Below are 57,671 nucleotides of genomic sequence, written 5' to 3' on the forward strand. Positions count from 1 at the left end.
TGCCTGCTCATCCGCCGCCGTACCTGGTCCGGGCGCCAGCCGGTCACGGCTGCGCGGCTGATTCACCCTGGTTCGCGCCACCGCCTGGAAGGACGTTTTGGCAAATGAGCCGAGTGCAAGTGTTGCAAGCGCGGGGCTACCCGCGCATGGCCTGGAAAAACGGCGGCGGCTTCACCGAGGAAATCGCCCGTGACCAAGGCCAGGGCCTGGACGGTTTCGGCTGGCGCCTGTCGATTGCCGATATCCAGGCGTCGGGTGCTTTTTCGAGCTTCGCCGGCTACCAGCGGATCATCACCGTGCTGCAGGGCGATGGCATGCATCTGTTGATAGACGGCCAACCCAGCCGGCCGTTGCTGCCCTTCGACGGGTTTGCATTCGACGGGGCAAGCGAGGTCGATTGCCAACTGATCGGCGGGCCGATTCGTGATTTCAACCTCATCTATGCACCGCAGCGCTACCGAGCGCGCTTGCAATGGCTGGAAGATTTCAACCGTGTGCACACCTCGGCTTCGACCGTGCTGCTGTTTGCCGGCAGCCAGGTGGTAGACGTTAAGGCGGGCCAACAGGCCCTGCAATTGGGGCTGCATGACTGCCTGCAGCTGGAAGGCAACGAGGCGTTGCTGGCATTGGACGTACAGGGGCGGTGCTGCCTGATCGAACTCGATCCCCGTTGAGCTGACCTTGGGCGGCATCGCTTGCAGCGACAAGGTACCAGAATTTCACTTGTCCATGCTTGTACATACAAGTAAAGATGTGTTTGTATTGCTCATCGACACATCTGCTGCAGCCGACCGCAAAGGACATTCCCGTGACCGACAACAACAAATACCGTGACGTTGAAATCCGTGCCCCGCGTGGCAATACGCTCACTGCCAAAAGCTGGCTGACCGAAGCGCCACTGCGCATGTTGATGAACAACCTCGACCCGCAGGTCGCCGAAAACCCCAAGGAGCTGGTGGTGTACGGTGGCATCGGCCGGGCCGCGCGCAACTGGGACTGCTATGACAAGATCGTCGAAACCCTGACCCGTCTGGAAGACGACGAGACCTTGCTGGTCCAGTCCGGCAAACCGGTCGGCGTGTTCAAGACCCACAGCAATGCCCCGCGCGTGCTGATTGCCAACTCGAACCTGGTTCCTCACTGGGCCAGCTGGGAGCACTTCAACGAACTCGACGCCAAGGGCCTGGCCATGTACGGCCAGATGACCGCTGGCAGCTGGATCTACATCGGTAGCCAGGGCATCGTGCAAGGCACTTACGAAACCTTCGTCGAGGCGGGTCGCCAGCACTATGGCGGCAGCCTGAAGGGCAAGTGGGTGCTGACCGCAGGCTTGGGCGGCATGGGTGGGGCCCAGCCATTGGCCGCGACCCTGGCCGGCGCTTGCTCGCTGAACATCGAGTGCCAGCAAAGCCGTATCGATTTCCGCCTGCAAACCCGCTATGTCGATGAGCAGGCCACGGACCTGGACGACGCGCTGGCGCGCATCGCCCGCTACACCGCCGAAGGCAAAGCCATTTCCATTGCCTTGCATGGCAACGCAGCCGAAGTGCTGCCTGAGTTGGTCAGGCGCGGGGTGCGGCCAGACATGGTCACCGACCAGACCAGCGCGCATGACCCGCTCAACGGCTACCTGCCTGCCGGCTGGACCTGGGAGCAGTACCGCGACCGCGCCCAGACCGACCCGGTAGCCGTGGTCAAGGCGGCCAAGCAATCGATGGCCGTGCATGTGCAGGCCATGCTCGATTTTCAGCAGCAGGGCGTCCCCACTTTCGACTACGGCAACAACATCCGCCAGATGGCCAAGGAAGAGGGTGTGGCCAACGCGTTCGATTTCCCAGGTTTCGTGCCGGCTTACATTCGCCCGCTGTTCTGCCGCGGCATCGGCCCCTTCCGCTGGGCAGCGTTGTCGGGCGATGCCGAAGACATCTACAAGACCGATGCCAAGGTCAAGGAACTGATCCCCGATGACGCCCACCTGCACCGCTGGCTGGACATGGCCCGCGAGCGCATCAGCTTCCAGGGCTTGCCGGCCCGCATCTGCTGGGTAGGGCTGGGGCTGCGGGCCAAGCTGGGCCTGGCGTTCAACGAAATGGTGCGCAGTGGTGAGCTGTCGGCACCGATCGTGATCGGACGCGACCACCTCGATTCGGGTTCGGTAGCCAGCCCCAACCGCGAAACCGAGGCCATGCGCGATGGCTCCGACGCGGTCTCCGATTGGCCATTGCTCAATGCGCTGCTCAATACCGCCAGCGGTGCCACCTGGGTGTCGCTGCACCATGGCGGCGGTGTCGGCATGGGCTTCTCCCAGCATTCGGGGATGGTCATCGTCTGTGATGGCAGCGACGAGGCAGCGGCCCGTATTGCTCGCGTGCTGGCCAACGATCCAGGCACCGGTGTCATGCGTCACGCCGATGCCGGTTACGCTATCGCCATTGAGTGCGCGCAAGCGCAGGGGCTGGACCTGCCGATGATCACCGGCTGATCACTGTTCTCTGCAATGCCCCCCACAAGGTGATACTCAACAACAAGAAGAGGCGGGCTGGCGCTGCCTGTCATGCCTCGCGAAATGGAGTAGCAACGTGACCGAACTTACCCTCAAGCCCGGCTGCCTGACCCTGGCGCAACTGCGCACTGTGCATGCAGGCCCAGTACGGCTTCAGCTCGACGCCAGCGCCGGCCCGGCCATTGATGCCAGCGTGGCCTGTGTCGAACAGATCATCGCGCAGGACCGTACCGCCTATGGCATCAACACAGGTTTCGGGCTGCTGGCATCGACCCGCATCGCCAGCCACGACCTGGAAAACCTGCAGCGTTCGCTGGTGCTGTCCCATGCTGCCGGGATCGGCGCGCCGCTCGATGACGCTTTGGTCCGATTGATCATGGTGCTGAAGATCAACAGCCTGAGCCGCGGCTTTTCCGGTATTCGCCGCAAGGTCATCGACGCGCTGATCGCGCTGGTCAACGCAGAGGTCTATCCCCACATTCCGCTCAAAGGCTCGGTCGGCGCCTCTGGTGACCTCGCGCCACTGGCCCACATGTCCCTGGTACTGCTGGGGGAGGGCAAGGCGCGCTATAAAGGCCAGTGGCTTGCGGCTACCGAGGCCCTGGCCATCGCCGGCCTTGAGCCGTTGACCCTGGCCGCCAAAGAGGGGCTCGCCCTGCTCAATGGCACCCAGGCGTCCACGGCCTATGCCCTGCGCGGGCTGTTCCATGGCGAAGACTTGTTCGCCGCCGCGGTCACCTGCGGCGCGCTCAGCGTCGAAGCCGCCCTTGGCTCGCGCTCGCCCTTCGATGCCCGTATCCATGAAGTGCGCGGCCAGCGCGGGCAGATCGACACCGCTGCCTGCTTCCGGGACCTGCTGGGGGACACCAGCGAGGTATCGCTCTCGCACCAGAACTGCGACAAGGTCCAGGATCCTTACTCGCTGCGCTGCCAACCACAAGTGATGGGCGCCTGCCTCACCCAACTGCGTCAGGCTGCCGAGGTACTTGGCGTCGAGGCCAATGCCGTGTCGGACAACCCGTTGGTGTTCGCCGCCGAAGGCGACGTGGTTTCAGGGGGTAATTTCCATGCCGAGCCGGTGGCGATGGCCGCCGACAATATCGCCTTGGCCATCGCCGAAATGGGCTCGTTGAGCGAGCGCCGCATCTCGCTGATGATGGACAAGCACATGTCCCAGCTGCCGCCTTTCCTGGTGGAGAACGGTGGGGTCAACTCGGGCTTCATGATCGCCCAGGTCACCGCCGCTGCCCTGGCCAGCGAGAACAAGGCCCTGTCGCATCCCCACAGCGTCGACAGCCTGCCGACCTCCGCCAACCAGGAGGACCATGTGTCAATGGCTCCGGCTGCCGGCAAACGCCTTTGGGAAATGGCCGAAAATACCCGGGGCGTGCTGGCGATCGAATGGTTGGGCGCCTGCCAGGGCCTGGATCTGCGCAAGGGGCTCAAGACCTCCGCCAAGCTTGAACAAGCACGCCAGGCGTTGCGCCGTGAAGTGCCGCACTACGACCGCGACCGGTTCTTTGCACCGGACATCGAAAAGGCCGTGCTCCTGCTGGCCGAAGGCAGCCTGACCGCGCTGTTGCCAGCGGGCGTGCTCCCGAGTCTGTAATGCCCTTGGGGGCCTTTGGTGGCGGCCCCCGGATCTCACGACCACAAAAACAATTCAAGGACGTGACATGCAACCTGCACAAGGTCTAAAGCGCGGGCTGACTGCCCGCCACATTCGTTTCATGGCCCTCGGCTCGGCTATCGGTACCGGCCTGTTCTACGGCTCGGCCTCGGCCATCCAGATGGCCGGCCCGGCGGTATTGCTGGCTTACCTGATTGGCGGCGCTGCGGTATTCATGGTCATGCGGGCATTGGGCGAGATGGCCGTACACAACCCCGTGGCCGGCTCGTTCGGTCACTATGCCAGCACCTACCTGGGCCCCATGGCCGGCTTCATCCTCGGCTGGACCTACGCGTTCGAGATGGTCATCGTCGCCATTGCCGACGTGACGGCGTTCGGTATCTACATGGGCTTCTGGTTCCCGGAGGTCGCCCGCTGGACATGGGTGCTGGGCATCGTCTTGTTCATCGGCGCGCTCAACCTGTGCAACGTCAAGGTGTTCGGCGAGCTGGAATTCTGGCTGTCCTTGCTCAAGGTGGGGGCGATCGTGGCCATGATCCTGGCGGGCCTGGGCATCATGGCGTTCGGCTTCAGCCAAGTGGGCAGCGGGCAGGCCGTGGGCCTGGGCAACCTGTTCGACCATGGTGGTTTCATGCCTAACGGTGTCGCCGGGCTGATCGCCTCGTTCGCAGTGGTGATGTTCGCCTTCGGCGGCATCGAGATCATCGGGGTGACCGCAGGCGAGGCCAAGGATCCGCAACGGGTGATTCCCAAGGCGATCAACGCCGTGCCCCTGCGCATCCTGCTGTTCTATGTACTCACCCTGTTCGTGTTGATGTGCCTGTACCCCTGGCCGCAGATTGGCAGCCAGGGCAGCCCCTTCGTGCAGATCTTCAGTAACCTGGGGATCGGCTCTGCGGCTGCGGTGCTGAACGTGGTGGTGATCTCCGCGGCCGTTTCGGCCATCAACAGCGATATCTTCGGTGCGGGCCGCATGATGTATGGTCTGGCCCAGCAAGGGCATGCCCCCAAGGGCTTCAGCCGGCTGTCCAGGCATGGCGTGCCGTGGATGACGGTACTGGTCATGGGGGCAGCGCTGCTGGTTGGCGTACTGCTCAATTACCTGATCCCCGAAAACGTGTTTCTGCTGATCGCCTCGATCGCCACCTTCGCCACCGTCTGGGTCTGGCTGATGATCCTCATCACTCAAGTGGCGATGCGGCGCAGCATGAGCCGTGAGCAGATGGCCGAGCTCAAGTTCCCGGTACCGTTCTGGCCCTGGGGGCCGGCGTTGGCCATTGCCTTCATGGTCTTTGTCTTCGGTGTGCTTGGCTATTTCCCCGACACTCAGGCGGCGTTGCTGGTCGGCATGGTCTGGCTGGTCTTTCTGGTGGCGTCCTACCTGCTGTGGTGCAAGCCGCGGACAGGACAGGGCGCGCCAGTGGCCGAAGCCGCCGAGCTGCATCGCTAGCAAAGGAGAACCTGCATGAAAACCCTCTGGCAGCACTGCCATGTGGCAACCATGGCCGAAGGCCGTTATTCGATCATCGAAGACGCCGCCATCGTGACCGGTGGTGGGCGGATCCTGTGGATCGGCCCACGTGCCGACTGGGCAGTCGAAGGCACCGAGCAGACGGCGGACCTGGGTGGCGCCTGGGTAACCCCCGGGCTGATCGATTGCCACACGCACGCGGTATTCGGCGGCAACCGCAGCGGCGAGTTCGAACAGCGGCTGCAAGGTGTGAGCTATGCCGAGATCGCCGCGCAGGGCGGGGGTATTGCCAGTACCGTGAGGGCCACCCGCGCCGCCAGTGAAGACATGCTGTTCGCCAGCGCCCAGCAGCGCGTCCAGGCGTTGATGCGCGATGGCGTGACCACCCTGGAGATCAAGTCCGGTTACGGCCTGGACCTGGCCAACGAGCGCAAGATGCTGCGTGTAGCCCGACGTCTGGGTGAGGAGCTGGGTATCACGGTTCGGGCCACGTGTCTGGCAGCCCACGCCTTACCGCCGGAATACGCCGAACGCAGCGACGACTACATTGCCCACATCTGCAATGACATGCTCCCGGCATTGGCAGCAGAAGGGCTGGTGGATGCGGTGGATGCCTTCTGCGAACACCTGGCCTTCTCACCCGCACAGGTTGAACGCTTGTTCATCAAGGCGCAGCAATTGGGTTTGCCGGTCAAGCTGCACGCCGAACAATTGTCTTCCTTGCACGGCTCCAGCCTGGCTGCCCGCTATCAGGCACTGTCGGCCGATCACCTGGAATTCATGACAGAAGAAGATGCCATGGCCATGGCCGCGGCTGGCACCGTGGCCGTCTTGCTGCCCGGCGCGTTCTACTTTCTGCGCGAAACCCAGCTTCCGCCAATGGACGCCCTGCGCCGGCACGGCGTGAAAATCGCCCTGGCCAGCGACCTGAACCCGGGCACTTCGCCGGGCCTGTCACTGCGGCTGATGTTGAACATGGGCTGCACCCTGATGCGCATGACGCCGGAAGAGGCCCTTGCCGGTGTCACCACCCATGCGGCGTACGCGCTGGGCATGGGAAGCAGCCATGGCACCCTTGAAGCGGGCAAGGCTGCGGACTTCGTTGCCTGGCAAATTGAACGCCCTGCCGACCTGGCCTATTGGCTTGGCGGCGACCTGCCCAAGCGCGTGGTGCGCGGCGGCCATGAACGTGATATCTGAGCGAGGCGAGATGGACAAGGTACTGAGCTTTCACCAGGGTCAATTGCCGCTGTTGATCAGCATTCCCCATGCGGGCCTGAAGCTGACCCCGGCAGTGGCCGATGGCCTGGTCGACCAGGCGCGCAGCTTGCCCGACACGGACTGGCACATTTCCCGTCTGTACGATTTCGCCCAAGCGATGGGCGCCAGCGTACTGACGGCCGAGTATTCGCGTTTCGTCATCGACCTCAACCGCCCGGAGGACGACACGCCGCTCTATGCAGGGGCCACCACCGGGCTCTATCCGGACACCCTCTTTGAGGGTGAACCTTTGTTCAAGGAGGGGCTGGCGCCAAGCCCGGCAGAGCGCAAGCACTACCTTGAGCGCATCTGGCACCCTTATCACAGGGCAATCAGGCATGAGCTGACACGCTTGCGTGAGACGTTTGGCTATGCCTTGCTCTGGGACGCCCACTCCATCCGCTCGCACATTCCTCGGCTGTTCGACGGCAAGCTGCCGGACTTCAACCTCGGGACCTTCAACGATGCGAGTTGCGACCCGAGCCTGGCCCAGCGGCTGACGCACGTCTGCCAACAGGCACAAGGTTACGATCATGTGCTCAATGGGCGCTTCAAGGGCGGGCACATCACCCGTCACTACGGCGACCCAGCCGCTCACGTTCACGCCGTCCAACTGGAGCTTACGCAAAGCACCTACATGCAAGAGTGTGAACCTTTTACCTACCGTGAAGACTTGGCACGCCCAACCCAGGCGGTGCTCAAGCAGCTGCTGGAGGCGCTGCTGGCATGGGGCCAGGCGCATTATCGCAACTGAAGCCAGTCGGCCAGGCAGCGCGCGGTGTGCGCGCCGCCTGGTCAATGGTCAGCCTTTGGCGACTTCCTTGAGCGTGAGCTCGCGCAGCAGTGCCTGCTCCTCGAGCTCCCGGTCCACTTGCAAGCCTTGTTGCAAGATCACCTCTTCCTGCAGCGGATGGCTGGTATTGGCCAGTTCCATTACCCGCTGGCGGTACCGGTTTTCAATTTCCTCGAACCGCTCGGCGTATTCACCGCGAAGGCGCTGGGTCCAGTCCTGGTTGGACAGCAGGTAATCGATGAAGGCTTCGCTGTGTTCGCGCTTGCGCACGTGTTCGAGGACGCTCGAAAGCTCATCGGCTGCCAGGTTGGCAGCACTTCGGAAACGCATACGGTCGGCGATGGGCAGCTCGAGTTCCTTGGCCAGCTCGCGGCGGTAGGCCAGGCGTACCGAAACCAGATCCCCCGGTATCGCGCGGTGCTGGGCAAGGCGTTCGAGTTCCTCTACACGGAACAGCTGCAACAGCCTTTGGCGCATCTGCTGCAGGCTATCCCCCGCATCGATCACGACGCGTTGATGCATCAGGTACAACTCGATGTTGTTAAACGCCTGAAGCGCGCCGTCATGGCAAGTTTGTGCGCCACTCTCGTCAGGCAGCGCCTCTACAGCGATGCTTTCCAGCAATGGCCGCTCGGCCGGGTTGCTCGCCGCCGCGACCAGCATCAGTCGCACCCGTTCGCAGAAGCTGCCCCGGGTGGCAGGCTCCACATAAGGGGCCGCGTTTTGCAAACGGCCTGCCAGGCGCAGCAAGTCGCTGCCTGCAAGCGCCTCCCAGCATGCCTGCAAAGATTCATTTTGCAGTGCATTTCCCAGCATCCACGATTCCATCCGGGGGGTATCGTCACTGGCCACCGGGAAATGCGGGTGGTCCAGGGAGCCATCACTGGAACCGTCGGTGAGCAGCAGGTCGCTGGGAATGTCCAGGGCGAAGGAGAAGCTGTGGTGGCTGTCCGAAAACGTACGGACCCGCTGGATGGTTGCCGCTGGCAGCGGGTTGTCGAGCAAGGACACGGAAGAAATCGGAATGGCGTTATCCAGATTCGACAGGATGTGGTCCGGCAGTTCGGTGATGTTGTTCGAGCTGAGGTCCAGCAATTCGAGCGGCAGCAACTGATCGCACCAGCTTGGCCAGCCCTGCAGGTCCATGTTGCTCAGCACAAGAGTCTGCAGATTCGCCGCGAGGTGAGCAGGGACGTGGTTGATGGCGGCCACCCGGTTGCCCGACAGGTCCAGCGAAGTGAGGTGGGGCAGGCGACCGAAGATCTCGAACATGGGTTGGTCGATTTCCAGGTTCATGTTGCGCAGTTCCAGGTACTCCAGCGCTGGCAAGCGCAGCAAGGCGGTAGGCAGTGTCGATTGCGGCGCTTGATGACCGTCTATGGTCAAGCGCGTGATACCTGGAAAGCGACTGAGCAACTCATCGAGCTGTGCAGTCGTGCCCCGCAGGCGAGTCAAGGCCAGGGCGCGAACACGCTCGCCAAAGAATGGCGGCAGGCGTCTGGGGAAGTGCTCAATCGACACGTCTTCCAGTTGCAGCCTGAGGTATCGATGGCCCTGTTCCTGATGCGTCCAGAAATCGTTGATCGCCGTTTCAATGCGCTGACGCTCGGCCAGGGCAGTTTGTGTCAAAGGGTTGCTGGAACTCGATGCCTGCGCCCAGCCTTCGAGCGCTTCTCGTACCTGCGAGCGCTCGTTGCGCAGGCGCGTTATTCCCTCGATAAGCGACGGCGGTTGGTCCACGCGAATGCCGGAAGTGTCCAGTTGCTCGTTCATAAGCAAACGCCGCACGTGAATTTCGTTTATAGGGTTGCCTTCAAGATTGATGACCGGCGGCAGGCGAAGTGATTCGGCTTCGTGCAGCAGGAACGTTGGCAGCGTGAGCAGGTTATTGTCGCGCAGCGACAGCTCACCGATACGGCTCAAGGCGTCGCTGCCGATGCCCATTGGCCATTGCGACAGCTGCATGCGGTCTAGCCCGAGGTAATCCAGTGTGAGCGCGTGGAAGCTCGGGCGGTTACCTTGTGCCAGGCGATTTCCGGAAAGGTCCAGATGACGCAGCTGGAGGGCGCCGATCAGCATGTCCAGATCACTGGAGGACAAGGCAAGGTTCTGGTTGGTCAGTACCAAGCGCTGCAACTGAGGCAGGTTCTCCAGAATGGTGGGTATGCTGAATATGAATGCCGAGGGTGTTGCCCGGGGTGTGTAGGGACGGTCGATTTCCAATGCCTCGAGTTGCGGCATCTGACGGAGCAGGCGTTGCAGCAAACGCTCGTTCTGCGCCCAACTGGCCATCGCGCCTGAGGGCAGGTCATACAAGATCAGGCTGCGCACTCGCTGGTAAAAGAACTCGGGTAAGTTCAGCGGAATGTCAGCCAGAGAGATCTGCGCCAGGCGTAACACGGCCGAGCTCCGGTCGCCTTCGTCCAACGCCGTGTCATACCAGAACTGCACGATAGCCTCGCGCAATGCGTCGTAGTTGCGTGCGGCCTCGTCAGTCGGCGGCGAAATGGCCTCGCTCCAGTCATCGAGCCTGCTCTGCAGTTCGGTGCGCTGCTCGGCCAAGCGTTGCAGGTGCTCGAAAATCTGCAGGCGGGTGCGGCCGCCACTGGCCAGCGTATTGATCACCTGATCGGCAGAACGGCCGGTACGCTGCGCCAGCTCCAGTGCTTCGACCGCTGCAATGAGTTGCGAGTGAGAGACCGCATGGATTTGCGGGCCACTGCCGCTCAGCGGATACCCCAGGCGACCATCGGCAAGGCGCATGGGTGAGCGATAGCCGGGGCGCACCGGCCGCATGCCCAGAACCTTGCGCAAGGCTGGGCGAGGCAGCAGCGGGCTTTGCTGCATCAGGTACTGCAGGGCCGGCGCGTCAGCCGCGCCGAGTAGTGCCATGACCTCTGGCAGCGCCGCGTGCAGCGCGGTAAAGAGGTCCGGATGTGCCGTTACCAGCCGAGATGGCTCGGCTTGATCCTGGACGATGTACCCTGCACGGGCATGGATGATGGTCACGCGGGGGCTGCCTTGCTCGGGGCCGACTGCCTCGGTTTGAGTGGGCCAGGACCCACCCCTTACGATTTGTAGTCTGGTTTCGGCAGGCCATCCGCTGAGTGTTGGCAGGGTATGCAGCACCAGTCGATCGCTGTCCCAGCCCTGAGCCCCTACCAGGAACAACCCCTCGTAAGCCCGCGCCAGACGGACCTGTTGCAGATAAACACGAATTTCCTCACTCAGCCGCAGCGGCACCCTACCGCTTGCCAGCACGCCTCGTTCGTTGGCATTGGCGCTGCTTACCAGCTCGTCGGCAATGGCGGCTGGAAGACCGGGGTATGCACGCATGATCGGTTCGGCATCGGGCAGTTGGGCCAATGTCATGCGGCTGTAGGCTCTGGAAAATTCGGTTGATCGGTCTGCCGTGGTGGGCAACTGGCTTATCGACTGGTCAAGCTTGAACCGCTGCAGCGTGTCTTGTAGCAACGCAGGCAATCGCTCGTTCTCCACCAGCGCCCTGCGCACGGCATCTTCGTCCGTGTCACTGATCTGTAGCATTCGTCGCAGCGTCGGCTCATCGAAGTCGGCACTCAGGTGCCCCATTCTTTGCAACAGTGTCGAACCTGTCCAGGTAGCTGGGTGGTCCGTGACCAGTATCCACGCGCCAGCGCCGTTGTGGCGCAGCGGGGGCTGATAGCGATGCTCGCCCCGTGGGTGTTGCAGCCGGTACTGGCCAGTGTCAGCGTCTGACACGACCTGATACTGGCGGCTCTGCAGTACCAGCCGTTGCCGCCCCTCATGCAGCAGCAGGCCATGCTCATCCGGTGCCAATGCTTGCGGCAGTGGGTCATGAACTTGATAGGGCCTCAGGTCCGGTTTCCACAGACTTACCTGTCCATCAGGCATGTCCACGTCTTCCAGCTCTTCGATGAATGACGGGGTCTCTACGGGAATACGCGCCTCACCCGGTTCGTCGTCGGGTTCTTCGACGATGGGTTCGTCGCCCCCGGAGACTTCCGGAGCGCCTTTGAGCACATGGCCAGCAGCTGCCAGCGCAGCCATGACCGCTACGTTCTCGACGACATCGACCAGATAGTCGTACGCCGTGTCGCGCTCGTCTGCCTCCCAGGCATCGATGCCTTCATACACTTCATGGGCCAGCTGGACGATGCCCACCAGGAGCATGGCCTCACCGAGGCCAGGCACGAAGAAGCCGGCGATGTTCAGTGCCAGTAATCCGCGCCCGGCAACGAGTTCGCGGTGAGCCTGGGCTGTACGCCGGTCGACGATCTCGGTCGGAACGGCGTGAAAGAGCACGTCTTGCTCATGACGTTCCACTTTGCGAAAAGCCATGAGCCCCTCAAACGCGTGACTGAAAGGCGTTTGAACGGGGTAGAGCCTGGCATGTGGATCGAGTACGGGTTCATGCAGGCCGCGGGTACTCCAGCCCAGCGGCATCAGACGCGCTTGCAGACGCTGTCGAACCATCGCCTTGTCGCGCTCGGGCACATGCTTGTCCAGGTAGCCCATGTCGGCCTGGAGCCGATCTCGCAGCGCGTCATGCATGGCCTGCGTATCGGCGAACTCCTTGAGAGGTGTTTGCTCGTCGTCGGGCATGTACAGCGCAACGCGGCTATCGGCACCCGATTGCCTCTCGATCACCACTACCCCCGTCAGTACGCAGCCCCAGAGTTGCAGCTCGCTGAGCCTGATCCCTGACGCGTGAGGGTCCAGCTTTTGATCAAGCGGCACTGCCAGCGCGGCGGTGTAGAACGTCTCGCTGATATCGCCCTTCAAGCGAGCGTAATGCAGGGACTGCCGCCAGGCCGACCCCTCCGCCCGCCCCAGTGTTTGATACACCTCCAAGGCCACCTCGTCGGCACTGCGGTCGGCCGTTGCGGCCGGGTAATAGATCGCGTGGATCAGGTCGTGATATTTCCTACCAATGTCCAGCGTTCGACACAGGTCGGCGAAGGCCTCTGCCGGTATATCCAGCGCATTGGTGATGGGCACGGTGCCCATGAAGCGTCGGTGGTCGAGAATCACCGATTTTTTCAGGAGCGCGTCGGGCGCATCCATGCCCCCTTCAACGGCGGCCGATGCCTCGAAATTATGCAGGGCTGCCTGAAGCAGTGAGCGGGTCGCCCGCTCCACGGCCTGCCGCCCGTCCAGGGCGTTGTGCTCCTCGATCAGGCGCGCGTCCACCAGGTAGCTCTGGTCGACATCGACCTGAAGACCAAAGCGTTCAGCGATGGCTTCAGTCAACGCCTTTCTGGCATAGCTCTCCAGATCTGCAACCTGCTCGAACAGCGCCGCAACCTGCGCTTGATGCTGACGGTGCTGAGCGTGTTCCATGCTCCAGGCACGTGCGACGGCCGGTTGCTCTGTAATCGCTGACGCCAGCCAGGCAGGTGCCTGCCGCCAGTTGCGCAAGGCTTGATGCGTCTGGGCCGGGCTCTTTTTCAGCCACTGGGGGAGGCGCTTGGCGATGGTGGAGTAATGGACACCTTGTAAGGGTAGGGTATCGCTGATCGGGGTGGGCATTTCGTAGTCCTCTGCACGATGGGGTGAAGGACTCTGTAGGGCCGGGGACGGAGAAAGGAGGTAGATATGTCTGCCTGGCAACTGTACCGGGCCAGGCATGGAGTTGATGTACAAGCATGCTCTGCGCTCAATTCAGGTTTATGATGGCTCACGGCCGAACAACCTTCACACGGAGTGCGCAATGCAGACCCTCTACCCGCAGATCAAACCCTACGCCCGGCACGATCTGGCCGTGGAAGCGCCACACGTGCTGTACGTCGATGAAAGCGGCTCACCCGAAGGTCTGCCGGTGCTCTTCATTCATGGCGGCCCAGGTGCAGGCTGCGATGCCCAGAGCCGGTGCTATTTCGATCCCACCCTGTACCGCATCATCACCTTCGACCAGCGCGGCTGTGGCCGCTCCACCCCCCATGCCAGCCTGGAAAACAACACCACCTGGCACTTGGTGGAGGACATGGAGCGCATCCGTGAACACCTGGGTATCGACAAGTGGGTACTGTTCGGCGGTTCATGGGGCTCCACGCTCGCGCTGGCCTACGCCCAGACCCACCCTGAACGCGTGCATGGCCTGATACTGCGCGGGATCTTCCTGTGCAGGCCCCAGGAGATACAGTGGTTCTACCAGGAAGGTGCCAGCCGCCTGTTCCCGGACTACTGGCAGGACTACATTGCGCCCATTCCACCGGAGGAGCGCGGCGATTTGGTCAGCGCGTTCCACAAGCGCCTGACCGGTTCTGACCAGATTGCCCAGATGCACGCGGCCAAGGCATGGTCCACCTGGGAGGGCCGTACGGCCACGCTGCGGCCCAACCCCCTGGTGGTGGATCGCTTCTCCGAGCCGCAACGGGCCTTGTCCATCGCCCGCATCGAATGCCACTACTTCATGAACAACGCCTTCCTCGAGCCGAACCAGCTGGTGCGCGACCTGCCCAGGATCGCCCACCTGCCGGCGGTGATCGTGCACGGGCGTTACGATGTGATCTGCCCACTGGACAACGCTTGGGAGCTGCACCAGGCGTGGCCGAACAGTGAATTGAAGGTGATTCGCGATGCCGGCCATGCCGCCTCCGAGCCGGGCATTACCGATGCCCTGGTACGCGCAGCCGACCAGATGGCCAGGCGCCTGCTCAACTTGCCCCTGGAAGAAGCATGAAGGGCCTGTTGCAACGGGTGCGCAACGCGCGGGTGGAAGTGCAGGGCCAGGTCATTGGCGCTGTCGAGCAAGGCCTGCTGGTACTGGTGGCCGTGGAGCCGGACGACACCCGCGAGCATGCCGACAAGCTGCTGCACAAGTTGTTGAACTACCGCGTGTTCAGCGATGAGCAGGGCAAGATGAACCTGTCGTTGAAAGAGGTGGGTGGCGGTCTGCTGCTGGTCTCGCAATTCACGCTGGCGGCCGACACCCGCAACGGCATGCGACCCAGCTTTTCCACGGCGGCCCCCCCGGCCCTGGGGGCCGAGCTGTTCGACTACCTGGTGACGCAAGCCAGAGGCCGCCATGCCGACGTTGCTACCGGTCAATTCGGTGCCGATATGCAGGTGCACCTGGTCAATGATGGCCCTGTAACACTACTGTTACAAATTTAAGGTTAAAAAAGCCGCTTTCCTGAATGAATAAGCGGTTCTATACCATAAATAGTTGTTGCAGCCTGATGCGTTGTCACGCGACCTGCTGGATAATCGCGCGCTGCATGAGGCCTGCGTTCGCAGGCCCGTTTCACTCTGACTCGAGCATTGTCCGTAGCCGTTTGGGGAATCATTACGCCCTTACGGGGTCCGAACAGTGCTCGCCAACCCGGCATTTGTCGCTGGCCGTTGGTTTCATGATCTGTTTTCGGCGAGGGTTGCTCGTGATTGTTAGTCCCCAAAAAGCATCAAGAATCCCCGGCGTCAGGCTACGCAAGGCGCTGATGGCCAGCATGGCAATCGTTGGCCTGATGAGCGCGGGCCAGCTGTGGGCATTCAATCTTGACGATGTTGCCGCCAAGGCAAAGGATCTGGCCGGCCAGAAGTACGAAGCGCCCAAAAGCAACCTGCCGGCCGTGTTCCGCGACATGAAGTTCGCGGACTACCAGAAAATCCATTTCCTGCAGGAAAAGGCCGAGTGGGCCAACGACAAGACGCCGTTCAAGCTGTCGTTCTACCACCAGGGCATGCATTTCGATACGCCGGTGAAAATCAACGAAGTCACCGCCACCAAGGTCCAGGAAATCAAGTACGACCCGAGCCGCTTCGAGTTCGGCGACGTGCCGCATGATGCCGATGCCACCAAGAACCTGGGCTATGCGGGCTTCCGCGTGCTGTACCCGATCAACAAGGCCGACAAGCAGGACGAAATCATGACCCTGCTTGGCGCCAGCTATTTCCGCGTCGTTGGCAAGGGCCATGTCTATGGCCTGTCGGCCCGTGGCTTGGCCATCGACACGGCGCTGCCCTCGGGCGAAGAATTCCCACGGTTCACCGAGTTCTGGGTCGAGAAGCCGCAGCCGGCCGACAAGCACCTGGTGATCTACGCGCTGCTGGACTCGCCGCGCTCAACCGGTGCCTACAAGCTCACCCTGCGTCCTGGCAACGACACGGTCGTTGACGTGCAGTCGCGCGTGTACCTGCGCGATCACGTCAGCCGCCTGGGCGTAGCGCCGTTGACCAGCATGTACCTGTTCGGCCCGAACCAGCCGTCCAAGGTCCTCAACTACCGCCCAGCGCTGCACGATTCCGAAGGCTTGTCCATCCATGCCGGCAACGGCGAGTGGCTGTGGCGCCCGCTGAACAACCCTAAGCATCTGTCGGTCAGCAACTTCAGCGTCGAGAACCCGCGCGGGTTTGGTCTGATGCAGCGCCAGCGCGCCTTCAGCGACTATGAAGACCTGGACGATAACTACCAGAAGCGCCCAAGTGCCTGGATCGAACCCAAAGGCGACTGGGGCAAGGGTACCGTCGACCTGGTGGAGATCCCGACGGCCGACGAAACCAACGACAACATCGTTGCCTTCTGGAGCCCGGAAAAGCTGCCCGAGCCTGGCGAAGCGGCCGAGTTCGCCTACCGCCTGCACTGGACCATTGACGAGCCCAAGTTCCAGGCGCCTGAGTTGGGCTGGGTCAAGCAGACCCTGCGCTCCACCGGTGACGTCAAGCAGTCCAACCTGATCCGCCAGCCTGATGGCAGCGTGGCGTTCCTGGTCGACTTCGCAGGCCCGGCCCTGGCCGCCTTGCCTGAAGACACCCCGGTGCGCAGCCAGATCAGCGTGGGCGACAACAGTGAGGTGGTCGAGAACAACCTGCGCTACAACCCTGAAACCAAGGGCTGGCGCCTGACTCTGCGCCTGAAGGTCAAGGAAGCCAACAAGTCGACTGAAATGCGTGCAGCGCTGGTACGTGATGTGCCGGTAGAGGCGCCAGCGCCTGCCAAGGACGCCAAGCAGGACAAGGCGTCTGCCAAGCATGCCAAGGCCGAGAAGACCGTCAAGGCCGAACAACCTGCCGCCGACGCGGCGCCCACTGCCGGGGCTGCGGCCACCACCGAAAAGGTGCTGACCGAAACCTGGACCTATCAGTTGCCTGCCGATGAGTAATCCGAGCCCAAGGCCGGTATCGCTTGGCGAATACCTGGCCCACCTTCCACTGAGCGATGAGCAGCGCGCGGAACTTGCCACTTGCACATCGTTCAGCGAACTGCACCAGCGCCTGGCGGCCACCTCGCCCGCCAGCCCAGCCGAGGCCGTGCAGGCCTCGGTGGGCTCGCGCCTGACGGTCGGCACTGCGGGCGAACTGGAAGAGGCCGAAATGCTCGGTGTGGACGGTAACGGGCGCCTTTGCCTGAAGATCGCGCCGCCCATCACGCGTACCAAGGTCGTGCCCGAACCATGGCGTACCAATCTGCTGGTGCGGGCATGGCGGCGCCTGACCGGGCGTACCAACGTACCGCAGCCACCCAAGCGTGAGTTGCCGGCGGCCCGCTGGCGCACGGTCGGTTCGATCCGCCGATACATCCTGTTGGCACTGATGATCGGGCAGACCTTGGTCGCTGGCTGGTACATGAAGAGCATCCTGCCCTACCAGGGCTGGTCGTTTGTCGATCTGGACGAAATCTTCGCCCAGCCGATCTGGGATACGGTGGTGCAGGTATGGCCGTACGCCTTGCAGACGTCCATCCTGATTCTCTTCGGGATTCTGTTCTGCTGGGTGTCGGCCGGCTTCTGGACAGCCCTGATGGGCTTCCTCGAGCTGCTGACCGGGCGCGACAAGTACAAGATTTCCGGCAGCAGTGCCGGCAACGAACCCATCGCGCCAGACGCACGGACCGCGCTGGTCATGCCGATCTGCAACGAAGACGTGCCGCGGGTGTTCGCAGGCCTGCGTGCAACGTTCGAGTCGGTGGCAGCCAGCGGTAACCTGGACCGCTTCGACTTCTTTGTGCTCAGCGACACCAACGACACCGACATTGCCGTTGCCGAGCAGCAGGCATGGTTGGACGTGTGCCGTGAAACCAAGGGGTTCGGCCGTATCTTCTACCGCCGTCGCCGGCGTCGGGTGAAGCGCAAGAGCGGTAACCTCGACGACTTCTGCCGCCGCTGGGGCAGCGAGTACAAGTACATGGTGGTGCTGGACGCCGACAGCGTCATGAGCGGCGAATGCCTGAGCAGCCTGGTGCGCCTGATGGAGGCCAACCCTGATGCCGGCATCATCCAGACCGGGCCCAAGGCGTCGGGTATGGATACCCTGTATGCACGCATGCAGCAGTTCGCCACGCGCGTATACGGCCCATTGTTCACGGCCGGCCTGCATTTCTGGCAGCTGGGCGAGTCGCACTACTGGGGGCACAATGCGATCATCCGCATGAAGCCGTTCATCGAACACTGCGCATTGGCGCCATTGCCAGGCAAGGGTGCGTTCGCTGGGGCCATTCTCTCCCACGATTTCGTCGAAGCCGCACTCATGCGCCGTGCCGGTTGGGGAGTGTGGATCGCCTATGACTTGCCGGGCAGCTACGAGGAACTGCCGCCCAACCTGCTCGACGAACTCAAGCGCGACCGTCGCTGGTGCCATGGCAACCTGATGAACTTCCGGCTGTTCCTGGTCAAGGGCATGCACCCGGTGCACCGTGCCGTGTTCCTGACGGGCGTCATGTCCTACCTGTCTGCGCCGTTGTGGTTCCTGTTCCTGGTGCTGTCGACCGCGTTGCTGGCGACCAACACCTTGATGGAGCCCCAGTACTTCATCGAGCCGTACCAGCTGTACCCGCTGTGGCCTCAATGGCACCCGGAAAAAGCCGTGGCGTTGTTCTCCACCACCATCGTGCTGCTGTTCCTGCCCAAACTGCTCAGCGTCATCCTGATCTGGGCCAAGGGCGCGGTGGAGTACGGTGGGCGGATCAAGGTCACCTTGTCGATGCTCATGGAAATGCTGTTCTCCATGTTGCTGGCTCCGGTGCGCATGATCTTCCACACCCGCTTCGTGCTGGCCGCGTTTCTGGGCTGGGCCGCCACCTGGAACTCCCCTCAGCGCGACGATGACTCCACGCCCTGGAGCGAGGCGGTCAAGCGCCATGGTCCGCAAACCTTGCTGGGCGTGGCATGGGCAGGCCTGGTGGCGTGGCTGAACCCCAGCTTCCTGTGGTGGCTGACGCCGATCGTGGGCTCGTTGATGCTGTCCATCCCGGTCTCGGTCATTTCCAGCCGTACCCGCCTGGGTCTGGCCGCCAAGGACGAGAAGCTGTTCCTGATTCCTGAGGAGTACGCCACGCCGCAGGAGCTGCTGGCCACGGACCAGTACACCCACGAGAACCGCTGGCACGCCCTGCGCGACGGTTTTGTGCGCGCTGTGGTGGACCCGCGGCAGAATGCCCTGGCGTGCGCCATGGCCACTGCCCGGCACGGTCAGGCAGCACCCATCGAGGCCATGCGGGCCGAACGCATCGCCAAAGCCCTGGAAGTCGGCCCCCATGGGCTCGACCTGGGCACGCGCCTGGCATTGCTGAGCGATCCCGTAGCGCTGACCCGCCTGCACGACCAGGTGTGGTCGCAGCAGCACGCGGCATGGATCGATGCCTGGCGCGCTTCGATCAAGAGCGACCCGCATTCGCCGTTGTTGCCGCTGCATCCTGAACAGGAAGGCCAACCGGCGCTCGCAGGCTCTTGACCTGCGCCATACGCGGGTCAGCCCGTTCTGACCTGCCCTGCAGCCGAAGCTTGCAGGGTCAGACCGGAGCGGGTTGGCCCGCGCCGCTTTCGCCCTTCGGGCCGATTTAGGCCAACAAAGTCCCCCCCGATGCTATATCGCCAGCGCGCCATGCGTTAGCATCCCTCTCCGACAGCTCACGGCGGCCTGCAAGGCCGTACCAATAAGAAAACGCGCTACTTCTACTTTCAGGGGACTTGGTGATGTTCAAGAAATACCTTTCGCGGCTGCTGGTGGGCATGACCGCTCTGGTGGCGGTGTCCGCTGCCCAGGCCGGAGCCATCGACGAGGCCGTCAAGCGTGGCACGCTGCGTGTGGGCATGGACCCGACCTACATGCCGTTCCAGATGACCAACAAGCGTGGCGAGATCATCGGTTTCGAGGTCGACATCCTCAAGGCCATGGCCAAGTCGATGGGCGTCAAGTTCGAAGCGGTATCCACCGCTTATGACGGCATCATTCCCGCCCTGCTGACCGACAAGTTCGACATGATCGGCAGCGGCATGACCCTGACCCAGGAGCGCAACCTGCGCCTGAACTTCAGCGAGCCCTTCATCGTCGTGGGCCAGACCCTGCTGATCCGCAAGGACCTGGCCGGCGAGATCAAGTCGTACAAGGACCTGAACAACGAGAAGTATCGCCTGACCTCCAAGCTGGGCACCACTGGCGAGATGGTGTCCAAGAAGCTGATCGGCAAGGCCAAGTACCACGGCTATGACAATGAGCAGGAAGCGGTCATGGATGTGGTCAACGGCAAGGCGGACGCCTTCGTCTATGACGCGCCCTACAACGTAGTGGCCGTTGAGAAGGCCGGTGCTGGCAAGCTGCTGTTCCTCGAAGAACCCTTCACCTACGAGCCGCTGGCCTTCGGCCTGAAGAAAGGCGACTACGACAGCATCAACTTCATCAACAACTTCCTGCACCAGATCAAGCATGACGGGACCTACGATCGTATTCACGACAAGTGGTTCAAGAACAAGGACTGGCTCAAGGACATGGAATAAAAGGCAACTTCAGGCCGCAAGCTGCAGGCCGCAGCCAGTGACCGACCTTACAGGGTCGGCCATAGGCTGCGGCTTGTGGCTTGCGGCCTGCCGTTTTCCGGAGTATCCAACGTGATCAAACACAAGAAGGCCCAGTGGCCCTGGCATGGGTTGACTGCACTGGTCCTGGTAGGCCTGGCCGTCAGCCTGTACATGGCCACCTCGATGATTTCCTACGAATGGCGCTGGAACCGCGTCCCTCAGTATTTCGCCTACCAGGCCGAGGACGTACAGCGCGCGACCGACTATGGCACCGTGCAGGAAGTCGTCATCACAGGGGATAAAGCCCGCGTCACCTTGAAGGATGAAAGCGGGGCGCTTCAGGTCCTGGACGTGGCCAAGGACAGCCTGCAACTGAGCCGCGGCGACGATGTGGCCGAAGGGGACCAGATAGGGGTAACCCGGCACTGGGCCGCAGGTCCACTGGCCTGGGGGTTGTGGACCACACTGTGGATTTCGGTGGTTTCCGGTGCGCTGGGGCTGCTGATCGGGCTGGTTGCCGGCCTGTGCCGGTTGTCGACCAACCCGACGCTGCGTGACCTGTCGACGGTCTATGTCGAGCTGGTACGCGGCACGCCGTTGCTGGTTCAGATCTTCATCTTCTACTTCTTCATCGGCACAGTCCTGAACCTGTCGCGGGAGTTCGCTGGTGTAGCCGCCCTGGCGCTGTTCACAGGCGCCTATGTGGCGGAAATCGTGCGTGCCGGCGTGCAGTCCATCGCCAAGGGGCAGAACGAAGCTGCGCGCTCGCTGGGCCTCAATGCCGGGCAGTCGATGCGTCATGTGATTCTGCCCCAGGCGTTCAAGCGTGTACTGCCACCGTTGGCCGGTCAGTTCATCAGCCTGGTCAAGGACACGTCGCTGGTGTCGGTGATCGCCATTACCGAACTGACGAAAAGCGGACGAGAAGCCATCACCACGTCGTTCTCGACCTTCGAGATCTGGTTCTGCGTGGCAGGTTTGTACCTGCTGATCAACCTGCCGCTGTCGCATATCGCCAGCCGGCTCGAGCGGAGGCTTGCGCAAAGTGATTGAAGTCCGTGACCTGCTCAAGGTATTCGACACCCGTGGCCATGTGGTGCGGGCAGTCGACAACGTCACCACGCACGTGGCAAAAGGCGAAGTGGTCGTGGTCCTCGGCCCGTCGGGCTCGGGCAAGTCGACCTTCTTGCGTTGCCTCAACGGCCTGGAGCACTTCGACGAGGGCCATGTGGCCATCGCCGGCCTGGATCTGGCGCACCCCAAGACCGACATCAACGCCTACCGCCGTGAAGTCGGCATGGTGTTCCAGCATTTCAACCTGTTCCCGCACATGACCGTGCTGGAAAACCTGTGCCTGGCGCAGAAGGTGGTGCGCAAGCGCAGCAAGGCCGATCGCGAAGCCAAGGCCCGGGCTTTGTTGCAGAAGGTGGGGATCGCGGAGAAAGCCAACGAGTATCCGTCGCGGTTGTCGGGCGGTCAGCAGCAACGGGTCGCGATTGCCCGCGCGTTGGCCATGGACCCGAAAGTGATGCTGTTCGACGAGCCCACCTCGGCGCTGGACCCGGAAATGGTAGGGGAGGTGCTGGATGTGATGAAGACCCTGGCCCTGGAGGGCATGACCATGGTCTGCGTCACCCACGAAATGGGCTTTGCCCGTGAAGTGGCCGACCGCGTGCTGTTCTTCGACCATGGCAAGCTGCTGGAAGACTCACCGCCCGCCGAGTTCTTCGCCGCCCCGAAAGACCCGCGTGCGCAGGCATTTTTGCGGCAAGTGCTCTGAACGTGAAGGCTACCCACCCGCAGTGGGTAGCCTTCGGATTGTGAGCTACAGGGCTCCCAAGCCAAGCGCTCAGATGTTGAACCGCCTTACCATACCCCGCAGCTGCTGCCCCAACTGTTCCAGCTCACCACTGGATGCTGCAGTCTGTTCGCTGGCTGCACTGGTCTGATCGGACGCATCACGCACATTCAACACGCTGCGATTGATCTGTTCGGCCACCACGCTCTGCTGTTCGCTGGCAGTGGCAATCTGCTGGTTCATACCCTGGATGCTCGAGACCGTCCCGGTGATCTGGCTCAGCGCATCGCCTGCCCTGCGGCTCAATTCCACGCTTTGCTCGGTAAGGTTCTTGCTGCTGTCCAGCAAGCGCGTAACTTCGTCGGTGCCGTTGTGCAGGCTGTCGATCAGTTGACCGATTTCTTCCGTGGCGGTAGAGGTGCGTTGGGCCAGGCCGCGCACTTCATCGGCCACTACCGCGAAGCCCCGCCCGGCTTCACCTGCCCGTGCCGCCTCGATCGCGGCGTTGAGTGCCAGCAGGTTGGTCTGTTCGGAGACAGACTTGATCACGTCCAGAATACTGCCGATGCGCTGACTCTCGCCGGCCAGGTGCTGCATGGCTGCCAGGCAATGGTCCATCTGCCCGGACAACTGTTCGATACGCCCAATGGCTTCGGTCACCACCTGATCGCCCACCTGCGCCTGCTGGTCGGCATTGGTGGCGGCCATCGATGCCTGCTCTGCATTTTGCGCCACCTCCTGGACCGTGGCGCTCATCTGGTTCATGGCAGTGGCAACCTGGTCGGTCTCCTCTCGCTGCTGGCTGATGCGCACCTTGGTGTCTTCGCTGCTGGAGGCCAGCTGCGACGCGGCTTGCGAGAGTTGCCCGACACCGTGGTCGATGCCGCCGATCAGTTCGCGCAAGCTTATTGTCATTTCACGCATGCTGGCCTGCAGCTTGCCCATCTCATCGCGGCGCTGCACCGGCTCGAGCTGGCTCAGGTCCCCTTTGGCGATACGCGCAGCCACCTCCAGGGTCTGGCGCAGCGGTTGAGTGATCTGCAATGTGATCAGCCACCCGGCGACCACGCCGACCAACAGCGCCAGCAGTGCCACGGTGGTCAACAGCGAGCGGGCGGCCAGTGCTTCCCTGTCGCGTTGTTCGACCTTGCGCTTGCCAAGTTCCAGGCTCACCGAGCGTAACTCGTCGCCGCGGCGCTCCATGGTGTTCTGCAGTTGCTCGGCCTTGACGGCGACTTGGCGGTACTGATCCAAGGTGGCACGGTATCGGGCCAATTCGGTGCCTGGTTGCTCGATCACGGCGCGCGGCAGCCCGAGAGGCGCCAGGCCTTTGACCAGCTGAGCCAGGCTAGTGCTTGCGGCCTCCAAGGCGCTTTCACCGACCTTGGCGAAGTCTTCGACAGGGGAGAAAGTGTAGGCCGGTACCAGGCTCTGCTGGTTGGCGCTCTCCACATGCCGGCTCAGGGTGTCCATCATGCCCAGCACGTTGGTCTGCTGCCCATCGGCAGGCATCTTCAACAGGGCCTGGGTTTCAAGTTCATCGATGGCTGCGCTGAGCTTCTGCTCCTGGACGAGCAAGGCCTGGCGCAAATTGACGCGGCTGGTGGCAGTGCGCTGCAGCTCAGTGAAGTCATCGCGCAATTGCTGCAGCAAACCCAGCTTTTCGGTGAGCATCTGCCGTGATTCTTCGACATTGCTGCGCTGCTGAAGGGTAGTGAGCATATCGCTCAGCTGTTCGAGTATGCGGCCGATCCGCGTCTTGCTCTGCTCATCGTCGAGCACACGGTACGTGATGCGCTCGGCGCGCAGGTCCTTGGTCAGGTCATTGATTTCGCCAATTTCACTCAATTGCTGCGAGCGAACGATGGCGCCGTCCAGGGCGCGCCAGCCACTGATCGTAGTGACCAGCGTGAGCAGCAGCACCACGGCGAAACCAAGGGCCAACTTGGCGGCGACGCTGATGTTGCCGAGCTTGCGGTTAAGGTAACCGAGCATGGGGATTCTCCGTGCAAGTGGAAGGAATGAAGAGCACGCGCAATACGTGCAAGCCATCCCTGCCCATCGGCGGAGGACGTGTAGGACTTGACCTGAAATCCATGTAGGAAAATTCGGAGCGGTCAGTCAGATCTTTTTCGGTTACGCAGCTATAACGGCAATGCCCGGTACGCGCCTATTCAAGCCACCTGCGTGCGCACAAAGAGGCTGCGTGCGAGCCTCATTCTGAATGCGCCTATTGACCGGCATGGTCATTGACCGCGCCGAAAGAGCTGCCCGTCAGAGCTTGAAACGCCCCACCAACCCCTGCAAGTGAGTGCCCAGGCGGGCCAGCTCGACACTGGAGCTGGCAGTCTGCTCGCTGGCCGCCGAGGTCTGGTCTGAAATGTCCCGTACGTTGATCACGCTGCGGTTGATCTCTTCGGCCACCGCCGTTTGCTCCTCGGCTGCCGTGGCGATCTGCTGGTTCATCGCCTGGATGGACGAGACCGTACGGGTGATGTTTTCCAGCGAGCTGCCTGCACGGCGGGTCAGTTCGACAGTGCTGTCGGTGAGTTGCCGGCTGCTGTCCATCACGCTCGCTGCGCGCTGGGTGCCGCTTTGCAGGCCGGCGATCAGTTCCTCGATCTCCTCGGTGGATTGCTGCGTGCGTTGCGCCAGGCTGCGCACTTCGTCAGCCACCACTGCAAACCCGCGTCCGGCCTCGCCTGCACGGGCCGCTTCGATCGCCGCGTTGAGCGCCAGCAGGTTGGTCTGCTGGGCCACCGACTTGATCACATCCAGCACGCTACCGATCTTGTCGCTTTCACCCTTGAGCTGGCTCATGGCTTCGCTGGAGTTGGCCACCTCGCTGGCCAGCCGCTCGATCTGCGCCACCGCTTCGCTGACCACACGATCGCCCTCACGGGCCTGCTGGTCGGCCATGACGGCTGCCTCCGAGGCCTGCTCGGCGTTACGTGCCACGTCGTGAACGGTCGCCGTCATCTGGTTCATCGCCGTGGCAACCTGGTCAGTCTCCACCTTCTGGTTGGTAACCCCTGCGCTGGTCTGCTCGGTCACTGCCGAGAGCTCTTCGGCAGCACTGGCAATCTGGGTTACGCCATCGCCTATGCCACCAATCAGGTCGCGCAGGCCTTGGGTCATGCGCTGCATGCTGGCCTGCAACTGGCCAAGCTCGTCTCGACGCAGCGAAGGCTCATGCAGGGTGAGATCGCCGCTGGCCACCCGTTCAGCCCCACGCAGCGCCTCGCGCAGCGGCAGGATGATCTGGCGGGTGATCACCCAGGCTGCCAGCAGGCCCAGCAAGACGGCCAGGCCCGTGGCCAACCCCAGCAACGCCTTTGCCTGGGCGGCTGCGGTGTCCCGCACCTGGGTCTGCGAAGTGGTCATGGCCTGGCTGGTCTGCATCAAGGTCACGCCTTGGTCGGCCATCTGCTGCAACGCCTGGGCGCTGGCGCTCTGCGCTTCGCCGAACTGCATCACGGCGTCGCGGTAACCGCCCATGGCGGTACTGGCGTCGGTCAAGCCGGCGGCGAATTCGGCAGGCAGCTTGGCGGGCAGCCCTCGCAACTCCTCCAGCGCCTGGTCGATGGCCTTGAGTGCCGTCTGCTGATAGTCGGCGTTGCCGCTGTAGGTATAACCACGCACCTGGAATCGCGCTTGCTGGAGCAGGCTGTTGACGGTGACGGCATATTGGTACTGGGTGATATCGCCCGCTTGAAGCAGGCGCTGCTGGACCCGGCCCACCAGTTCGACGGCCTTGTCCGCGCTGTCCCCCAACACGCCACGGCTGGCCTCGCGCCGTAAGTTCGACTGTTTGAGCTGCGCGAAGGCTTGCTGATAGGCCGCTACCGCATCGCGCTGCTGTTCGAGGCGCTGATGATCGGCGGGTTCGTCGATCTGGCCAAGCATCAGCTGAACCTGACGGTCCAGGGTGCCAAGCGCCTTCTCCATCTCGCCGATCGAGGCTTCGTCGCGCTGGCGCTCATAATGCTGGCGGGCAATGCGCAGTTCCTGGGCGTATTGCTGGATGATCGAGATGTTGCCCAGCTTGTCACCCCTGGCCGTGATGCTGTTCATGCCGTGCCACCCGGTCAGGGTGATGATCAGCGTCAGCAGCAACACCAGGCCGAAGCCCAGCGCCAGTTTGCGGGTCACACTCACGTTGCCCAAAAGCTGGGTTAACCATCGATTCATAGAAACTCCCTGGCGGCTTGGCAGCACGATTTAGTTGTTGTTGCCAATGGCATCGGCCAGGGAAACGGAAACTTGATGGGTAAAAGCTGACCGGTTCGTCAGAATATACGTGAGAGCAAGGCCGTGACGGCCGTTTCCACCCGCAGGATGCGTGCACCGAGCTGCACCGGGGCCAAACCCGCTTTGCCCAGCAGATCCACCTCGTAGGGGATCCACCCGCCTTCCGGGCCAATGGCCAGGGTGACTGCCTGTTCTACCGCGCGAGGGCAGGCGGGATAGTCGCCTGGGTGACCGACCAGCCCAAGGGTGCCTTCGGCGATGGCAGGCAGACGGTCCTCGACGAAGGGTTTGAAGCGTTTTTCGATGATGACTTCCGGCAGCACCGTGTCACGTGCCTGTTCCAGACCCAGGATCAGGTTTTCACGGATGACGTCGGGCTGAAGGAAGGGGGTTTGCCAGAAGCTCTTTTCCACCTTGTAGCTGTTAAGCAGGATCAGGCGCGGCACCCCAAGGGTGGCGACGGTCTGGAACAGCCTGCGCAGCATCTTGGGCCGTGGCACCGCCAGCACCAGGGTCAACGGCAGCTTGGCCGGTGGCGCCTGATCGAAGCTGACGTGAAGCTCGGCCTCATGGCGCTCCAGGCGCTGCACCGTCGCCTGGCCCATCAGGCCGTTGATGCGGCCAACGCGCAACGTGTCACCGACGGCGACCCCGTGCACATCCTGCATATGGACGAAACGACGATCAGCCAATACAACCCGGTCAGCCGCGATGAAATCGGCCTCCTCCAGCAGCAGCAGGTTCACGGCTGCGTCGCGGGTGGTTGGTCTTGATGATCATCGGCAGGCTGTTCGTCGCTGCCACGCTTGCGAATCAGGCTGCCGCACAGCACGCCGACCTCGAACAGTAGCCACATGGGGACGGCCAACAGGGTCTGGGAGAAGATGTCCGGGGGCGTCAGCACCATGCCCACAACGAAGCAGCCAATGATCACGTAGGGGCGGATCTTCTTCAGGTACTTCACATCGACCACGCCGATCCAGACCAGCAGCACCACGGCCACCGGAATCTCGAAGGCTACGCCGAAGGCGAAGAACAACGTCATCACGAAGTCCAGGTAGCTGGCGATGTCGGTCATCATCGATACGCCTTCAGGCGTTGCGCTGGCGAAGAAGCCAAAGATCAACGGGAAGACCAGAAAATAGGCAAAGGCCATGCCGGCATAGAACAGCACGATGCTCGACATCAGCAGGGGTATGGCGATGCGCTTTTCATGACGGTACAGGCCTGGTGCGATGAAGCCCCAGATCTGCTGCAGGATGAAGGGGATCGCCAGGAACAGCGAAACGATCATGGTCAGCTTGAACGGCGTCAGGAAGGGCGAGGCCACGTCAGTGGCGATCATGGTCGCATTGGCGGGCAGATGATCACGCAGCGGCGCCGAGACCAGGGTGTAGATCTGCTGGGCGAAGGAAAACAACCCGGCAAAGATCAGGAAGATGACGGCAACGCAACGCAGCAGGCGGGTGCGCAGTTCGGTCAGGTGCGAAACCAGCGGCATGGGCTGGTCGTGTTCCGGATTCTCGCTCATGGGGCTCGCGGCGGCTCGGGCGCTACAGGGGTAGGGTGCGCAGTGGCAGGGGCAGTTACATCGGTTTCAGCTGGCGTGGTTGGCAGGCCAGCAGGGGGCTGCACGGTGGCCGTGGTCACCGGAGGCTGGGCAGGCGGCGCATTGGGGTTGAGGATGCGCTTGGCCTGCTCTTCCATGTGCATGATGTGCTCGTTGTGCAGCTGGCGGCGGATGTCATCGGCGCCGATTTCGCGTTCGACTTCCATCTTGATGCTGTTGAAGCTGCGTTTGAGCCGGCCGATCCACAAGCCCGCCGTGCGGGCGGCGCCCGGCAGGCGCTCGGGGCCGAGCACCAGCAGGGCGACGAGGCCGACGAGCAGCAGCTCGCCGAAACTGATGCCGAACATAAGTCAGTCTTTCCGCTGCGGCTCTTGGACCGGTTGGGCCTGGCCTTCGATGGTATGGCCCTGGCTGGCCTGGGCAGTGGTCTGCACCGGTTGCACAGGGGGTACGGGCTGGGCCGGAGGAGGGGTAGGTTCAGCCGGCTTGGTTTCTTCTTCGTTCATGGCCTTGCGAAAGCCCTTGATCGATTCGCCCAGGTCGCTGCCGAGGTTCTTCAGCTTCTTGGTGCCGAACACCAGCACCACCACGACCAGTAGGACGATCCAGTGTTTCCAGTCAAAGATACCCATTACGTACTCCCGAAAATTGTGTGAAGGTCACCGGGCGTCAGCCCTGAACATACATCAGGCCGGAGGCTGGCGGGCGGCTTTTTCGTCATGGCCCGACAACCCGAAGCGCCGGTCGAGCTCGTCGAGCACGGCTTGCGGGTGCTGACCCAGGGCGCTGAGCATCACCAGGCTGTGAAACCACAGGTCGGCCGTTTCATAGATGACGTCGCTGCAGTCCTTGCTGAGCGCAGCATCCTTGGCGGCAATGATGGTTTCAACCGACTCTTCGCCGAGCTTTTCCAGAATCTTGTTGAGGCCCTTGTGGTACAGGCTGGCCACATAGGAGCTGTCCGGCGCCGCCTGCTTGCGTTCTTCGAGCACGGCGGCCAGCCGGTTGAGGGTGTCGCTCATGTCAGTGTCCTGCGTCGTAGATGGCGTGCGGGTCTTTCAGGACCGGGTCGACGGTGGCCCATTGGCCGTCTGCGTAGACGCGGTAGAAGCAGCTTTCCCGGCCGGTATGGCAGGCGATGTGGCCCACCTGCTCGACCATGAGGATGATCACGTCGGCGTCGCAGTCCAGGCGCATTTCGTGAAGCTTTTGCACATGGCCCGACTCCTCGCCCTTGCGCCACAGTTTACCGCGCGAGCGCGACCAGTAGATGGCGCGTTGCTCGGTAGCGGTCAATGCCAGTGCTTCACGGTTCATCCACGCCATCATCAGCACGCGTCCGGTCTTGTGGTCCTGGGCGATGGCCGGCACCAGGCCATCGCTGTTCCACTTGATCTCGTCCAGCCAGTCTTTCATCGTCGACTCCAAAACGGGCCCGTCTGCGTCGCGGGCCTTTTGCGCTAGTGTGCCAGCCATGGGCGCGGCTGGCTATTGGCGCACGATCAGGTAAAGGCCTGCGGCCAGCATCAACCAGGCCGGCCACGCCGTGGCGGCCGCCAGGCTACCGGCCTGCAGGGCGACACCGCCCAGGATCACACCCCCGCCCAGCAAGCCGGCACCGAGCAGGCGCAGGGCCCAATGGTCGCCATTTCGGCGCTCTGGCATCTTGGGGTCGTGCAGGTGCGGTTGCGACAGTCGTTCGAGCAAGTCCCGGGTCATGTTGGCCAGGTGCGGCAACTGCTCAGCCTGGCTGTGCAGGTTGCCCAGCAAGGCCTTGGGGCTCATGCGCTGGCGCATCCAGCGCTCAAGGTAAGGCTTGGCCGTGCTCCACAGGTCCAGTTCAGGGTACAGCTGACGCCCCAGGCCTTCGATGTTGAGCAGGGTCTTCTGCAGCAGCACCAGTTGAGGTTGCACTTCCATGTTGAAGCGGCGCGCGGTCTGGAACAGGCGCATCAGCACCTGGCCGAAGGAAATGTCCTTGAGGGGTTTTTCGAAGATCGGCTCGCACACGGTGCGGATGGCCGCTTCGAACTCATTGACCTTGGTGTTGGCCGGTACCCAGCCCGAGTCGATGTGCAGCTGGGCGACGCGGCGATAGTCGCGCTTGAAGAAGGCAATCAGGTTGCGCGCGAGGTAATCCTGGTCTTCATCGGTGAGGCTGCCGACGATGCCGCAGTCGATGGCGATGTACTTGGGGCTCCACGGCTTGACCGTGCTCACGAAGATGTTGCCCGGGTGCATGTCGGCATGGAAGAAGCTGTCACGAAACACCTGCATGAAGAACACTTCGACGCCGCGTTCGGCCAGCATCTTCATGTCGGTGCGCTGATCGGCGAGGGTAGCCATGTCGGTCACCGGCACGCCGTAGATACGCTCCATCACCAGCACTTTGGGCCGGCACCAGTCCCAATAGACCTGGGGCACGTACATGAGCTCGGAATCCTCGAAATTGCGCCGCAGCTGGCTGGCGTTGGCCGCCTCGCGAAGCAGGTCGAGTTCGTCGTAGATGGTTTTCTCGTAATCGCCGACAACCTCCACCGGGTGCAGGCGACGTGCATCGGCAGAAAGGCGCTCGGCGCCCTTGGCGATCAGGAACAGCCAGGCAATGTCGGCAGCGATGATTGGCTTGAGCCCCGGCCGTACCACCTTGACCACCACTTCTTCACCGCTTTTCAGGCGCGCGGCGTGCACTTGCGCCACTGATGCGGACGCCAGGGGCTCCACGTCGAAGCGGCTGAACACCTCACCCACCTTGGCCCCAAGCTGGGCTTCGATCAGCGCCACGGCTTTTTGCGGGTCGAACGGCGGCACCCGATCCTGGAGCAGCATCAGCTCGTCGGCAATGTCAGTGGGCAGCAAGTCGCGCCGGGTAGACAACAGCTGGCCGAACTTGATGAAGATAGGCCCCAGGTCCTGCAGCGCCATGCGCAACCGCGCGCCGCGGCTCAGCTCGGAGGCGCGACGCGGTAGCCAGCGCCACGGCAGCAGCAGCCGCAGGCTCATCAACCACCAGGGCAGAGGGTAGTCGAACAGCAGGTCATCGAGCCGGTAGCGGATGACGACGCGCTGGATGCGGAAAAGGCGGCGGAAGGCGAGCAGCTTCATGCGTTATCGCTGGAATCAAGGGATCGGGAAAGGCGCAGGATGCGCGCCTCGAGGCGTTCTGTATCGACCTTCATGGCATCGAGTTCGCTGAAGGCGGCCTCGGCTTCGCGTTTGCCTACCAGCGTACGCGATTCTTCCGCCAGATACTCGGACAGGCTCTGGCTCAGGCGTGCCAGGCCTTGACGGGTCCACCGGGTGCGCAGGCGGATGTGCCCTGCGATCAGGGCCGTGGGCACAGGGCCCAGCCACTTCTGCAGCTCATGCTCCCAGTCCAGCTCCAGGTCCTGGAGAATGCCGAACAGATCGAGCAGGGCCGCGGTATCGCCGTGCAACGCCACACGTGGGCTGTGCAGGACTGCCGTCTTGTCTCGCGACAACGCCAGGTGCGCCAGGCTTGCCGCCGGCGCGCTCAACCGGCAGTCGACCTCGCCTTCCCAGGCACTGGCCAGCATCAGGCCCTGCTCGTCGGGCAGGATGAAGACCTGCATGGCCGGTTGGCGGCAGTCGATCTCGATGACCTTGCCTTCCAGCGCCGCTAGCCTTGGCAATGCCGTGCTGTCCATGCGCAGGACGCGGTTCAGGCCATGTTCGGCGCTGGCGAGCAGACCGGCCATGAGCATCAGGGCTTGATCCCCCGGTGCACGGCCACGATGCCGCTGGTCATGTTGTGGTAGGTCACCCGGTCGAACCCGGCCTGCACCATCATGGCCTTGAGGGTTTCCTGGTCAGGGTGCATGCGGATCGATTCGGCCAGGTAGCGGTAGCTCTCGGAATCGTTGGTGATCAGCTTGCCGGCCAGGGGCATGAAGGCGAACGAGTAGGCGTCGTAGGCCTTGGACATCAGCTTGTTGGTCGGCTTGGAAAACTCCAGCACCAGCAGGCGGCCACCCGGCTTGAGCACGCGCAGCATGGAGCGAATGGCGTCTTCCTTGTGGGTGACGTTGCGCAGGCCGAAGGCGATGGTCACGCAGTCGAAATGGTTGTCCGGAAACGGCAGCTTTTCAGCGTCGGCCTGGACGAACTCGATGTTACCGGCCACGCCACGGTCCAGCAGGCGGTCGCGGCCGACCTTGAGCATGGACTCGTTGATGTCGGCCAGCACCACGTGCCCGGTCGGGCCCACCAGGCGCGAGAACTTGGCTGCCAGGTCGCCCGTGCCGCCGGCGATGTCCAGCACACGGTTGCCGCTGCGAACGCCCGACAGCTCGATGGTGAAGCGCTTCCACAGGCGGTGCATGCCGCCGGACAGCACGTCGTTCATCAGGTCGTATTTGGCCGCCACCGAGTGGAACACTTCGGCGACCTTGCGCGCCTTCTGGCTTTCAGGCACGTCCTGGTAGCCAAAATGGGTCGTGGGTTCGGCGTGGTCGCCTTTGCGCTGGTCGTTCATATCGCTTCACCGAAATTAATTGACGCCATTCTAGGGCGAACGAGCGGATTTGTCTTGGCGGGGTGTGCCGCCAGGCGGGGGCGGGCATAATGCCGATTATGTCTACATGTTCAGGAACACCCGCATGACCCAGATCAGCGTCGAACGCAAACACACCCTCGGGCGCGACGCCGCCCGTGCCAAGGCCCAAGCGCTGGTGGACCGCCTCAGCCGCGAGTATGACCTCAAGGCCTCGTGGGATGGCGACCGCGTCGATGTGGCACGCAGCGGCGCGAACGGCAGCGTGCACATCGGCCAGGACAGCATCCGTGTCGATCTCAAGCTCGGCATGATGATGTCGATGATGAGCGGCACCATCAAGGGCGAAATCGAGCGGGCGCTGGACAAGGCACTTGCCTGAATCTGGACACCGGCCGTTCGGCCCGGTTCGGCCGGTGATCGCGAATGGGGCGTTTCAGGTTGGCTCGGCCAGAAACTTCATGATGACCGGCGCGATGGCGTGTGGCCGGGTGATCAGAAACAGATGACCATCATCGATGATGTGCAACTGCGCATTGGGGATACGCCAGGCCAGCAGACGCATGTTCACCAGCGGAATCAACGGATCGTCATCCCCGGCAAGCACCAGGGTGGGCTGGCGGAGCTTGTGCAGCCAATGGATGCTGGTCCAGCCAAGTGCCGCGAACAGTTGCCAGTAATAACCCAGCTTGCCAGCCGAGCGTGCCGTGGCCGCGTGCTTTAGCGCCAAGTGCGGATCCCGGCGAAACCCGCCGCCATACACCAGCGGCGCGATGCGCATGACATGGGAGGGGTCTACGTACCGGCGGGGGCTGGCCATGCTCCACAACACCTTTGGCTTGCCAGGTACCATGACCGCGCCTGCGGCCGTGGCAGCCAGGATGAGTTTTCGGCAGCGCTGCGGGTAGTCATGGGCGAATTGCTGAGCCAGCCCGCCTCCCCACGACACGCCGATGACGTTGACCTGGCCGTAATCTAGCGTGTCGAGCAGCCGAGCGGCGAGCCGGGCCAGCCCTGAAAACCGATAAGGCCGCTGCGGCGTGGATGAACCGCCCACACCTGGGGCGTCGAAGGCGATGACCTGCAGGTCGGGGTCCAGTGCTTCGATGAACGGAAATATCAGCTCGAAGTTGGCTCCGATGCCGTTGAAGATCAGCAAGGGCGCCAAGGTCGACTGACCTGGACGCACGACGGTACGGATGGACAGACCATCGAGCTCGACCGTTTTGAACACGTAAGGTGACGGCATGCGCATGGCTCCTGAAGCAGGTAAACGCCTTGGCACCGCGCAGGTGGCCACGGCGCAGGGGTTCAACGCTGGTGCACGTAGCTGCCTGGCGCAGCTTCGGCTGCAGGATGGCTGCGACACCCCAAGTGGCCCGGTGCCTCGATCAATGCCCCGGCTCGGTCGGCCAACCAGCCCTGCCAGTGCAGCCACCATGAATCGACGTGCCTGACGGCGTCCTGTTGCCAGGCAAGCGGATCGTCATGCTGGCCATCCCCAGCCTGAAAGCGCGCCTTCGGATTGCCGGGCGGATTGATGATGCTCTGGATGTGCCCGCTGTTGGACAGCACGAACTCGACCTTGCCGCCGAACAGTCGCGCCGAGCGATAGCAGGCCTGCCAAGGCGTAATATGGTCGGCATTGCCCGCCACGCTGAAGAGGTCGCACTTGACCTGCTTGAGGTCGATGGCGGTACCGCAGACGGTGAGGCCACCGGGACGGGTGAGCGGATTGCGCCTGTACATCTCGATCAGGTCGGCATGGAATGCGGCGGGCAGGCGCGTGGTGTCGTTGTTCCAGTACAGGATGTCGAACGCCGGCGGCTCATTGCCGAGCAGGTAATTGTTGACCCAGTAGTTCCAGATCAGGTCATTGGGACGCATCCAGGCAAACAGCCGGGCCAGGTCGCTGCCCTCGAGTACCCCCGCCTGCTGGGATTGACGCTTGGCCGCATCCAGCGCCTGGTCGTCGACGAACAATGCCAGCGCATTGTCGAGCGTGGCGTCCAGCACGCTGACCAGCAGGGTCAAGGCATTGACCTTGGTTTCATTACGCGCCGCTAGATGACCCAGCAACGCGGTGCAGGTAATCCCTCCTGAGCATGCACCGAGCATGTTCAGGGTCGCACTGCCGGTGATGCTCAGCACGGCGTCCACCGCCTCGCCAAGTGCCTGCACATAGGTAGACAAGTCCCAGTCACGCTGCGCCCTGGTCGGGTTGCGCCAACTGACCATGAAGGTTTGTTGCCGGGCGTCCAGACAGAAGCGCATCAGGCTTTTTTCCGGGCACAGATCAAAGATGTAGAACTTGTTGATCTGCGGTGGCACCACCAGCAGTGGCCGCTCATGCACCTGCTCGGTGAGGGGGCTGTACTGGATCAATTCCAGCACCTCGTTACGGTACACGACCGCGCCGCTGGTGCTGCCCAGGTCCTTGCCCACTTCGAAAGCATCCATGTTCACCTGGCGGGGCATGCCGCCGTTGTGGACCACGTCCCTGGCCAGGTTGGACAGACCATCGAGCATGCTTTTGCCGCCGGTCTCGAAGAAACGCTTGAGCGCGGCAGGATTGGACAGGTTATTGGTAGGCGCCAGCGCTTCGGTCATGAGCTGGATGACGAACTGCCCGCGGCTGATGTCCTCAGGGGGCAGGTCACTGCTGCTGATCCAGGCCTGCAGTTCATTACGCCATGCCAGGTAGCTTTGCAGGTAACGTCGGTAAAGCGGGTTCTGTGACCAGGTCGGGTCGTTGAAGCGGCGATCATCGCTGGCAGGGGCAAGGCTCGATTTGCCCAGCATCACGTTTTTCAGTTCGAGCCCGAAGGCAAGCGCGTGCTTGGCACTGTGCAGGGGCTGACGCACAGCCTGGCGCAGCACGGTCTGGGCCGTGCCCAACAGGTCCTTGCGTCGAACGCCGACCATCGGGTTCAGGCCCGTGGCGCGTTGCGGGCTCTGCTGCTGATCTTCATTGTTGTTGTTACTCATCCGCGACGCTCCGTTGTCTGAGACGAGTACCGGCTGGCGAGGGTGCACCGACGTGTCCCCGATACCGCTACTCGGGTAATCCGTGACCGCGTCCTGCAGTGCTACGGACGATCAGGCGCCTGCAGCGCCATGCTGGTAAATGGCCACTTCTACTGGTTACCCGAGTTTCAGGCGCGAAGCAACCTGGCGCTGTCGTAAGCTCCTTATCATTGTCAGTTGGTCCGGCATGTCGGACGAGAGCGCGTGCGAGGGGAGCGGCTAAAGCATCAGCTTGACCACGGACTGCGAAGGGTCACGGGTCTTGCCGGCCTTGTGCAGTGCCTCGAGGTATTCGGCCCACAAGGCATCCTGCCGCAGGCACAGCTGCTCCAGGTATTCCCAGGTGAACAGGCCGCTGTCATGGCCGTCGTCGAAGGTAAGTTTCAGGGCGTATTGACCCGCCGGCTCCAGTCCGACGAGGCCGACGTTGACCTTGCCAAACTGCAAAATGGGGTTGCCGTGCCCCTGGACTTCGGCGGAGGGGGAGTGCACGCGCAGGAATTCGGCGGGCAGGTGGTAGACCTCATCGGGCCCGTAGGTAAGGCGCAGGGTCTTGGAGGCTTTGTGCAGGTTGATGGCGGTAGGCATGCGAGCCATGGGCGTGATCTCTGTTTGAGTTACACACCGCACGCTACCCGCTGCAAGAAGCGCTCGCCAGCTTCTTGAGCAAAAAACCTGTATCGCCAGGCTGCAAGCGCCGCACGGGCTCGCTTGCAGCCTGGCGCAGGCCCGTTACAGGATGTAGCGGGACAGGTCTTCGTTCTGGGCCAACTCGCCCAGGTGGCTATTCACGTAAGCTGCGTCGATCTGGATCGGCGCTTCGTCATGGGCACTGGCCAGGTCGCCAGCGCTGAACGACACCTCTTCGAGCAGGCGTTCGAGCAACGTGTGCAGGCGACGGGCACCGATGTTCTCGGTTTTCTCGTTGACCTGGTAGGCGATCTCGGCCAGGCGCTTGATGCCATCCTCGACGAACTCGATGTTGAGCCCTTCGGTCTTGAGCAGTGCCTGGTACTGTTCGGTCAGCGAGGCATGCGGCTCGCGCAGGATGCGCTGGAAATCTTCCGGCGTCAGGGCCTTGAGCTCCACGCGGATCGGCAGGCGACCTTGCAGTTCAGGCACCAGATCGCTCGGCTTGCTCAAGTGGAACGCGCCGGAGGCGATGAACAGGATGTGGTCGGTCTTGACCATGCCCAGCTTGGTATTGACCGTGCAGCCTTCGATTAGCGGCAGCAGATCGCGCTGCACACCCTCACGGGAGACATCGGCACCGCCGACATTGCCGCGTTTGGCGACCTTGTCGATCTCGTCGATGAACACGATACCGTGCTGCTCGACCGCTTCCAGCGCCTTGGCCTTGAGCTCTTCTTCATTGACCAGGCGACCAGCCTCCTCGTCGCGCACCATTTTCAGCGCTTCGCGAACCTTCAGCTTGCGCGACTTGCGCTTGCCCTTGCCCATGTTGGCGAACAGGCTCTGCAACTGATTGGTCATTTCTTCCATGCCAGGAGGCGCGGCGATTTCGACGCCCACGGCATCGGCCACCTCGATTTCGATTTCCTTATCGTCCAGCTGGCCTTCGCGCAGGCGCTTGCGGAACAGCTGGCGGGTGTTGGAATCGGAACTGGTCTGGGCGGCTTCCTCGCTGAAGCTGCTGACCCGTGCCGGTGGCAGCAGGGCATCGAGGATGCGCTCTTCGGCGGCATCTTCGGCGCGGTGGCGCACGCGGATGATTTCCTGCTCACGCAGCATCTTCAAGGCCGCGTCGGCCAGGTCGCGGATGATGGATTCCACATCGCGGCCCACATAGCCCACTTCAGTGAACTTGGTGGCTTCGACCTTGAGGAACGGGGCATTGGCCAGCTTGGCCAGGCGCCGGGCGATCTCGGTCTTGCCCACGCCGGTGGGGCCGATCATCAGGATGTTCTTGGGCGTCACTTCGGCGCGCAGCTCGGCAGGGAGCTGCATGCGCCGCCAGCGGTTGCGCAAGGCGATGGCCACGGCGCGCTTGGCGTCGTCTTGGCCAATGATGTGGCGGTTGAGTTCGTGGACGATCTCGCGGGGGGTCATGGACATGATCAATAGGGTCCTGATACGAATGATTCAGCGTGGAAAAGCCCCGTCACCGGGACGGGGCGCCAGAGCAGCTGATCACTCGGCCAGGTCCTGCTCCTCGATGGTCAGGTTGTGGTTGGTGAACACGCAGATGTCACCGGCGATGTTCAGCGCGGTCTCGGCGATTTCGCGGGCCGAGAGGTCGGTCTTGTTCAGCAGTGCACGGGCTGCGGCCTGGGCGTAGGCGCCGCCGGAACCCATGGCGATCAGGCCGTCTTCAGGTTCGACCACGTCACCGTTGCCGGTGATGATCAGCGAAGCATCCTTGTTGGCCACGGCCAGCATGGCTTCGAGGCGGCTGAGGGAACGGTCGGTACGCCATTCCTTGGCCAGTTCCACGGCCGCGCGAATCAGGTGGCCCTGGTGTTTCTCCAGTTGGCCTTCGAAGCGTTCGAACAGGGTGAAGGCATCGGCAGTGGCGCCGGCAAAGCCCGCGATGACCTGACCGTGGTACAGACGACGCACTTTCTTGGCGTTGCCTTTCATCACGGTGTTGCCGAGGGATACCTGGCCGTCGCCGCCCATGACGACTTTGCCATTGCGGCGGACTGAAACGATGGTGGTCAAGGGAGAGTCTCCACGCAGCGGGGCGAAAATGCCTGTTGCAAACTCATATGGGGGTGCAGGGCGGGATTTCAACCGTGGGGGATGAACGGTTCGAGGGGGGCGGGGTTCGGGATCAGTGGCGGGGGGTGCCCAGGTTCTGGGGAAGCACCCCGAGGGGGAACGCAGCAGCCCAGGGATTTTGGCTCGCAGCGCGTATCGTTGGGGCCGCTGTGCGGCCCATCGCGGCACAAGACCGCTCCTACACCGGAATCAGTAAGCCTCACAAATACGCTGCAAGGCGATTGCTCCCCTCAGGTGCACCACCCTCCCTGTAGGAGCGGCCTCGTGCCGCGATGGGCCGCGCAGCGGCCCCAACAATACAAGCTGCGAAGCTAAAACCCTAAACCGCCGCGCAACCCTTTGACCGGCCCACCTGGCTCAAGCCTCGTGACAGATACGCCCATCGACCAACGTATAGCGCACGGCACCCGGCAAGCAGTGCCCGATGAACGGGCAGTTGTCGCCACGGGAGTACCAGTGCTCACCGGCCAAGGTCGAGGCCTGTGGATCGAACACCACCAAGTCAGCCGCAGCGCCAACCTTCAGCTGGCCAGCCGGCAGCCGCATGGCACCAGCAGGGCCACAGGTCAGACGCGCCAGCAAGGTCGGCAGGTCGAGCAAGCCATCCTGCACCAGCGTCATGGCCAATGGCAGCAACACGTCCACGCTGCTGATACCCGGCTCTGTGGCGCCGAAGGGGGCCAGCTTGGCATCGCGCTCATGAGGTTGGTGATGGCTGGAGATCGCCTGGATCACGCCGGTTTTCACCGCCTCGCGCAGGCCATCGCGATCGGCAGCGCTACGCAGTGGCGGTTGCACGTGGTACAGGCTGGAAAATTCACGCAGCGATTCGTCGGTCAGGATCAACTGGTACAACGCGACATCGGCAGTGACCGGCAAACCAAGGCTTTGCGCCTGGGCAATCAGCCGCGCGCCACGGGCGCTGGTGATCTGGGTGAAGTGGGCGCGGACGCCGGTCTGCTCCACTAGCAGCAGGTTGCGCGCCAACGCCACGGTTTCAGCAGTTTCGGGAATGCCGGGCAAACCCAGGAAGCTGGCCATGGCACCTTCATGGGCAAGGCCGCCTTGGGCCAGGTCGCGGTCCTGGGAGTGGAACACCACCGTCAGGTCGAACGTGGCGGCGTATTCCAGCGCACGGGCCAAGGTGCGGTTGTTGGGGATTTCCTTCAGGCCATTGCCGAACGCGACGCAGCCGGTGTCACGCAGGCCCACCAGTTCGGCCAACTGTTCCCCCTCCAGGCCCTTGGTCAGCGCGCCGATCGGGTAAACCTTGCTGTTGCCCGCCTCGCGGGCGCGGTCCAGGATCAGCTCGGCCACCGCCGAGGTGTCCAGGGCCGGGCGGGTCTGCGGCGGGCAGCACAGGCTGGTCACGCCACCGGCCACGGCCGCGCGGGTCTCGCTGGCGATGGTGCCTTTGCGGCTATAGCCGGGCTCGCGCAGCGACACGCCCAGGTCCACCAGGCCAGGGGCGACGACCAGCCCATCGGCCTGAAGGGTGCGGTTGGCGGTAAAGCCAACGGGCGCGGCGCCCATGGCGGCAATGCGGCCGCCCTCCAGGTGCAGGTCGGTGACCTGGTCAAGGCCGCTTTGAGGGTCGATGACCCGGGCGCCAAGAATGCTGATGCTCACTGGGCGATCTCCTGGTCGAGTTGACGTTGTACGTTTTGCCCGCTCATGGCCATGGATAGCACGGCCATGCGCACGGCGATCCCGTAGGTGACCTGGTTCAGGATCACCGAATGCTTGCCATCGGCCACGGCAGATTCGATTTCCACTCCACGATTGATCGGACCGGGGTGCATGACGATGGCGTCCGGCTTGGCCCCTGCCAGGCGGGCAGTGGTCAGGCCGAACAGGCGGTAGAACTCGCCTTCGCTGGGCAGCAGGCCACCGGCCATGCGCTCACGCTGCAGGCGCAGCATGATCACCACGTCGACGTCCTTGAGGCCTTCGGCCAGGTCGGTGTACACCTTCACGCCATACTGCTCGATGCCGATCGGGATCAGGGTTTTCGGGCCGATCACGCGAATGTCCGGGCAGCCCAGCGCCTTGAGCGCGAGCATGTCCGAACGCGCCACGCGCGAATGAAGGATATCGCCGACGATGGCAACCGAGAGGTTCTCGAAGCCGCCCTTGTGCCGGCGAATGGTAAGCATGTCGAGCATGCCCTGGGTCGGGTGCGCATGGCGGCCGTCACCGCCGTTGATCACGGCCACCTCCGGGCACACGTGCTCGGCAATGAAGTGCGCCGCGCCTGAATCCGAGTGGCGCACCACAAACATATCGGCGGCCATGGCTTCAAGGTTGCGCAGGGTATCGAACAGCGTCTCGCCTTTGCTGGTCGAGGAGGTCGACACATTCAGGCTGATCACGTCGGCGGACAGGCGCTGGGCGGCCAGCTCGAACGTGGTCCGGGTGCGGGTGGAGTTCTCGAAGAAGACGTTGCACACCGTCTTGCCACGCAGCAGGGGCACCTTCTTCACGGCGCGGGCGCCGACTTCCAGGAAGGAATCGGCAGTGTCGAGGATTTCGGTCAGCAGTTCGCGGGGCAAACCGTCAAGCGAAAGGAAATGGCGCAGCTGGCCCTGATCATTGAGCTGCAGCGGGCGCTTGGCGTCGATTGGCGTCATCGCGGGGGACTCTTAAAGGGCGGTAGCGGGGGCGAGGTCCTGGCGCTCGAGGGCGAGCGGTGCGGGTCCGGTCAATTTTACCCGTTCATGGGCCGCCAGTGACAAGGTGGCGCCGAGCACATTCGGGCGGATGGGCAGCTCGCCTGCATCCAGGTCCAGCAGGCAGACCAGGGTGACGCTGGCCGGACGGCCGTAGTCGAACAGTTCGTTGAGGGCGGCGCGAATGGTGCGACCGCTCATCAGCACGTCGTCCACCAGCACCAGGTGCTGGCCTTCGATCTCAAATGGCAGCGCCGAGGGGCGCACTTGCGGGTGCAGGCCATTCTGGCTGAAGTCGTCTCGATAGAACGACACGTCAAGCGTACCCATGGCACTGGTGTCGTCCATGGCCTGTTGCAACGCCTGGGCCACCCACACGCCTCCGGTGCGAATGCCGATGTAGCGTGGCTCGGCGATGGCACGGCGGGCCAGATGGGCGCGAAGGTCGACAGCCATCTGCCGGATCAGCGCGGCAGGATCAGGTAGGCTCATTGCAGGTTCCTCGGAAGGGTGCGCCGGATGCATCCGGTCGCGAAGATGATCAGGTATTGGCCTCCAGCCAGCCTTGCAGCAGCAGGGCGGCGGCGATGGCGTCGACCGGGTTGTCCCGGTACGTGCCGCGCTGGCCGCCACGGGCCATGCGCTCGCCCTTGGCCTCGAACGTGGTCAGGCGTTCGTCATGGGTATGCACCGGCAGGTTGAAGCGCCCATTGAGGCGGCGGGCGAATTTTTCGGCCCGGGCGCTCATTTCGCTGGGGGTGCCGTCCATGTTCAGCGGCAGGCCGACGACGATGGCGTCAGGCTTCCATTCAGCGATCAGGCGCTCGACCTGGGCCCAGTCCGGCACGCCATTCTGGGCGCGCAACGTACAGAGTTCACGGGCCTGGCCGGTGACCGCCTGGCCGACGGCCACGCCGATCTGCTTGGTGCCATAGTCGAAACCCAGCAGCAGCCGGGGTGCGGCAAGCGCGTCGGCCATCAGGCGTGGCCCGCCTGGCTGGTCAGCAGATGCAGGTTGATGCCAAGGCTCGCAGCCGCCGCTTCCAGGCGCAGCTCGCTGGTCATGGCAAACAGGATATCCGGGTCGAACGCGCAGTTGAGCCAGGCGTTATCGGCCAGCTCGGCCTCGAGCTGGCCCGCTTCCCAGCCGGCATAACCCAAGGTGATCAGGCTCTTTTCCGGGCCCACGCCCTCGGCGATGGCGAACAGCACGTCCTGGGACGTGGAAAGCGAGAGGCCCTGCAGTTCCACCGTGGCCTGGTAGCTGCACTCGCTGGTATGCAGCACGAAGCCGCGGTCGGTCTGCACCGGGCCGCCTTGGTAGATAGGCACCTGCAGCGTGCTGGCCGGCGGGGTTTCGTCCGGGCGCAGTTGCTCGAGGATGTCGGCCAGGTTCAGTTCCTGCGGCTTGTTCACCACAAGCCCCATCGCGCCATGAGCATTGTGCTCGACGATGTACGTGAGGGTCTGGGCGAAGTTCGGGTCGGCCATGTGCGGCATGGCGATCAGGAACTGGTGCTTGAGGTAGCTCGGCGTGAGGTTCTTCATGGGGGATAGTGTGGCGCCACCCGGCCACCGCTGCAAGCGTGCCGGCTCAGTTGCTGGACAACCGATCACCCCTGGCGAAGCGCCAGGTACGGATGATTTCCAGCCGGTCGTACTCGGCCAGATCACCGGTGAACGGCGCGAACGGTGCGGCCAGGCGCACGATGCGCTGGGCAGCCTGGTCCAGCACGGGCTGGCCGGACGATTCAAGCACCAGCACTTCGTAGAGTGACCCGTCGCGGTTGATCGAGACCATCATGCGCAGGTTGCCGTAGATCTGCTGCCGGCGTGCCTCGTCCGGATAATTCAGGTTGCCCACGCGTTCGACTTTCTTGCGCCATTCCTCTTTGTACCAGGCGCCCTTGTCGCGCATGGTCGAGGCCGCATTCAGGCGATGGATACGCGGGCGCTTGGCATATTGCTGCTGCTCATTGGCAAGCTCTGCCTCAAGGCTGGCGATCTGGCTGGACAGCTGCGAGCTGTCGAACTCGCGCACGGGCGTGCTCGGCTTGGGCTGGGGCTTGCTTTCCCGGGGCTTGGGCTCGACCTTCTGCGCCTTCGGAGCCTTGGTCGCGACCGCCGACTTCTGCGGGGGCGGCGGTACCTCGGGCCTGGCGGCAGGTGGCGGGGTGATCTTGTTGATCTTGGTGTCCTGGAAAGGCGCAAGCTCGGTGGTCTTGGGCACGGCCTTCTTGTCCAGGGTGCCGCTGCCTTGCTGGTTGTCTTGCGCCTGGAAGTCGGCCTTTTCCGGCGGCTTTTCGCTTTTGAACGTGGCCAGGGTGATGTCCATGGTGCGGCTGATCTGCGCCGGCTTGACCACGGTAAAGCCCACCCCGAGGATCAACGCCAGGTGCACCAGCGCCGCCAGAAACAGCGTGAAGCCCAGCCTGTCCACCGGGCGAACGCGGGGCGGCAACAGGTCGGCGGGGATGTCAGCGGGCAGCGTCATCAGGTATCCAGGGGCATCGTCGAGCTACAAACGGCACGCAACAGGCAGCAGAGGGCACGGGGCGGGCGTACCGGTCTTGCAGCCTGTCGCTTGCGGGTGAGCATGATACCCCACGCCAGTCCGTTACCGAATGTCCGTGGTCAACGCGCCTTGAGCTGGCGATCAATGGCATCCATCAGCTGGCCGCCGATGTCGGTACCGTAGGCGGCGTCGATTTCGCGGATGCAGGTGGGGCTGGTCACGTTGATTTCGGTGAGGTAGTCGCCAATCACGTCCAGGCCGACAAACAGCAGGCCCTTCTCGCGCAATGTCGGGCCTACCTGCGCCGCGATCCAGCGGTCGCGCTCGCTCAGGGGGCGTGCCTCGCCACGACCGCCGGCGGCCAGGTTGCCACGGGTTTCGCCGCTGGCCGGAATACGGGCCAGGCAGTAGTCGATCGGCTCGCCTTCGATCATCAGGATACGCTTGTCGCCGTCCTTGATCGCCGGCAGGTAGGCCTGGGCCATGATCTGCTGAGTACCCAGCAGGGTCAGGGTTTCGAGGATCACCGACAGGTTCGGGTCGCCCGCCCGGTGACGGAAGATCGACGTGCCGCCCATGCCATCCAGGGGCTTGAGGATCACATCGCCATGCTCGGCGGCAAACGCGCGGATGATGTCCGGGCGACGGCTGACCAGGGTGGGTGGCGTACATTGCGGGAACAGAGTGGCGAACAGCTTTTCGTTGCAGTCACGCAGGCTCTGGGGGCGGTTGACCACCAGCACGCCTTCGCTTTCGGCTTGTTCGAGCAGGTAGGTGCTGTAGACGAATTCCAGGTCGAAGGGTGGGTCCTTGCGCATCAGGATCACGTCCAGCTCGGCCAGGGCGCTGTCCTGCTCCTCGCCCAGCTCGTACCAGCGGGCCGGGTCTGCGTACACCGTCAACGGGCGCATGCGCGCACGTGCCTTGCCTTGACCTTGATACAGGTCGCGCTGCTCCATGTAGAACAGGCTCCAGCCGCGTGCCTGGGCAGCCAGCAGCATGGCCAGCGAACTGTCCTTCTTGTAGGAGATGGACGCGATAGGGTCCATGACAATGCCGAGGCGAACGCTCATGGGGTGGTTCCTCTTGGCGGCGTGGCCGCGATGGATCGAAAGAAAAGTGGCTCAGGGTGGCGCCGCTAACGCCGCCGGTCAAGGGGCGCGGCAGATGGAATGGCTACCCGGACTGTGCTAAAAATGCAGCTTCAAGCCTTCGGCTGCACGCCTCAAGCGAAAAGCGGCCATTGGCCCATTGGGCTTTCTTGTAGCGTGGCGCTTGCAACGTGCAGCTCAATTCCTCCGGGTAGGCGTCTATGGAACAACCCCTGAAAGTGATGGTGATCGACGATTCACGCACCATTCGCCGCACGGCGCAGATGCTGCTCGGTGAGGTGGGCTGCGAGGTCATCACTGCCAGCGATGGCTTCGATGCCCTGGCCAAGATCGTCGATCACAACCCGGCCGTGATCTTCGTCGACGTCTTGATGCCGCGTCTGGACGGCTACCAGACGTGCGCGGTGATCAAGCAGAACAGTACCTTCAAGGATGTCCCGGTGATTCTGTTGTCCTCGCGCGACGGTTTGTTCGACAAGGCCCGCGGGCGTGTGGTCGGTTCTGATCAGTTTCTGACCAAACCGTTTACCAAGGAAGAACTGATCGAGGCGATACAGGCCCATGTGCCTGGATTCGCCACTGCTCAACAAACAGCACCCTGACCGCGCCCTGCCATGGCACGGTCTTTCAAATCCTGATGGGGAACCCGTATGGCCCGCGTTCTGATTGTCGACGACTCGCCGACAGAGATGTATCGATTGACTCAATGGCTGGAAAAGTACGGGCACGAGGTACTCAAGGCCAACAACGGCGCCGATGGCGTAGCCCTTGCCCGGCAGGAGAAGCCCGATGCAGTGCTCATGGATATCGTGATGCCAGGCATGAACGGCTTCCAGGCCACTCGCCAGCTCAGCAAGGACCCGGAGACCAAGGGCATTCCGGTCATCATGGTGACCACCAAGGATCAGGAAACCGACCGCATCTGGGCGACGCGCCAGGGCGCACGTGACTTCCTGACCAAACCTGTGGAAGAAGACGCGCTGGTGCATAAGCTCCAAGAGGTGCTGGGGGCTTGACCACACGCCCGCAGGGAGCGTCGCTGACCGCCTTCGAACTGTTGCTGGATATCGATCGGCGCTGCCGCCTGCTGGTAGCCGACCAACCGGCTTCGGGTGACAGGTTGCAGCAGTGGAGCGGCATCGGTTTTCGTGTAGCCGGGCAATGGTTTGTCGCGCCCATGGGCGAGGTGGCCGAAGTGCTGCGTGAGCCCCGCAGTAGTCGAGTACCTGGGGTGCAACCCTGGGTATGCGGGGTGGCCAATCTGCGTGGCCGGTTGCTGCCCGTGATGGACCTGGGCCGCTTCCTCGGCCTGGGCAGTGCTGTGCCGGGCAAGCAGCGGCGCGTCCTGGTGCTCGATCACGAGGCGCTTTTCGTTGGCCTGCTGGTGGACGAAGTGGTAGGCCTGCAGCACTTTGCAATCGACAGCCTGCAACCTGCGCTGCCGGTGACCGATGCTGCCGGGCCCTTCGTTCAGGGGCGCTTTGAACGCGACCACGACTACTGGGCGATTTTCAGCCCCTTTGCCCTGGCCCAGGCACCGGGCTTTCTCGATGTGGCGTTATAGGACCTTGCAAACGTGAACCAGCCTGCTCCCCCCGTCACCGCCACTACCGTGAGCCCCCGCACCCGCAGCATTGCGCAGATCACCGTGCTGTTCCTGATCCTGATCCTCTCGATCATTCTGCTGTTCGCCAATTTCGCCTACCTCAACACCCAGTCCAACTACGACAAGCAATACATCGGCCATGCCGGCGAGCTGCGCGTGTTGTCCCAGCGCATCGCCAAGAACGCCACTGAAGCGGCTGCCGGCAAGGGCGTAGCCTTCAGGCTGCTGTCCGATGCACGCAACGACTTCGAGCGTCGCTGGGGCTACCTGCGCGAAGGCGACAAGGCCACCGGGCTGCCCGCGGCGCCAGCCTCGGTGCGCGAAGAGATGGAAGCGGTGCGCGATGACTGGGAGAGCCTGCGCAAGAGCACCGACACCATCCTGGCCAGCGAACAGACCGTGCTGTCCTTGCACCAGGTGGCGGCAACCCTGGCCGAAACCGTCCCGCAATTGCAGGTCGAATACGAAAAGGTGGTCGAAATCCTGCTGCAAAGTGGCGCCCCGGCCAGCCAGGTCGCTGTGGCACAGCGCCAGCTGCTGCTGGCCGAACGTATCCTGGGGTCGGTCAACACCGTACTGGCCGGCGATGCGGCGGCGGCGCAGGCCGCCGATGCCTTCGGCCGCGATGCTGGCCGCTTCGGCCAGGTGCTCGAGGGCATGCTCAAGGGCGATGCTGCCATTGGCGTGACCCGTGTCGAAGACGCCGATGCCAGGGCGCGGCTGGCGGAAATCGCCGAGCTGTTCCAGTTCGTGGCCGGCTCGGTCGATGAAATTCTCGAGACCTCGCCGGAGCTGTTCCGGGTGCGGGAGGCGGCCGGCAGCATTTTCAGCCTGTCGCAGACCTTGCTCGAGGAAGCCTCGCACCTGGCCAACGGCTTCGAGAACCTGGCCAGCGGGCGCACGCTCGATACCGTTGGGGGGTATGCACTGGGCTTGTTGGCACTGGCCTCGATCATCCTCATCGGCCTGGTCATGGTGCGCACCACCAACCGTCAGTTGCGTGAGACCGCCGAAAAGAACGAACGCAACCAGCAGGCGATCATGCGCCTGCTCGATGAAATCGAAGAGTTGGCAGATGGCGACCTGACGGTGACCGTCTCGGTGACCGAAGACTTCACCGGCGCCATCGCCGACTCCATCAACTACTCCGTCGACCAACTGCGCGACCTGGTCGCCACCATCAACCACAGTGCGGTGCAGGTCGCCTCGGCGGTGCAGGACACGCAGAACACGGCCCGCCAATTGGCCAAGGCATCCGAGCAGCAGGCCGAGCAGATCAGCGAAGCCTCCGAGGCAGTCGGGGACATGGTCGAGTCGATCGACCGTGTTTCGGCCCATGCCTACGAATCGGCCAAGGTCGCCGAGCGGTCCGTGGCCATTGCCAACAAGGGCAATGAGGTGGTGCACAACACCATCGACGGCATGAACAACATTCGCGAGCAGATCCAGGACACCGCCAAGCGCATCAAGCGCCTGGGCGAATCGTCCCAGGAAATTGGCGATATCGTCAGCCTGATCGACGACATCGCCGACCAGACCAACATCCTGGCCTTGAACGCCGCTATCCAGGCCTCCCTGGCGGGTGAGGCAGGGCGCGGGTTCGCCGTGGTCGCGGACGAGGTCCAGCGTCTGGCCGAGCGCTCGTCCTCCGCTACACGGCAGATCGAAGCCCTTGTGCGGACCATTCAGGCCGACACCAACGAAGCGGTCATCTCCATGGAACAGACCACGGCCGAAGTCGTGCGAGGCGCCAGGCTGGCCCAGGACGCCGGCGTGGCGCTGGCCGAGATCGAAGGCGTTTCGCAGAACCTTGCCGACCTTATCCACAGCATTTCCGATGCGGCCCAGCTGCAAACCTCCTCGGCGGGGCAGATCTCACACACCATGGCCGTCATCCAGCAGATCACCGCCCAGACGTCCGCAGGTTCCGGCGCCACCGCCGACAGTATTCGTCACCTGGCGCGCATGGCCAGCGAGATGCGTCGCTCGGTTTCCGGGTTCACCCTGCCGGCACCTGCCGAGCCCCATTGAGAAATGCCCATGTCCACGCCCATGCCCGGCTCCATTGCTGGCCCTGCCCGCCACGATACCGTGGGCTTGGCCTGGACCAAGGCTGCCCTGCTCGATTGCCTGGGGCAGGGGCGCCAGGCGCTGGAACGCTTTGCCGGCGAGCCTGAAGACCTGTCGCTACTCACCTTCGTGGCGGACAACCTGCACCAGGTACACGGTTGCCTGGTGATGCTGGAGTTGCCTGGGGCCACGCGCCTTGCCCAGGAGCTGGAAATGCTCGTGACCGACCTGGCCAGCGGTAAGGTCACCCCGCGAGGCGACTGCCTGGGCGCGCTGTTCAGGGGCCTGGAGCTGTTGCCTTCGTACCTTGAACGTCTGCGCGGCGCTCGCCATGACCTGCCACTGGTGATGTTGCCGCTACTCAACCAGCTGCGTGCTTGCCGAGGCGCGGAACCGGTGGTTCATGGCCGCCTGCTCGGCAGTGCAGGCCAGCGTCTGGCAGGTGCCGAGGACCTGGCGAACCTTGACGTGTCGCTGGGCAACTGGCGCGAGCAGTTGCAGGCCGGGGAGGGCCGCGACGCGCTAAGGTCGGTGGTGGCGGCATTGTGTGACGACCTCATGCGCATCAAGGACCGCCTGGACCAGTTCGTGCGCAGCGACCGGCAGCACAATGAACAGCTCGAAGTGTTGCTCGCTCCCCTGCGGCACGTGGCCGATACCCTGGCTGTGCTGGGTTTCCAGCAGCCGCGTCGGGTCATCATCGATCAAGTGATGACGCTGCAAGGGCTGGCCCAGGGCGATCGGGCCGTGGATGACGCGGTGTTGATGGATGTGGCGGGGGCATTGCTGTATGTGGAGGCCACGCTCAACGGCATGGTCGGGCCGCTCGAAGAAGGGGGAGAGGCAGGCCTGCCGGGCGCCGATGTCGCCGAGATTCGCCTGGTCGTGCTGCGAGAGTCGCTGAACGTGTTGCAGCAAGCCAAGGACCTGTTGGGCGATTGCCTGGAGTCGGGTTGGCCCCGTCAACACCTGCAGGCCTTGCCAGGTTTGCTCCAGCAGGTGCGCGGCGCCTTGGCCATGCTGATGCTGCCGGCAGCTGCCGAGGTGTTCGCGCGCTGCACGGCGTTTGTCCAGGGCTGGGTACAACAGGCGCAGGCCGACCCCTCCTCCGAGGAGCTGACGCTGCTGGCCGAAGCCTTGAGCGCTGGCGAATGCTACCTGCAATGGCGCGTGGCCGACCCGCTGGCCGACGCCCAGCGCTTCATCGTCATGGCCCGCGAGCGCCTGGGCGCGTTGGGCGTCCACTGTTCTACCGCTGAAGAGCATGCCAACCTGGAAGACGAGGACGGCCTTCAGGACGAGTTGCATGGCGTATTCATCGAAGAAGCCCAAACACTGCTTCAGGACATTGAGCGGCACTGGCTGAACTGGCGTGCCGACCACCAGCAGCAGGACGCACTGATCGACGTGCACCGGGCGTTGCATACGCTCAAGGGCGCAGCCCGCCTGGTGCATGCCCAGGCGTTGGCAGAGCTGGCTTGGGCCGCCGAGCACCTGCTCAACCGCGTGCTTGCCGGCCGCAACGTGCTTGGCGCAGACGGGCAGTTAGCGCTTGAGCAAGCGTTCGCGCAACTGCCCGAGGTGCTCGCCGACTTCGCCGCAGGGCACCTGCCGCACGTGAGCGCAGTACAGCAATTGGTGGGCCGCCTGCATGCCCTTGCCGAGCGCGATTTGCCAGCCGCGGCCAACGCGCAGGGGCTCGACCCGCAGTTGCTGGACATCTTCCGTTCCGAGGCGCAAGGCCACCTGGCCAGCCTCGATACGTTCCTGGCACATGCCCAGCACGGCGTCCCTGTGGACGACGCCCTGCAGCGGGCCTTGCACACCCTCAAGGGCAGTGCGGCCATGGCCGGGGTCTTGCCCATGGCCGAACTTGCCACCGTATTCGATCGGCTGGTGCGTGAGTACAAGGCGCACGACCTGCTGCTCGACGAAACGGAGCTGCGCTGGCTCACGTCCGCCGCCTCGATGTTCGGGCAGGGCCTGGAGCAGTTATCCACCACCCCGTTCGCCCCCTTGCCCGGCGCGGCCCAGCTGATCGAGCAGGTTGAGTTGGCCCTGGATACGCGTATTGCCGCCCTGGGTGGCGATGCGCATGCCTCGACCGGCAACGCCCGCGACCCGCAACAGGTCGCAACGTTCCTGTCACAGGCCATGGACCGTCTGCTGGATGCCGAGACGTTGCTGGCCGACTGGCAGCGGCACCCGGCCCAACGGGGGGCATTGGACACGCTGCTCGATGACATGACCGAGCTTGCCCATGCCGCCCACTCGGCCGATCTGTGGCAGGTCGATGAGGTGTGCGAAGCCTTGCTGGACCTGTACGGTGCTGTGGAGGAGGGCAGTCTGCCTGCCGATGGGCAGTTCTTCACCCGTGCCCAGCACGCCCACGAAGCGCTGCTGGACATGCTCGACGAGCTGGCTGCTGGCCAGGACGTCGCCCCGCGTACGGCGTTGGTGACCCGTCTGCGCGACCTGCAAGGGCAAGGGCTGGCTCCGGATGCCACCGGGCGCGTGGGCCTCGACAGTGTCACACCGCTGCACCCGGACATGGACGTGCAGCTGATCGACACACCGACCCCTGACGTAGCCCTCGACCCGGCGCCAGTACAGCCGTCCCAGGCTCCGGAAAGCGCCGGGGAAGAGCTGATGGAGGTCTTTCTCGAAGAAAGTTCGGACATCGTCGAGAGCGCTGCGGCGGCCCTGGCGAGATGGCAGGCCGACCCACGCAGCACGGTGGAGGTGGACAACCTGATGCGCGACCTGCACACCCTCAAAGGGGTGGCACGCATGGTCGAAATCGGCCCCATCGGTGACCTGGCCCATGAGCTGGAATTTTTGTATGAGTTGCTCGCGGCAGGGCGCCTACCACCGAGCGGGGCCCTGTTCTCGCTGTTGCAGAACTGCCACGACCGCCTGGCGCACATGCTTGATGCCGTGCGCCTGGGGCAACCGCTGCACGCTGCCACGGCGCTGATCGATTACATCCGCAACTTCAGCAGCGCCGGGCTGACCGACAGCGCGGCCGGCACCAGCCCGGTCGAAACTGCCGCCAGCGAAGGTCCAGCAGTAACCCCTGAGCGCGTACCGGGGGATATGGTCAAGGTCGATGCCGAATTGCTGGACGACCTGGGCAACCTGGCCGGTGAGCATTCGATCATCCGTGGACGCATTGAGCAGCAGGTCAACGACGCCCAGTTCACGCTCAACGAAATGGAAACCACGCTCGAGCGCATGCGTGACCAGCTGCTACGCCTGGATATCGAAACCCAGGGCCGGATCTCCAGCCGCCAGCAGCTCGAAGGCGATGTCTATGAAGATTTCGACCCACTGGAAATGGACCGCCACTCGCAGTTGCAGCAGTTGTCGCGGGCCCTGTTCGAGTCGGCCTCGGACCTGCTGGACCTGAAGGAGACCATGGCCCAGCGCGCCCAGGAAGCCTACGGCCTGCTCCAGCAGCAGGCGCGGGTCAACAGCCAACTGCAGGAAGGCCTGACGGCAACGTTGATGGTGCCCTTCGAACGCCTGGTGCCGCGCTTGCAGCGCGTGGTGCGGCAGGTGGCGAGCGAGCTGGGCAAGCAGGTCGAGCTGGTGGTGGGCAACGCCGAGGGGGAGCTCGACCGCAGTGTGCTCGAACGCATGGTGGCGCCCCTTGAACACATGTTGCGCAATGCCGTCGACCATGGCCTGGAAAGCCGCGAAGCCCGATTGGCCGCAGGCAAGCCCGAGCAGGGCACGATCCACCTGAACCTGCTGCACGAGGGGGCGGACATCGTCATCGAGATGACCGACGATGGCGCCGGCGTGCCGCTACACGCTGTCCGGCTCAAGGCCATCAAGCGCGGCCTGCTGGACCCGCAGGCGCAGCTGAGCGACCACGAGATACTTCAGTTCATCCTCAGGCCGGGCTTTTCCACGGCCGAAAAGATCACGCAGATTTCAGGGCGGGGCCTGGGCATGGACGTGGTCCACGAAGAGGTCAAGCAGTTGGGCGGCTCGATGACCATCGAGTCGGCCCAGGGCAAGGGGGCGCGTTTCCAGATTCGCCTGCCGTTCACGGTGTCGATCAACCGCGCACTGATGGTGCACCTGGGCGATGAGCAGTACGCGATCCCGCTCAACACCATCGAAGGCATCGTGCGGGTACCGCCCGCTGAACTGGCGGCCTGCTACGAGCAGGAGCCGCCGCGCTACGCCTACGCAGGCCATCAGTACCAGCTGCGCTACCTGGGCGAGCTGGTGCAGGGCGCCCCGCGTCCCACGCTGCTGGGCCAGAGCGTGCCATTGCCCTTGCTGCTGGTGCATTCGCAGGAGCAGTCGTTCGCCATCCAGGTCGACAGCTTGTCGCCCAGCCGGGAGATCGTGGTCAAAAGCCTGGGCCCGCAGTTCGCGGCCGTTGCCGGCCTGTCGGGTGCAACGTTGCTGGGGGATGGGCGAGTGGTGCTGATTCTGGACCTTTTAGGGCAGTTGCGCGGCCAGCAACGGCGGCTTGCTCGTTTGCCTGGAGGCACGCCACGTGGGTTGCTGCCGGCAGCAACCCCGGATCGCACCTTGCTGGTGATGGTGGTGGATGACTCGGTCACGGTGCGCAAGGTCACCAGCCGGCTGTTGGAGCGCCATGGCATGAGCGTGATCACCGCCAAGGACGGGGTCGATGCCATGGCGGTGCTGGAAGGGCACCGGCCCGATGTGTTGCTGCTGGATATCGAAATGCCGCGCATGGACGGCTTCGAAGTGGCGACCCGCATTCGCCAGGACGCCCGCCTCAAGGACCTGCCCATCATCATGATCACCTCGCGTACGGGGCAGAAGCACCGCGACCGAGCCATGGCCATCGGGGTCAACGAATACCTCGGCAAGCCTTATCAGGAGTCGGTATTGCTGCACAGCATCCTCCAGTGGAGCCAGTCCCATGCTTGAACTGATAGCCGGGCAGCGCAGCAGCCTCACCGGGCTGTTGCTGCCCTTGGGCGACCGTACGTTGGTGCTGCCCAATGTGGCCGTGGCCGAACTCAGTGGGCTGCGCAATGTGGCGTGCCAGCGCGGTGACCTGCCCTGGCACCTGGGCTGGGTCGACTGGCGCCAGCAGCGCTTGCCCCTGATCGGTTTCGAAGCGGCCTGCGACAGCCATACGCCCTGTGGCGAACGGGCCCGCGTGGTGGTGCTCAACGCATTGGGCGACACGGGCTTGCGTTACCTGGCCTTGCTGCTGCAAGGCATACCGCGCTCGTGCAAGCTCGACAGCCAGCTCAACTACGTCGACGTGGCATTGGCACCCCTTGAGTTGGCCGCTGTCCAGGTAGGGGAGCAGGTGGCGCGCGTACCTGACCTGGTCGGGCTCGAGCGCCTGGTCAGGGACGCGCAACGCAGCGGCAGGCTGCAAGCGTCGGGTTAGAGCGTACGGTCGCCGTGCGTCGATTGTCGTGGCTGAAACTAGATGGGTTTCGAAAGGTCTTTAAGGGCATGTATTACGGTGAACGCTTCAATGCCTGGACCCACTTGGTGGGTGCGTTGCTGGCAGGCCTCGGTGCCCTCTGGCTGATCATCGGGGCCGCCTTGCAGGGGGACCCCTGGAAGATCGTCAGTTTCTCCATCTACGGCGGCACGCTGTTGCTGCTGTACAGCATTTCGACGCTGTATCACAGCACGCGCGGACGGGCGAAGGTGATCATGCGCAAGCTCGATCACCTCTCTATCTATTTGCTGATCGCCGGCAGCTACACGCCCTTCTGCCTGATCAGCCTGCGCGGGCCTTGGGGCTGGAGCCTGTTCGGCATCGTCTGGGGGCTGGCAGTACTGGGCATGCTGCAGGAAATCAAGCCGCGCTCCGAAGCACGGGTCTTGTCCATCGTGATCTACGCCGTGATGGGCTGGATCGTGCTGGTCGCGGTCAACCCGCTGCTGCAGGCGCTGGGTACCGCCGGTTTTGCCTGGCTGGCCGCAGGGGGCGTGTTCTACACCGTGGGCATCATCTTTTTCGCATTCGACCGGCGTTTTCGTCACTGGCATGGCATCTGGCACTTGTTTGTGATTGCCGGCAGCCTGATGCATTTCGTGGCGGTGTCGCACTACGTGCGTTGATCACTGTGAGCACCGCCCGTTCGCCTGGGAACGCTTAGAAATCGCCCCAGAGCTGTTGCGCCACTGAAAGGGCCACCACGGGGGCGGTTTCGGTGCGCAATACCCGCGGGCCCAGGCGCGCCGCATGAAAGCCCGCTGCCTTGGCCTGCTCGACCTCGGGTTCGCTCAAGCCGCCTTCCGGGCCAATCAGGAACGCCAGGCTTGCCGGTTTGGCATGGCTGACCAGCGGTTCGGCTACCGGGTGCAACACCAGCTTGAGCTGCGCCTGGGTGGCGGCCAGCCACTCAGCCAGGGTGATGGGCGGGTGGATGAGCGGCAGGCTGGAGCGGCCACACTGTTCGCAGGCGCTGATCGCCACTTGCCGCCAGTGGGCCAGGCGCTTGTCGGCGCGCTCGTCCTTCAGGCGCACCTCGCACCGCTCGCTGACGATCGGGGTGATCTCATTGGCGCCCAGCTCGGTGGCTTTCTGGATGGCCCAGTCCATACGCTCGCCCCGCGACAGCCCTTGGCCCAGGTGCACCTGCAGCGGTGAGTCGGCTTGGCCAGCGAATGCCTGGTCCAGACTCACGCGCACGGCTTTCTTGCCCACCTCCAGCAACTGCCCACGGTATTCCTGGCCGCTGCCGTCGAACAGCTGCACGGGGTCACCCGCCGCCATGCGCAATACGCGGCCGATGTAGTGGGCCTGTGCCTCGGGCAGGTCGTGTTCGCCAAGGCTCAGGGGGGCGTCGATGAAGAAGCGGGACAGTCTCATGGGTAAGCTCTGAAAAGGTAAGGACGACCGAAAGGCCCGCGCCGGCATGACGCATGCAGCGCAGGTTCCGGCGCGGTTGCAGGCATGGCCTTCAACTCGCTATCAGCCCGGATCGCGAAAGTCCGGGCGGAAGGTGCTGGGCACCGTCACGCGGGTGCTGTCGCGGGTGGCGATGTCGATGCCTTCGCTGGCCACTTCGGCCAGGAAGTCGATCTGTTCGGGCGTGATGATATACGGTGGCAGGAAATACACCACACTGCCCAGCGGGCGCAGCAGCGCGCCACGGGTCAGGGCATGCTCGAACACTTTAAGGCCGCGTCGCGCCTGCCAGGGGTAGGGCACCTTGCCGGCCTTGTCCTGGACCATTTCGATGGCCAGGACCATGCCGGTCTGGCGTATCTCGGCCACGTGGGCATGGTCGGCCAGATGCGCAGTGGCGCTGGCCATGCGCGTAGCCAGCGCCTTGTTGGCCTCGATCACGTTGTCTTGCTCGAAGATGTCGAGGGTGGCCAAGGCGGCCGCGCACGCCAGCGGGTTGCCGGTGTAGCTGTGCGAATGCAAGAACGCGCGCAACGTGCGGTAGTCGTCATAGAACGCCTGGTACACCTTGTCGGTGGTCAGGCAGGCAGCCAGGGGCAGATACCCCCCGGTCAGGGCCTTGGACAGGCACAGGAAGTCCGGGCGAATACCTGCCTGCTCGCAGGCGAACATGGTGCCCGTGCGACCGAAGCCAACCGCGATCTCGTCATGGATCAGGTGCACGTCGTAGCGATCGCAGGCTTCGCGCAAGAGCTTGAGATAGACCGGATGGTACATGCGCATGCCGCCGGCGCCCTGGATCAACGGCTCGATGATGACCGCGCTGATCGAGGCATGATGCTCGGCCAAGGTCTGCTCCATGACCTGGAACAGGGTGCGTGAATGCGCCTCCCAGCTGACGCCCTCCGGGCGCAGGTAGCAATCGGGGCTCGGGACTTTCAAGGTGTCGAGCAGCAACGCCTTGTAGGTTTCGGTGAACAACGGGACGTCACCGACGGACATGGCGGCGATGGTTTCACCGTGATAGCTGTTGGTCAGGGTGACGAACCGCTTCTTGTCCGGCTTGCCGACGTTCTGCCAGTAGTGAAAGCTCATCTTCAGCGCCACTTCGATGCAGGACGAGCCATTGTCGGCGTAGAACACCCGGTCGAGCCCGGCCGGCGTCATGGCCACCAGGCGTTCGGACAGCTCGATGACAGGCTGGTGGCTGAAGCCTGCCAGAATCACGTGCTCAAGCTGGTCGACCTGCTCCTTGATGCGCTCATTGATACGCGGGTTGGAATGGCCGAACACGTTTACCCACCAGCTGCTCACGGCATCCAGGTAGCGCCGGCCCTCGAAATCCTCGAGCCACACCCCTTCACCGCGCTTGATCGGTATCAGCGGTAGTTGCTCGTGGTCTTTCATCTGGGTGCAGGGGTGCCAGAGGACCTTGAGGTCGCGCTGCATCCACTGATCATTGAGGCCCATGAGCACTTCTCCTGGCTTGGCGGCGTGGGGGCGTAAGCCTAAGCAATGGCACGGGTGAGAACAACCCGCCAGAAAATGTCATTTAGCCAGACCACTTGATGTCACTACGCTGGCAGCCCTGGCAGCGGTGACGTATTCTACCGCCTCTCTCGGGGCCTCCCGCCTCTCTCTGTTTTCTGCAACCTTTGACTCGGAGTTCGCCAACATGGCTGCTGCTTGGGTGCGCCTGTGCGCGTTGGTATTGATTGGTGTTTCCAGCGGTGCCGCGCTGGCGAGTGACAAGACGCCCACGGCAATCGTCGTGGGCGGCGGCATGGCGGGCCTGACCGCAGCCTATGAGCTGCAGAACAAGGGCTGGCAGGTGACCCTGCTCGAAGCCAAGGCAGGCATGGGCGGCCGCTCGGGCCTGGCCACCAGCGAATGGATCGGCAATACCAAGGCGCAGCCGGTTCTCAACCAGTACGTTGATCGCTTCAAGCTCGACACGCTGCCGGCGCCCGAATTCGTGCGCACCCCTGGGTACCTGATCGATGGCGAGTACTTCAGTGCCGCAGACCTGGCCCTCAAGCAGCCGGCCACGGCCGAAGCCCTCAAACGCTACGAGAAAACCCTGGACGATCTGGCCCGTTCGATCGACGATCCGCTCAACCCCCAGGCGACCAGCACCCTGTTCGCCCTGGACCAGATCAACGTGTCCTCCTGGCTGGACAAGTTGCAGTTACCTGCCACGGCCCGTCAGTTGGTCAACCAGCAGATCCGCAGCCGCTACGACGAGCCGTCGCGCCTGTCGCTGCTGTATTTCGCCCAGCAGAACCGCGTCTACCGTGACGTGAGCGACCGTGACCTGCGTGCAGCGCGGCTGCCCGGCGGCAGCCCGGTGCTGGCGCAGGCGTTCGTCAAGCAACTGAAGACCATCAAGACCGGCTCGCCGGTGAGTGCAATCGTTCAGGACAAGGACGGCGTTACCGTGAAAGTCGGCAGCGTGGGTTACCGCGCCGATTACGTGGTGATGGCCGTGCCCCTGCGTGCACTGGCCAAGATCCAGATGACGCCTGGCCTGGAT

Annotated in this window: 49 protein-coding genes and 2 pseudogenes (2 of these 51 running past the window's edge); 23 read left to right on the plus strand and 28 right to left on the minus strand. The window is 63.4% G+C overall.

Annotated elements, in window-relative coordinates; genetic code table 11:
• The 7 genes from hutC to hutG form a co-directional block, all read left to right on the plus strand.
• A protein-coding gene (hutC, locus tag CWR53_RS01495; protein ID WP_375335478.1) for a histidine utilization repressor crosses the window boundary here: on the plus strand, nt 1-108 show its 3' portion. Its footprint begins 603 nt before the window's first position; the window shows 108 of its 711 coding nt (coding positions 604-711); its start codon lies beyond the left edge, outside the window; it ends in the stop codon at nt 106-108.
• Complete coding sequence (locus CWR53_RS01500) at nt 105-674, plus strand: HutD family protein (RefSeq protein ID WP_100850635.1); 570 nt, start codon at nt 105-107, stop codon at nt 672-674. Before hutC ends, CWR53_RS01500 begins: the two co-directional genes overlap by 4 nt.
• A gap of 134 nt (nt 675-808) precedes the next feature.
• Complete coding sequence (gene hutU / locus CWR53_RS01505) at nt 809-2,482, plus strand: urocanate hydratase (RefSeq protein ID WP_058604267.1); 1,674 nt, start codon at nt 809-811, stop codon at nt 2,480-2,482.
• Between the two features lie 97 nt (nt 2,483-2,579).
• On the plus strand, nt 2,580-4,112 hold the full coding sequence (gene hutH, locus CWR53_RS01510) for a histidine ammonia-lyase (protein WP_100850636.1): 1,533 nt from the start codon (nt 2,580-2,582) through the stop codon (nt 4,110-4,112).
• A 67-nt stretch (nt 4,113-4,179) separates the two neighbouring features.
• A complete protein-coding gene (locus CWR53_RS01515; protein ID WP_058639863.1) occupies nt 4,180-5,583 on the plus strand; it encodes an amino acid permease in 1,404 nt (467 codons plus the stop codon).
• A gap of 15 nt (nt 5,584-5,598) precedes the next feature.
• Complete coding sequence (gene hutI, locus CWR53_RS01520; RefSeq protein WP_100850637.1) at nt 5,599-6,804, plus strand: imidazolonepropionase; 1,206 nt, start codon at nt 5,599-5,601, stop codon at nt 6,802-6,804.
• A gap of 10 nt (nt 6,805-6,814) precedes the next feature.
• Entirely contained in the window at nt 6,815-7,618 is an 804-nt protein-coding gene (gene hutG / locus CWR53_RS01525) for an N-formylglutamate deformylase (RefSeq protein ID WP_100850638.1), read from the plus strand.
• A gap of 48 nt (nt 7,619-7,666) precedes the next feature.
• On the opposite strand, the gene CWR53_RS01530 is transcribed toward hutG, so the two are convergent.
• Complete coding sequence (locus CWR53_RS01530) at nt 7,667-13,189, minus strand: dermonecrotic toxin domain-containing protein (RefSeq protein WP_258313188.1); 5,523 nt, start codon at nt 13,187-13,189, stop codon at nt 7,667-7,669.
• 181 nt (nt 13,190-13,370) lie between these two features.
• Here CWR53_RS01530 and pip point away from each other — a divergent pair, with 181 nt between their 5' ends.
• The 7 genes from pip (at nt 13,371) to CWR53_RS01565 (ending at nt 22,171) form a co-directional block, all read left to right on the plus strand.
• Complete coding sequence (gene pip, locus CWR53_RS01535) at nt 13,371-14,342, plus strand: prolyl aminopeptidase (protein WP_100850639.1); 972 nt, start codon at nt 13,371-13,373, stop codon at nt 14,340-14,342.
• Entirely contained in the window at nt 14,339-14,776 is a 438-nt protein-coding gene (gene dtd / locus CWR53_RS01540; RefSeq protein ID WP_058604273.1) for a D-aminoacyl-tRNA deacylase, read from the plus strand. Before pip ends, dtd begins: the two co-directional genes overlap by 4 nt.
• A 263-nt stretch (nt 14,777-15,039) precedes the next feature.
• Nucleotides 15,040-16,761, plus strand: coding sequence for a glucan biosynthesis protein G (locus tag CWR53_RS01545; RefSeq protein WP_219995117.1), 1,722 nt, complete (start codon nt 15,040-15,042; stop codon nt 16,759-16,761).
• Entirely contained in the window at nt 16,754-19,327 is a 2,574-nt protein-coding gene (mdoH, locus tag CWR53_RS01550; protein ID WP_058604275.1) for a glucans biosynthesis glucosyltransferase MdoH, read from the plus strand. The genes CWR53_RS01545 and mdoH overlap by 8 nt, the downstream gene beginning before the upstream one ends.
• Nucleotides 19,328-19,569: 242 nt before the next feature.
• Nucleotides 19,570-20,370: a transporter substrate-binding domain-containing protein gene (locus CWR53_RS01555; protein WP_023533017.1), complete on the plus strand. Its 801-nt coding sequence runs from the start codon at nt 19,570-19,572 to the stop codon at nt 20,368-20,370.
• Between the two features lie 111 nt (nt 20,371-20,481).
• Nucleotides 20,482-21,444, plus strand: coding sequence for an amino acid ABC transporter permease (locus CWR53_RS01560; protein ID WP_100850641.1), 963 nt, complete (start codon nt 20,482-20,484; stop codon nt 21,442-21,444).
• Nucleotides 21,437-22,171: an amino acid ABC transporter ATP-binding protein gene (locus tag CWR53_RS01565; protein WP_027914052.1), complete on the plus strand. Its 735-nt coding sequence runs from the start codon at nt 21,437-21,439 to the stop codon at nt 22,169-22,171. The genes CWR53_RS01560 and CWR53_RS01565 overlap by 8 nt, the downstream gene beginning before the upstream one ends.
• Before the next feature lie 69 nt (nt 22,172-22,240).
• On the opposite strand, the gene CWR53_RS23375 is transcribed toward CWR53_RS01565, so the two are convergent.
• The 13 genes and pseudogenes from CWR53_RS23375 to ubiE all read right to left on the minus strand — a co-directional run bounded on the left by CWR53_RS23375 (nt 22,241) and on the right by ubiE (nt 32,505).
• Entirely contained in the window at nt 22,241-23,134 is an 894-nt protein-coding gene (locus CWR53_RS23375; RefSeq protein WP_371923610.1) for a methyl-accepting chemotaxis protein, read from the minus strand.
• 9 nt (nt 23,135-23,143) lie between these two features.
• Nucleotides 23,144-24,241, minus strand: a pseudogene (locus tag CWR53_RS23380) (methyl-accepting chemotaxis protein); the annotation flags it as partial.
• 222 nt (nt 24,242-24,463) lie between these two features.
• Entirely contained in the window at nt 24,464-25,336 is an 873-nt protein-coding gene (locus tag CWR53_RS23385) for a methyl-accepting chemotaxis protein (RefSeq protein ID WP_371921578.1), read from the minus strand.
• 30 nt (nt 25,337-25,366) lie between these two features.
• Nucleotides 25,367-26,380 (minus strand): annotated as a pseudogene (locus tag CWR53_RS23390) (methyl-accepting chemotaxis protein); the annotation flags it as partial.
• Nucleotides 26,381-26,478: 98 nt separating this feature from the next.
• Nucleotides 26,479-27,186, minus strand: a complete 708-nt coding sequence (locus tag CWR53_RS01580; RefSeq protein ID WP_100850644.1) for a 16S rRNA (uracil(1498)-N(3))-methyltransferase — start codon at nt 27,184-27,186, stop codon at nt 26,479-26,481.
• Nucleotides 27,183-27,971 (minus strand): twin-arginine translocase subunit TatC, encoded by a 789-nt coding sequence (tatC, locus tag CWR53_RS01585; RefSeq protein ID WP_058604281.1) that lies wholly within the window; start codon nt 27,969-27,971, stop codon nt 27,183-27,185. The genes CWR53_RS01580 and tatC overlap by 4 nt, the downstream gene beginning before the upstream one ends.
• Entirely contained in the window at nt 27,968-28,357 is a 390-nt protein-coding gene (gene tatB, locus CWR53_RS01590; RefSeq protein WP_058604282.1) for a Sec-independent protein translocase protein TatB, read from the minus strand. Before tatB ends, tatC begins: the two co-directional genes overlap by 4 nt.
• Nucleotides 28,358-28,360: 3 nt before the next feature.
• Nucleotides 28,361-28,642, minus strand: a complete 282-nt coding sequence (locus tag CWR53_RS01595) for a twin-arginine translocase TatA/TatE family subunit (protein ID WP_023533071.1) — start codon at nt 28,640-28,642, stop codon at nt 28,361-28,363.
• Between the two features lie 54 nt (nt 28,643-28,696).
• A complete protein-coding gene (locus CWR53_RS01600; protein WP_100850645.1) occupies nt 28,697-29,032 on the minus strand; it encodes a phosphoribosyl-ATP diphosphatase in 336 nt (111 codons plus the stop codon).
• A 1-nt stretch (nt 29,033) separates the two neighbouring features.
• Complete coding sequence (gene hisI / locus CWR53_RS01605) at nt 29,034-29,426, minus strand: phosphoribosyl-AMP cyclohydrolase (RefSeq protein ID WP_058604283.1); 393 nt, start codon at nt 29,424-29,426, stop codon at nt 29,034-29,036.
• Between the two features lie 72 nt (nt 29,427-29,498).
• The gene (gene ubiB / locus CWR53_RS01610) at nt 29,499-31,115 is read right to left on the minus strand and encodes a ubiquinone biosynthesis regulatory protein kinase UbiB (protein WP_058639874.1); all 1,617 of its coding nucleotides are present in this window, start codon (nt 31,113-31,115) and stop codon (nt 29,499-29,501) included.
• A complete protein-coding gene (locus tag CWR53_RS01615; protein ID WP_058604285.1) occupies nt 31,112-31,735 on the minus strand; it encodes an SCP2 domain-containing protein in 624 nt (207 codons plus the stop codon). The genes ubiB and CWR53_RS01615 overlap by 4 nt, the downstream gene beginning before the upstream one ends.
• Entirely contained in the window at nt 31,735-32,505 is a 771-nt protein-coding gene (ubiE, locus tag CWR53_RS01620; RefSeq protein ID WP_058604286.1) for a bifunctional demethylmenaquinone methyltransferase/2-methoxy-6-polyprenyl-1,4-benzoquinol methylase UbiE, read from the minus strand. The genes CWR53_RS01615 and ubiE overlap by 1 nt, the downstream gene beginning before the upstream one ends.
• A 124-nt stretch (nt 32,506-32,629) precedes the next feature.
• Between ubiE and CWR53_RS01625 the strand changes: the two genes are divergently transcribed.
• Complete coding sequence (locus CWR53_RS01625) at nt 32,630-32,905, plus strand: polyhydroxyalkanoic acid system family protein (RefSeq protein WP_023533042.1); 276 nt, start codon at nt 32,630-32,632, stop codon at nt 32,903-32,905.
• A 54-nt stretch (nt 32,906-32,959) separates the two neighbouring features.
• Here the strand turns inward: CWR53_RS01625 and phaZ are convergent, their stop codons facing one another.
• From phaZ to gshB, 12 genes are all read right to left on the minus strand, one after another.
• Complete coding sequence (gene phaZ / locus CWR53_RS01630) at nt 32,960-33,772, minus strand: poly(3-hydroxyalkanoate) depolymerase (RefSeq protein ID WP_100850646.1); 813 nt, start codon at nt 33,770-33,772, stop codon at nt 32,960-32,962.
• A gap of 62 nt (nt 33,773-33,834) precedes the next feature.
• On the minus strand, nt 33,835-35,511 hold the full coding sequence (phaC, locus tag CWR53_RS01635; protein WP_100850647.1) for a class II poly(R)-hydroxyalkanoic acid synthase: 1,677 nt from the start codon (nt 35,509-35,511) through the stop codon (nt 33,835-33,837).
• Nucleotides 35,512-35,769: 258 nt separating this feature from the next.
• Nucleotides 35,770-36,147: a gamma-butyrobetaine hydroxylase-like domain-containing protein gene (locus CWR53_RS01640; protein ID WP_058604289.1), complete on the minus strand. Its 378-nt coding sequence runs from the start codon at nt 36,145-36,147 to the stop codon at nt 35,770-35,772.
• Nucleotides 36,148-36,282: 135 nt separating this feature from the next.
• A complete protein-coding gene (hslU, locus tag CWR53_RS01645; RefSeq protein WP_058604290.1) occupies nt 36,283-37,626 on the minus strand; it encodes an ATP-dependent protease ATPase subunit HslU in 1,344 nt (447 codons plus the stop codon).
• Between the two features lie 75 nt (nt 37,627-37,701).
• A complete protein-coding gene (gene hslV, locus CWR53_RS01650) occupies nt 37,702-38,232 on the minus strand; it encodes an ATP-dependent protease subunit HslV (RefSeq protein ID WP_023533032.1) in 531 nt (176 codons plus the stop codon).
• Nucleotides 38,233-38,649: 417 nt separating this feature from the next.
• Nucleotides 38,650-39,921 carry a dihydroorotase gene (locus CWR53_RS01655; protein ID WP_100850648.1) on the minus strand — a complete coding sequence of 424 codons (1,272 nt, stop codon included), beginning with the start codon at nt 39,919-39,921 and terminating at the stop codon, nt 38,650-38,652.
• Nucleotides 39,918-40,922 carry an aspartate carbamoyltransferase catalytic subunit gene (locus tag CWR53_RS01660; RefSeq protein WP_058604064.1) on the minus strand — a complete coding sequence of 335 codons (1,005 nt, stop codon included), beginning with the start codon at nt 40,920-40,922 and terminating at the stop codon, nt 39,918-39,920. Before CWR53_RS01660 ends, CWR53_RS01655 begins: the two co-directional genes overlap by 4 nt.
• 12 nt (nt 40,923-40,934) lie before the next feature.
• Nucleotides 40,935-41,453: a bifunctional pyr operon transcriptional regulator/uracil phosphoribosyltransferase PyrR gene (gene pyrR, locus CWR53_RS01665; RefSeq protein ID WP_100850649.1), complete on the minus strand. Its 519-nt coding sequence runs from the start codon at nt 41,451-41,453 to the stop codon at nt 40,935-40,937.
• A 49-nt stretch (nt 41,454-41,502) separates the two neighbouring features.
• Nucleotides 41,503-41,940 carry a Holliday junction resolvase RuvX gene (gene ruvX / locus CWR53_RS01670; RefSeq protein WP_058604062.1) on the minus strand — a complete coding sequence of 146 codons (438 nt, stop codon included), beginning with the start codon at nt 41,938-41,940 and terminating at the stop codon, nt 41,503-41,505.
• The gene (locus CWR53_RS01675) at nt 41,940-42,509 is read right to left on the minus strand and encodes a YqgE/AlgH family protein (RefSeq protein WP_023532990.1); all 570 of its coding nucleotides are present in this window, start codon (nt 42,507-42,509) and stop codon (nt 41,940-41,942) included. The genes ruvX and CWR53_RS01675 overlap by 1 nt, the downstream gene beginning before the upstream one ends.
• Before the next feature lie 46 nt (nt 42,510-42,555).
• Nucleotides 42,556-43,455, minus strand: coding sequence for an energy transducer TonB (locus tag CWR53_RS01680; RefSeq protein ID WP_027914038.1), 900 nt, complete (start codon nt 43,453-43,455; stop codon nt 42,556-42,558).
• 140 nt (nt 43,456-43,595) lie between these two features.
• Nucleotides 43,596-44,549, minus strand: coding sequence for a glutathione synthase (gene gshB / locus CWR53_RS01685; RefSeq protein WP_100850650.1), 954 nt, complete (start codon nt 44,547-44,549; stop codon nt 43,596-43,598).
• A 239-nt stretch (nt 44,550-44,788) separates the two neighbouring features.
• Here gshB and CWR53_RS01690 point away from each other — a divergent pair, with 239 nt between their 5' ends.
• The 7 genes from CWR53_RS01690 to CWR53_RS01720 all read left to right on the plus strand — a co-directional run bounded on the left by CWR53_RS01690 (nt 44,789) and on the right by CWR53_RS01720 (nt 54,345).
• Entirely contained in the window at nt 44,789-45,190 is a 402-nt protein-coding gene (locus tag CWR53_RS01690) for a PleD family two-component system response regulator (protein ID WP_058604060.1), read from the plus strand.
• 48 nt (nt 45,191-45,238) lie between these two features.
• Complete coding sequence (gene pilH / locus CWR53_RS01695) at nt 45,239-45,604, plus strand: twitching motility response regulator PilH (protein WP_058604059.1); 366 nt, start codon at nt 45,239-45,241, stop codon at nt 45,602-45,604.
• On the plus strand, nt 45,601-46,152 hold the full coding sequence (locus tag CWR53_RS01700; protein ID WP_027914034.1) for a chemotaxis protein CheW: 552 nt from the start codon (nt 45,601-45,603) through the stop codon (nt 46,150-46,152). The genes pilH and CWR53_RS01700 overlap by 4 nt, the downstream gene beginning before the upstream one ends.
• A 48-nt stretch (nt 46,153-46,200) precedes the next feature.
• Nucleotides 46,201-48,225 (plus strand): methyl-accepting chemotaxis protein, encoded by a 2,025-nt coding sequence (locus tag CWR53_RS01705; protein ID WP_241493095.1) that lies wholly within the window; start codon nt 46,201-46,203, stop codon nt 48,223-48,225.
• Nucleotides 48,226-48,234: 9 nt separating this feature from the next.
• The gene (locus tag CWR53_RS01710) at nt 48,235-53,184 is read left to right on the plus strand and encodes an Hpt domain-containing protein (RefSeq protein WP_258313189.1); all 4,950 of its coding nucleotides are present in this window, start codon (nt 48,235-48,237) and stop codon (nt 53,182-53,184) included.
• Nucleotides 53,177-53,659: a chemotaxis protein CheW gene (locus tag CWR53_RS01715; protein ID WP_058604056.1), complete on the plus strand. Its 483-nt coding sequence runs from the start codon at nt 53,177-53,179 to the stop codon at nt 53,657-53,659. The genes CWR53_RS01710 and CWR53_RS01715 overlap by 8 nt, the downstream gene beginning before the upstream one ends.
• Before the next feature lie 68 nt (nt 53,660-53,727).
• Complete coding sequence (locus CWR53_RS01720) at nt 53,728-54,345, plus strand: hemolysin III family protein (protein WP_058604055.1); 618 nt, start codon at nt 53,728-53,730, stop codon at nt 54,343-54,345.
• Nucleotides 54,346-54,379: 34 nt separating this feature from the next.
• On the opposite strand, the gene CWR53_RS01725 is transcribed toward CWR53_RS01720, so the two are convergent.
• The gene (locus CWR53_RS01725; RefSeq protein ID WP_100850651.1) at nt 54,380-55,099 is read right to left on the minus strand and encodes a 16S rRNA (uracil(1498)-N(3))-methyltransferase; all 720 of its coding nucleotides are present in this window, start codon (nt 55,097-55,099) and stop codon (nt 54,380-54,382) included.
• A gap of 102 nt (nt 55,100-55,201) precedes the next feature.
• Nucleotides 55,202-56,608 (minus strand): adenosylmethionine--8-amino-7-oxononanoate transaminase, encoded by a 1,407-nt coding sequence (locus tag CWR53_RS01730; RefSeq protein ID WP_100850652.1) that lies wholly within the window; start codon nt 56,606-56,608, stop codon nt 55,202-55,204.
• Nucleotides 56,609-56,813: 205 nt separating this feature from the next.
• Here CWR53_RS01730 and CWR53_RS01735 point away from each other — a divergent pair, with 205 nt between their 5' ends.
• Nucleotides 56,814-57,671: the start of a flavin monoamine oxidase family protein gene (locus CWR53_RS01735; RefSeq protein ID WP_058604052.1), read on the plus strand. Its footprint extends 1,047 nt past the window's final position; only the first 858 of its 1,905 coding nucleotides appear in the window; its start codon is at nt 56,814-56,816; its stop codon lies beyond the right edge, outside the window.

It is taken from the genome of Pseudomonas sp. SGAir0191 (assembly GCF_002812565.2).
In the GTDB taxonomy this organism is placed as follows: Bacteria; Pseudomonadota; Gammaproteobacteria; order Pseudomonadales; family Pseudomonadaceae; genus Aquipseudomonas; species Aquipseudomonas parafulva_B.

What these genes read in the sequence shown, in the direction of transcription:
- CWR53_RS01500 (WP_100850635.1), top strand. Translation starts at nt 105, where the DNA reads ATGAGCCGAGTGCAAGTGTTGCAAGCGCGGGGCTACCCGCGCATGGCC.
- CWR53_RS01515 (WP_058639863.1), top strand. Translation starts at nt 4,180, where the DNA reads ATGCAACCTGCACAAGGTCTAAAGCGCGGGCTGACTGCCCGCCACATT.
- hutI (WP_100850637.1), top strand. Translation starts at nt 5,599, where the DNA reads ATGAAAACCCTCTGGCAGCACTGCCATGTGGCAACCATGGCCGAAGGC.
- hutG (WP_100850638.1), top strand. Translation starts at nt 6,815, where the DNA reads ATGGACAAGGTACTGAGCTTTCACCAGGGTCAATTGCCGCTGTTGATC.
- CWR53_RS01530 (WP_258313188.1), bottom strand. Translation starts at nt 13,189, where the DNA reads ATGCCCACCCCGATCAGCGATACCCTACCCTTACAAGGTGTCCATTAC.
- pip (WP_100850639.1), top strand. Translation starts at nt 13,371, where the DNA reads ATGCAGACCCTCTACCCGCAGATCAAACCCTACGCCCGGCACGATCTG.
- dtd (WP_058604273.1), top strand. Translation starts at nt 14,339, where the DNA reads ATGAAGGGCCTGTTGCAACGGGTGCGCAACGCGCGGGTGGAAGTGCAG.
- mdoH (WP_058604275.1), top strand. Translation starts at nt 16,754, where the DNA reads ATGAGTAATCCGAGCCCAAGGCCGGTATCGCTTGGCGAATACCTGGCC.
- CWR53_RS01555 (WP_023533017.1), top strand. Translation starts at nt 19,570, where the DNA reads ATGTTCAAGAAATACCTTTCGCGGCTGCTGGTGGGCATGACCGCTCTG.
- CWR53_RS23375 (WP_371923610.1), bottom strand. Translation starts at nt 23,134, where the DNA reads ATGGGCAAGCTGCAGGCCAGCATGCGTGAAATGACAATAAGCTTGCGC.
- CWR53_RS23385 (WP_371921578.1), bottom strand. Translation starts at nt 25,336, where the DNA reads ATGCAGCGCATGACCCAAGGCCTGCGCGACCTGATTGGTGGCATAGGC.
- tatC (WP_058604281.1), bottom strand. Translation starts at nt 27,971, where the DNA reads ATGAGCGAGAATCCGGAACACGACCAGCCCATGCCGCTGGTTTCGCAC.
- tatB (WP_058604282.1), bottom strand. Translation starts at nt 28,357, where the DNA reads ATGTTCGGCATCAGTTTCGGCGAGCTGCTGCTCGTCGGCCTCGTCGCC.
- CWR53_RS01595 (WP_023533071.1), bottom strand. Translation starts at nt 28,642, where the DNA reads ATGGGTATCTTTGACTGGAAACACTGGATCGTCCTACTGGTCGTGGTG.
- CWR53_RS01600 (WP_100850645.1), bottom strand. Translation starts at nt 29,032, where the DNA reads ATGAGCGACACCCTCAACCGGCTGGCCGCCGTGCTCGAAGAACGCAAG.
- hisI (WP_058604283.1), bottom strand. Translation starts at nt 29,426, where the DNA reads ATGAAAGACTGGCTGGACGAGATCAAGTGGAACAGCGATGGCCTGGTG.
- ubiB (WP_058639874.1), bottom strand. Translation starts at nt 31,115, where the DNA reads ATGAAGCTGCTCGCCTTCCGCCGCCTTTTCCGCATCCAGCGCGTCGTC.
- CWR53_RS01615 (WP_058604285.1), bottom strand. Translation starts at nt 31,735, where the DNA reads ATGCTCATGGCCGGTCTGCTCGCCAGCGCCGAACATGGCCTGAACCGC.
- ubiE (WP_058604286.1), bottom strand. Translation starts at nt 32,505, where the DNA reads ATGAACGACCAGCGCAAAGGCGACCACGCCGAACCCACGACCCATTTT.
- CWR53_RS01625 (WP_023533042.1), top strand. Translation starts at nt 32,630, where the DNA reads ATGACCCAGATCAGCGTCGAACGCAAACACACCCTCGGGCGCGACGCC.
- phaZ (WP_100850646.1), bottom strand. Translation starts at nt 33,772, where the DNA reads ATGCCGTCACCTTACGTGTTCAAAACGGTCGAGCTCGATGGTCTGTCC.
- phaC (WP_100850647.1), bottom strand. Translation starts at nt 35,511, where the DNA reads ATGAGTAACAACAACAATGAAGATCAGCAGCAGAGCCCGCAACGCGCC.
- CWR53_RS01640 (WP_058604289.1), bottom strand. Translation starts at nt 36,147, where the DNA reads ATGGCTCGCATGCCTACCGCCATCAACCTGCACAAAGCCTCCAAGACC.
- hslU (WP_058604290.1), bottom strand. Translation starts at nt 37,626, where the DNA reads ATGTCCATGACCCCCCGCGAGATCGTCCACGAACTCAACCGCCACATC.
- CWR53_RS01660 (WP_058604064.1), bottom strand. Translation starts at nt 40,922, where the DNA reads ATGACGCCAATCGACGCCAAGCGCCCGCTGCAGCTCAATGATCAGGGC.
- pyrR (WP_100850649.1), bottom strand. Translation starts at nt 41,453, where the DNA reads ATGAGCCTACCTGATCCTGCCGCGCTGATCCGGCAGATGGCTGTCGAC.
- ruvX (WP_058604062.1), bottom strand. Translation starts at nt 41,940, where the DNA reads ATGGCCGACGCGCTTGCCGCACCCCGGCTGCTGCTGGGTTTCGACTAT.
- CWR53_RS01675 (WP_023532990.1), bottom strand. Translation starts at nt 42,509, where the DNA reads ATGAAGAACCTCACGCCGAGCTACCTCAAGCACCAGTTCCTGATCGCC.
- CWR53_RS01680 (WP_027914038.1), bottom strand. Translation starts at nt 43,455, where the DNA reads ATGACGCTGCCCGCTGACATCCCCGCCGACCTGTTGCCGCCCCGCGTT.
- gshB (WP_100850650.1), bottom strand. Translation starts at nt 44,549, where the DNA reads ATGAGCGTTCGCCTCGGCATTGTCATGGACCCTATCGCGTCCATCTCC.
- CWR53_RS01690 (WP_058604060.1), top strand. Translation starts at nt 44,789, where the DNA reads ATGGAACAACCCCTGAAAGTGATGGTGATCGACGATTCACGCACCATT.
- pilH (WP_058604059.1), top strand. Translation starts at nt 45,239, where the DNA reads ATGGCCCGCGTTCTGATTGTCGACGACTCGCCGACAGAGATGTATCGA.
- CWR53_RS01710 (WP_258313189.1), top strand. Translation starts at nt 48,235, where the DNA reads ATGTCCACGCCCATGCCCGGCTCCATTGCTGGCCCTGCCCGCCACGAT.
- CWR53_RS01715 (WP_058604056.1), top strand. Translation starts at nt 53,177, where the DNA reads ATGCTTGAACTGATAGCCGGGCAGCGCAGCAGCCTCACCGGGCTGTTG.
- CWR53_RS01720 (WP_058604055.1), top strand. Translation starts at nt 53,728, where the DNA reads ATGTATTACGGTGAACGCTTCAATGCCTGGACCCACTTGGTGGGTGCG.
- CWR53_RS01725 (WP_100850651.1), bottom strand. Translation starts at nt 55,099, where the DNA reads ATGAGACTGTCCCGCTTCTTCATCGACGCCCCCCTGAGCCTTGGCGAA.
- CWR53_RS01730 (WP_100850652.1), bottom strand. Translation starts at nt 56,608, where the DNA reads ATGGGCCTCAATGATCAGTGGATGCAGCGCGACCTCAAGGTCCTCTGG.